A 57,461-nucleotide genomic window follows, 5' to 3' on the forward strand; every position below is an offset into this window, starting at 1 on the left:
CGCCTTCGATGCCGCCAGCGGTCAGGAGAAATGGCGATATGATCCAGGCATCACCAACGACTGGATTCCCTATACGGCCGCATGCCGCGGGGTCGTCTATTACGAGGTGCCCAATACGACAGCAGAGGATGTCTGCTCAACCCGCATCATCGAGGGCACGCTTGACGGGCGGCTGGTTGCCGTGGACGCGGATGACGGCACACCCTGCCCCGGTTTCGGCGAGAACGGATCGGTGGATTTCAAGCGCGGCATGGGTCAGGTGGTGCCGGGAATGGTTTCGATGACGTCGCCCCCGACGATCGTGCGCGGTATCATCGTGACGGGACACCAGGTTCTCGACGGGCAGAAGAATGATGCTCCCTCCGGTGTCATTCAGGGATTCGACGCTGTCACCGGGGCCCTTCGCTGGGCATGGGACATGACCAAACCCGAACTGAACGGCCTGCCACCGGAAGGCGAGACCTTCACCCGCGGGACACCCAATATGTGGACGATCGCAACCGGTGACGAGGATCTCGGTTACGTCTATCTGCCGATGGGAAACTCCGCAGTCGATTACTGGAGCAGCGACCGGTCCGAAGCGGAGAACGAATTTTCCACCTCGCTCGTGGCCATTGACGTGACGACTGGGCGACCGGCCTGGCACTTTCAGACCGTCCACAAGGATGTCTGGGATTACGATCTCGGCGCCCAGGGAACGCTGATCGACTTTCCGTCAGACGACGGGACGACAGTGCCGGCATTGATCCTGCCGTCGAAGCAGGGTGACATGTATGTTCTGGATCGACGCACCGGCGAACCTCTCACGCCGGTGGAGGAGAGGCAGGTGCCGCAAGGAGGCGTTGAACCGGAGGAGCGGAGCCGCACCCAGCCGTTTTCCGGCTACCATACGCTGGCAAAACAAAACCTGACCGAGGCCAGCATGTGGGGCATGTCGCCGATCGACCAGATGCTCTGCCGCATCCAGTTCCGGAAGGCGGCTTATGACGGGATTTACACCCCGCCGACGAGCGATACCCACTGGATCCAGTATCCCGGCTATAATGGCGGCACGGATTGGGGTGGCATTGCGGTTGATCCGACGCGCGGACTGATCATCGCCAACTACAATGATATGCCGAACCACAACCGGCTCATTCCGCGTGAGGAGGCCAACGAAATGGGCTGGGCCCCCCGCGGAGAGGCTCGGGGCGGCGACATGGGCAGCGGTGCCGAAGGCGCGGGCGATCCTCAGGCCGGCACGCCCTTTGCAATCAACGTCAATGCCGGCTGGCGCATGCCCGTCACGGGCTTGCTCTGCAAGGAGCCTCCTTACGGCGGAATCCGCGCGATCGATATGGCAACGGGCGAGACGATCTGGGATCGACCGTTTGGAGAAGCGCGTCGCAACGGCCCCTTCGGTATTCCCTCGATGCTGCCAATCGTCATCGGCACGCCCAACAATGGCGGCGGTGTTATGACTGCCGGCGGTCTGATGTTTATCGCCGCCACCACCGACAATGTGTTCCGGGCGATCGATATTGAGACCGGTGACACGGTCTGGGAAGATGTCCTGCCGGCGGGCGGGCAGGCAACGCCGATGACCTACGAGGTTGGTGGACGGCAGTATGTCGTCGTCATGGCCGGTGGCCATCATTTCATGGAGACACCGGTGGGCGATGAAGTGATCGCCTACGCACTGCCCCGGTAAGGATATGCCGCAAGCGAACCGGCATCCCGCGGTGCCGGTTCTTGTCGCTCCGTGGGGCGACTGAGGTCAGGTGCGCTCCCAATACCAGGCGAGGTAACTTCTGCCCTTCTCGCGCTCCTTGGTTTTCAGCAGCGGGCGGAGCATCCGGATATCCTCCTTCTCGCAGGCAATCCAGATGTACCGGTCGGGCGCAGAGGCGGCGATCGCCTCCTGTGCCGCCGTCCGCAGGGCGTTTGTTGTGCCTGCCGTTTCACGATGCAGCCAGCGAAGGGTGATGTCGCCTTTCGAGGAGACCGGTTGTTCCTCATCCGCGTTCATCACTTCGATGATGGCCTCGGCAGTGGCGGCCTCCGGCAGTTCTTCCAGAATGCGCAGAATGGCCGGAAGCGCGGTCTCGTCGCCGATCAGCAACAAAGACAGGGCTTCCGGCCGTCCGCCGCCACCTGGACCAAGAAGCGCGATGCGATCGCCCGGTTGTGCATCACGCGCAAAATCGGCGCCGGGGGTCGAGACGCCCGGCATCGGATGCTGAAAGAAATCAATCCACAATTCGCCCGCCTGCACATCGACCTTGCGGATCGTATAGACGCGGACGGTGATCTCGTCTTCGCCCTCTGGCCAGGCGATCCGCCCATCGTCGCGAACGCCCGGCCACACCGGTGTCCTGTACCGCGGCGGGATCAGCACCCGCACATGCATGTTTCCATCGAGGAAGGGGCTCACATCCGCGCAAGCGACACGCACCCGGCGCATATGCGGCGTGATGTCTTCTGCGCCAGTCACCGTTACGTGGTGCAGGTTGCTGAGCGGACCGAGAGGCGCTGGCGCCGACCATTGAAGGTCCAGCGGTTCCTCGCCGGCGAAATAGAACATGTGCTCCGCCAGCATGATTCGGGTCATCTGCAGTGCCTGATCGGACGGGCAGGCGAGATCGATCAGCAGCTGCTCGCCGGAGAGGCGGATTTCCGCGGTCGCCTCGTCGTTCTTCATCACCACCACATCGTCCATGCGCGAGACATTCGCGTGTTCGATGAAGTGTTCGCAGATCTGGTCCAGCATAAGCCTCGCATTCTGCGGAATGGCGGTTCCGGAAAGCGTGAAGGGCGCAGACATGGTCATCGGTTTGCCTCCTCGGGCAGGCGGTTGGTTGTATCTTGCATTGACGACGGAGTGGCTTCTCGCATCCGGTGACGACCGATCGGCACCATCATCGGGCGGCCGGATGTGGGGTCGGTCATGATGCGGCTCTTCTGGCCGAAGACGGTGGCAACCATCGCCTCTGTCAGAATGTCGGCTGGGTCGCCGGCGATATGGATCTGGCCCTTCACCATGGCGACCAGAAAATCCGCATAACGTGCGGCCAGGTTCAGGTCGTGCAGCACCATCACGATGGTTGTTCCGCGCGACTGGTTGAGATCGCTCAGGAGATCCAGCACCTCCACCTGATGGCTGATGTCGAGAAAGGTGGTCGGTTCGTCGAGCAGCAGAAAGTTAGTCTTCTGTGCGAGTGCCATGGCAATCCAGACGCGCTGCCTCTGCCCGCCCGACAGTTCATCGACTGGCCTTTCGGCGAGATCGGCGATGCGCATCAGGTCGAGCGCCTCGGCAACGGCCTCTTCATCCTCCCGCGACCAGCGCGAAAAGATTGCCTGGTGCGGATGGCGTCCGCGGCTGACGAGATCGGCAACGGTGATGCCCTCGGGTGCCGTTGGAGATTGCGGCAGGAGGCCGAGTGTTCGGGCAAGTTCCTTCGGTGGTGTCTTGTGAACGGATTTGCCGTCGAGCAGAACCTGTCCCGCCATCGGTGTGATCAGCCGCGACAGGCTGCGCAGCAGGGTCGACTTGCCGCAGGCATTGGCACCGACGATGACGGTGATCCTGCCGGTGGGGAATGCAAGGCTGAGATCGTTCAGGATCAGGCTGTCGCCATAGCCGGAGGTGATATGGCTTGCGAGGAGACCGGAGACCGTCATGCGGCGCCTCCCATGCGGTTCGCGCGAATGATGAGATAGATCAGGTAGGGTGCGCCGAGCGCGCCCGTCACGACACCGACCGGATAACGGCCCGGCAGCAGGAACTGCCCGGCATAATCCCCGCCGAGCACAAGGATGGCGCCGGTCAGGGCGGCGGGAATGACCGTCGAACCGCTGTTTGCGACAAGCCGCGCGGCGATCGGGCCCGACAGGAACGCGACGAAGGCGATCGGCCCGGTGACGGCGGTGGCAAAGGCAATCAGCCCGACAGCAGCGATGATGACGGCAACACGCGTCTTTGCGAGAGGGACGCCAAGCGAGGCGGCGGTCTCGTCGCCGAGCCTCAGGGTCTCCAGGTTTTTCCGAAGGATGAGGATCAGAGTGCCGAAACCGATGAGGGCGAGGAACAGCGGCAGGCATTGGCTTAGCCGCGCACCGTTGACGCTTCCCGTCAGCCAGCGCATCGATTCCTGCAGCGTCCAGGCATCCGCCGTGGTGAGCACATAGGCGATGACGCTTTCCAGCATCGCCGCCGTGCCAATGCCGATCAGGATCAGCCGGGCGCCGGCAACGCCGTCGCGAAAGGCCAGACCATAGACGGTCAATGCAATCAGCAGGCCGGCGAGAACGGCAAAGATCGAAACGGACAATCCCGACCAGGACAGGAAGACGATCGCGAAGACTGCCGCGGCGCTGGCAGCCGAACTGATGCCGATGATGTCGGGGCTGGCGAGCGGATTGCGCAGCATGATCTGGAAGGCCACCCCACCCAGGCCGAAGCACAGGCCTGAAAGCGTCCCAAGAATGGCGCGCGGCAGACGCAATTGGCCGACGGTAAAGGAAAGTCCGGCAACATCCTCTCCCAGCGCCCAGCGCACAAGGTCCCCCGGCGGCGTGACCGACTGGCCGACCATCAGGGTGAGCAGGAACAGCCCGGTGACGAGTACCGCAAGACCAAGCGTCACGTTGCGATGGCGGCTTTGGCGCTGCCGGCGGCTGGCGGCGATGATGGCAGCCGTCGCGGAAAGGCTGCTCATAATTCCCTCACCTTCTGGCGTCGCACGATCCAGATGAAGACGGGCGCGCCGATAAAGGCGGTGACGATGCCGACCTCGATTTCACCCGGACGCGCCAGGATGCGGCCGGCAATATCGGCGGCGGTGAGCAGGATGGCGCCGGAGACGGCGGAAAACGGCAGGAGCCACCGGTGATCGACGCCGACGATCAGCCGGCAGGCATGCGGCACCACCAGACCGATGAAGCCGATCGGCCCGCAGATCGCGGTCGTGGCACCGCAGAGCAGGATGGCGGCCAGCGCGGAGAGCGCCCGTGCCATTGCCACACGTTCGCCAAGCCCGGTCGCCAGGTCGTCGCCGAGCGCCAGCGAGTTCAGCTTTCGGGCTGTTACGAGGCTGATAAGAAAACCGAGCGCGAGGAAAGGCAGCACAGGGTACATGCGCTCGAACGTTGCGCCGCCCACCCCGCCGACCTGCCAGGAGCGGATGCCGCCGGCGATATCGTTCCGCGGCAGGACGATGGCGATGACAAGCGAGGCGAAGGCGATCGATGTCGCGGCCCCGGCGAGGGAAAGTTTCAGCGGCGTCGGACCGCCCCGGCCGAGCGAGCCGATGGTGAAAACGAAGGCGGAGGTTGCCGCGGCGCCGAGGATGGCCGCCCATATATAGGCCTGCGCCGAGGCCATGTTGAACCAGGCAACGCCGATCACCACGGCAAGGGCAGCGCCGGTATTGACGCCAAGCAGCCCGGGATCGGCCAGCGGATTGCGGGCCATGCCCTGCATGATCGCGCCTGCGACGCCAAGGGCTGCGCCGGCCAGCAGCGCGAGGAGGGTGCGCGGAATGCGCACCGCGACCGAAGCCTCGCCGATGCTGTTCACCTGGCCGGCCAGCGCCGAGACGATCTCGTCCCAACTGACGCTTCGCGTGCCGATGCAGATGGAGAGGATGGCGACCGCGAGCAGCACCGCGCACAGTCCGGCAAGCAGGGCGAGTTTCTGCCGCCCGGAACTATGCCGCACCGCTGGCGGCGCCCTGCGCGTCGTTTTCTGCATCATGCTGGACTGCGAGCGGGTCATTTTGCCTTCAGGGCGGCTGCGTTCAGCAGCTTCATGTAATCGTCGAGCACCCAGGAGATGGACAGCGGCGTCGGATTTGCCGCCGTGCCCAGCGGGTTGCGCCCGAGCATCACGATCGCCCCGCGTTCGACCGCCGGCATGCGGGACAGCAAGGGGTTGGCCTTCATCGCACTGATCAGGCGTTCGTCGCCGTAGGTCACCAGAATGTCGACGTCATCGAAGGTATCGATGCGTTCCGCGCTCACCGAACCGGCAAACCGGCCGGAGGTGGAGGCTGCCTCCACGCTTTTCGGCATGGCAAGCCCGAGGTCACGGAAGAACTGCACGCGGCTGTCATTGGCGGTGTAGAAGTTGACGATGCTGAGATTGGTCGCGTCGAGATGCGTAACGAACATCGCCGATGTGCCGGCGAGTGCCGGATACTTCGCCTTTGCGGTCTGGATCTCCGCCTCTATCCGGCCGATCAGCGCCTCGCCCTCGTTTGGCATGCCAAGTCCGAGACTGTTGATGCGGATCATGCTGCGCCAGTCGGTCGCCCAGGGCGCGTTCGGATAGGCAACGACCGGTGCGATCTGGCTCAAGGTGTCGTAGTCGTTCTGGCTGAGGCCGGAATAGGCTGCCAGGATGACGTCCGGCTTGACCGCCGCAACGGCTTCGAAATCAATCCCGTCGCCCTCGTCGAACAGAACTGGTGTTGCGGCGCCCAGTTCCTTCAAGCGCGCCTGTGTCCAGGGCAGAAGTCCGTCGCCATCGTCGTCCCCGAAGTTCGCGGCTGCAAAACCGACGGGAACGATGCCAAGCGCCAGCGGCACCTCGTGATTGGCCCAGGCGACCGTCGCCACCCGCATCGGCTTCTTGTCAATCGTCGTCGTGCCAAACGCGTGGCGGATGGTGATGGGAAAATTGACCGCGTCTTGTGCATGCGCCAGATGGCTGAAGGACAGGCAGATGGCAAAGGCGCAGGCGAACAGTCGGACAAGGCGCTGCATGGGCAGATCCTCTTTGCGGATTAAGTTGACCTGAACTTTCAGGTTCATGCCGGCGCGTCAACGTCAAACCTCTTGGTCACAGCAGGCGATCATGAAGTTTCCGTGGTTTCCTTCAAAACAGGGAATTCCTACAATACTGGATTATTGAATTCAAGTTACCGAGCAGACAGGGATGTTGGGGCCAATGATCCTCCGGCGGAGCGGGTGACACGCGGGACTTTCCGCCATCACGCTTACGCGGCTGCCCGACGCTCCTTGACTTTTCGCATCCAGCCGTCTGCGGGAAGGACGGCTCAACTTCTGGAAACTGGATGATGCACATCGAACGCTTGGACAAAACCAGCCAGTGGGGCAGGGGCCGCATGGCATTGCTGATGGGCTGCACGGCGCTTGTCGCCCTTCACCCTCTTGCAGCCGTTTCGCAGGATAATACCCAAAGTGCCGAAGCAACGACGGTGCTGGAACGCATCACGGTCCAGGGAGCCGGGGGCAGCGCCGACACGGATTCCCGTTCGATCGTCGCGACCTCGACGACCGGGGCGAGCAAGATCCCGACCGCAATTCTCGATACGCCGGCCTCGGTCTCCGTCATCACCGCCAAGGAGATGCAGCAGAGGAATGCCTCGACGGTCGAGGAGGTGCTGCGTTACACGGCCGGCGTGACGACCGATTTCTACGGTTCGGACGACCGGTTCGACTATTTCAAGATCCGCGGCTTTGATGCCTATCTCTATCGCGACGGGCTGATGATCGGCGATCCCTTCGGCGGCATTCGCGAGGAGGCCTATGCCTATGAGCGCGTGGAGGTGCTGAAGGGTGCAAGTTCGACCACCTTCGGCGTCTCGGATCCGGGCGGCTCCGTCAACTTCGTGACGAAAACGCCGAAAAGCGAACGCTTCGGCGAGGCCTATGTCAACGGCGGTTCCTACAATCGTGCCGAGACCGGCTTCGACTTTGGCGACAACATCACCGAAGACGACACGCTCTCCTATCGCCTGACCGGAAAGGCCCGCAAGGCAGACGCGGAATACGACTATTCCCGCGACGACGAGAAGTTCTTCATGGGTGGGCTGACCTGGCGCCCGACCGACGCGACCAGCCTCAGCATCGTCTACGATCATCTGAACAAGGACGGTGTGCCGGGCAGCGGCGGTCATCCGCTGGGTACCGATTTCGACCGCAGCCGGTTCTTCGGCGAGCCGGATTACAATTATCGCGGCGTCAATCGTAACTCCGTCAGCGTCATGCTCGACCATGACTTCGGCTCCGGCCTGACGCTTGGCGCGAACGCGCGCTACAGCAAGACCAACAGCGATTTCGGCTACGCCTACATTTCCTCGACGCCGACCAATGGCTCGACCACCGCCAGCCGCGCCTTCTTCGGCAATGACCAGTCGGTCGAAGATTTCGTGATGGATACGCATCTGCAGTATGACACGAGCTTCAATGCGGTCGACAGCCGCAGCCTCGTCGGCGTCACCTACGACCGGATGTCCACCGACAACAAGAGCTACTGGGGTGCCGCACCCGGCATCGACTGGCTCAATCCCGTCTATACCGGCCGCCCGGCCTCTGTGCCGATCTACCAGAGCCTCAAGACCGACCAGGACACCAAGGCGGTCTACATCCAGCAGGATCTCACCTTCGCCAACAAGCTGATTGTTTCGGCGAGCCTGCGCAACGACTGGCTGGACACCGAACAGACCAACATGCTGACGGGTGTCCGCACGGAAGGCGATGTCAGCGAACTGACGAAACGCCTCGGCCTCACCTATCGCTGGACGGAGCAGTTCGCCACCTATGCCAGCTATTCGGAATCGGCGGTGCCTTCGTCTGTGACCGTGGAGCCGGAGCGGGGCAAACAGTACGAAGTGGGCATCAAGTACCAGCCGCTGGAGTTCCCGGCGCTCTTCAGTGCCGCCGTTTATGACCTGACGAAGACCAACATCACGCGCACCGACCCGGTGACCAACCTGCAGTCCGCCATTGGCGAAGTGCGTGTACGGGGCGTGGATCTGGAAGCGAAGGCGGAGATCAACGCGAATTGGAGCCTGACGGCCGCCTATTCCTACCTGTCGTCCGAGATCGTCGAGAACGGTACGCAGGGTAATGAGGGCAATGAACTCGCTTTCGTGCCCCACCACATCGCGTCGTTGTGGGCCACCTATGCGCTGCCGGGCAATGGGAGCCGCGGCGACATGACGTTCAGCCTCGGCGGGCGCTACTCATCGTCCTACTATTTCGACGATGCCAATACGCTGTCGACGGGCGGCTACGTGATCTTCGATGCGGCTGCCACCTACAAGCTGGCGAAAAATACGTCGCTCGAGTTCAACGTCGCCAACCTGTTCGATGAAAAACATGTTGCTTACGGCGGTTTCGGCGCGAACTTCTACAATGAAGGTCGCTCCTTCAGCCTGACCCTGCGCCAGACCTGGTAATGGCACGCCGCGACGCTCAAAACGATCGCGGCACGTTTTAGACTGCAGCAGACATCCGCCGCCAGGCGGCGGGTGTCTGCCCGATGACCTGCCGGAAGGATTTCGTAAAATGCGCCTGGTCGGAAAAGCCCATCTGCACGGCGATCTGGGCGATGCTGAGATCGCTCGTTCTCAAGAGATCCTGGCATAGCTCCAGCCGGCGCGCCATCTGCCATTGAAGAGGCGTCTTGCCGGTTGTCTGCTTGAACGCGGATGCAAACCAGCTCTCCGACAGGCCAACGCAGGCGGCCATTTCCGGCAGGCTGACCCGGCAATCGGGGCGCGAGGCAACAAGCGCGGTCAAGCGGTTCATCTGCGCTTGTGTCAGGCGCCCACCCGCCCGCTCCTGCCCGGCGGTAAAATCGAGCAGCCCGGTGACGAGACTGGCGACCAGCTGTTCCGCATGCACCGGATGACGGGATGGATGCGCCAGCTCGTCCACCAGCAAAGTCGCGAGCATTTCGGTCGAGCGCGACGTTTCTACTTCTACGGGCTGGCGCAGGGCCGAAAGCACGGCCGAGCGGCCAACGGACGGTGCGAGCATCCTGACCAGCTTTTCCGCATGCATGTGCAGGTCCAGATGCGAAAAGCGGTGCATGGCAGTGAAGCTGGTCCACATGGGGATGCCGGCGGGGACATAAAGTGCCCGTGTCATCGGCCGGTAATGCGGAACCTGCGCCCTTTCCTCGTTGGTCAGGCGGATCTGCCGGGACACGTCGTTGAAGAAGATCACAATGCGTGGATCCGGCGAAAGGTAATAACCCTGTGCGCCCGTATGGCCCGTCGCCTCCCAGTAGACACCGACGGCGCCGTCCAATCCCCGCCAGGTCGGTGGCCGCAGGGCCTGAATACCCTCGGTGCGGCAGATCATCGAATGCAGGTACGTCACGGCAGGCTGGTCCTGGATGTCGAGGAAAGCCCGCGGGTCCGGAACCCTCTCGATCTATTGGAGGAACGCTTTGGGATAATCATACCAGCGTATTCATGTTTTATGCAACCACCATGCGGTCACGTTCGCAGTCATGGGCCTGGAAGGTTATGGCCTTGAGGTCGGCTGCAACGCCGATCCCGTCATCGTGCAGGCGGCGGATGTGATCAAGGTGCTACGCCTGCAACCCTTGCGCCTTTGCGTGGTAACGGCCGGGACGGTCATATTCCGCACGGTACCGCGGATCGGCGAACTCAAGCTCGAAGGCCGCCCACACCGCATCGACCACCCCGTGAGGGAATGAATGGCAACGAGAACCCGACATTGGCGAAGGCTTGGTTCATTTTATCCAAGTCCAGTGACTATTCTCCTATAATGCCTGTCACCTATGTCCTAGCGTGCGATTGCAACAGGTCAGGTTTGCCGTGCGCAGGTTCCATTCATGACACAGACTCCGCCCGTCAGGATTGCTCTTTCCGACCGCCTCACCCTCTCGCCGGTGGAGCGGGCGCTGTATCAGGATGGCGAGCGGCTGAAGGTGGGCGCGCGGGCTCTCGAAATCCTGCTGGTGCTTGCCGAGGAGCCGGGTCGGCTTGTTTCGAAGGACGAGCTGATGGAGCGTGTGTGGCCAAGCCAGCACGTGGATGAAGCGGCGTTGCGTGTGCATCTTTCGGCCCTGCGCCGGCTCCTGACATCGGACGACGATCACAGGCTGATCGTCAATGAGAGCGGTCGCGGATACCGCCTCGTGCCTCCGGCCATCACCGAGCCGCAAGGGCGAAACCTCCCACTCGATCTTCAGAGCCTTTTGCCGGCACCGGTCACGAGTGTGATCGGCCGGGAGGATCTGATCGACCGGTGTGTCGAATTGACCTATGGTTGCCGGCTTGTCAGCCTGTGCGGAACCGGGGGGATTGGCAAAACGACGATTGCCCTGGTGGCAGCCCACCGCATTTCAGCAGAACGCAGCATGCGGGCCGTGTTCCTCAATCTGTCGTCCATCACCGACTCCAGCTGCATCCGCGCGGCGCTTGCGGCGCAGATGGGACTGATCCCGGCAGAGATGCAGGAAAACAGCGTTTTGAGTGCCGTCGGAAGCGAGCCCTTGCTGCTCGTGCTCGACAACTGCGAGCATGTGATCGACGCAGCCGCAGCCTTTGCCGAAGAACTGCTTGGGCTTTGGCCGCGTCTCATCATGTTGACCACCAGCCGGGAGCCGCTTCGGGCCAGCGGCGAGTGGGTGCTGCGTGTTCCGCCACTCGACCTGCCGGCCGAAGGTTCGGACATGCCGGAAGACGCGGGTCTTTCGCCGGCCGTTCAGCTGTTCATGCAGCGGGCCGGCGCCGTGCGCGCCGATTTCTGCCAGTCGGAGGACGATTTCCGGCACATCGTCCATATCTGCCGCCGTCTGGATGGCATTCCGCTCGCAATCGAGATGGCTGCAACGCGGCTTTCGGCCTACAGCCTTCAGGAACTCGACCGTCTGCTCGTGGATCGTTTTTCCGCCCTGATTACCGGGCGCCGGACGGCGTTGCCGCGCCACCGCACGCTTCTGGCAACACTCGACTGGAGTTATGGTCTGCTGACCGAGGCAGAACGCGATGTCTTCCGGCGTGTCTCCATCTTCCGCAGTGTGTTCAGCATGGATGCAGCCATCAGCATTGCACAACATGAGCGGCTGAGCGATTGCGACGTGATGGAGGCCTTGTCGTCCCTCGTCGCCAAGTCTCTCGTCCTGGCGGAGCGCAGAGGTGACGAGACGCGTTACAGGATGCTCGAGACCATCCGCTCTTATGCGGCGCGTCACCTGAAGGCCGATGGCGCCTTCAACGAGAGCAGCCGAAACCATGCCTATCATGTCCTGACTTGCGCTGGCGGCAATCTGCCCGTGGAGGAAACCGGCTGCCGGCCCGCTTTGCTGAAAGAGTTACGCGCCGCATTGACCTGGGCCACCGGCCCGACGGGAGACAGCGGTATCGCAGAAGACCTGGTCGCCGCGGCGCCGCGCCTGCTGTCGAGACTGGCAATGCCCGTGGAACTGGTCGATATCCGCGGATGTCAACATCCCGGCGATATCGGTCCGCCGGGACCTGTGAAACCGTGCCGCCGTCGAGGCCCTGTTGTCGCGCGGGGGGGCTCCCGACCGGCAAGAGGTGAGCCGGACCCGTCGACCCGGCTTTTCGAACCGAGGCTGATCCTCGCCGATCTCGGCTGACACAGCCAGTTCGCTCTCGGAAGTGACGGGTTTGGCATGGCCGGCCCGCAATACGTGCTGCGAGGCTTTCCACACGGTAGGATCTGTGCGAACAATAGGATACATCGATCGCCAAGAGGTGGTGCGGCGGTTCCCGCCGAAACCAGAATTTACAAGGGAACCGGTCGCGAGGCGCGCAGCTGGAGAGCACGAATGGGTGACCAAGTGGCGTCGCGAGATGGTTTGGGCTGCACGTCCCACGCGCTCGCCAAGGATCTGGAGCTTTGCCGCAGCGACGTTCGTCTCTACCGGAAAGCCGTTGTATCCGATGGTGTGTCGGAGGTGCTTTTGCCCGCCTCTGACCGCGGTTTCCTGATCGGAGTTTCGGCCAGCCGGCACCACAAGCGCCGCATCTATCGCGGCCGATCGATGAGCGATTACGATTTCGCCGAAGGATCGATCTACCTGCGGAACTTCGCGGATGATTACCGGGCGGAAATGGTTGGATCCTTCGATTTCCTGTTGTTCGAGGTGACTGGCGCGCAGCTTCGCCAAGTGGCGGAAGAGGTCCGTTCGCCCTCGATCGGCGGCCTCGTGGAACATGCCGCTCACGATGATCCGGTTCTGTCCAATCTCGTGCGGGCGATGGCGCCGGCGATGGAACGGCCGCAGGAGGTCCATGGGCTTTTCATCGATCAACTGTCGATGGCGATCTGCATGCATCTTCTGCACCGGTATGGCGCGGACGTGCCATCCACCGGCAACCGCTCGATCCCGCTTAGTAAGCGACTGGAAATCTATGCCAAGGAATTCCTGGAGGCGAACCTGCACCGGGATGTCTCTCTCGATGAACTGGCGGATGCCTGCTCCCTGTCGCGGGGTTATCTGATCCGGGCATTCCGGGAGACGACCGGCATGACACCCTATCGCTGGCTGATCGCACGCCGGGTGGAACGGGCCCGACAGCTGATCGAGCAGACGGAACTGCCGCTTGCCGAAATTGCGGCGACCTGCGGCTTTGCGGACCAGTCGCATCTGAGCCGCCACTGCGTCCAGCTTCTCGGCCATTCCCCTGGCCGCCTGCGCCGCCACGCGCGCGGCTGAAGTTCAGGCGGCACGGCCTTTTTCGGGTATCTGCCCGTTGCTGGCACCCCACGCCCACTTCCATGATTTTACAAAACTTTGCGGGGATTAACTGGCTCCTGCCCCCTGGATTTCTTAGCCTTTGTCAACTTGCAAGACACTTGTCGAGGGCTGCCGTGACAGAGATTTCCATCGCCTTTCCGCCAGGACCGAGCAAACCGGGTTTTGATGCACGCGATCTGGCTGCGGCCCTCAGCGTGCTTCTGGACGAAGCCGGGCAGAGCATCGATGAGGACATCAGCCGGACGCGGGATTGCCTGGTCCAGGCGAAGAGGTTGCTGCGGCATCATGGCGGTGACGCACAGCCGGCAGCCGAGCCGACCGGCCAGGGACTTGCGCCCTGGCAGAAACTCCGGATCACCCGCTTTGTTGAAAACAACCTGCATGAGGTGATCCGCACCGAGGATCTTGCAGCGATTGCCCGTCTCAGCGTCAGCCATTTCAGCCGTGCTTTCCGGGACAGCTTCCAGGAGACGCCTTACGCCTATGTGCTGAGCCGGCGTGTTGCCCGTGCCAAGGAGATGATGGCCACGACCGACGATTCGCTGGCGCAGATCGCATTGTCGTGCGGCATGGCAGACCAGGCGCATTTTTCCCGCCTCTTCCGTCGGCTGGCCGGCGAAACACCCAGTTGCTGGCGGCGACGGCAGATGCGGCGGCAGGCGGTCTGATCGACCGGTCGCGGTGCTGATTTGGCCGAGGCGCCGTAAATTGTGGTCAGGCCGCGTATTTCTGAACGAAAGCCTCGGCATCCAGATCGCGGAAATCCTGCAGGGCGTCGAAGAGCCGCTGATGGCTCCAGTTCCACCATTCAAGGCGTTCCATGGCTTCGGCGGTCTGCGCAGAGAAGCGCTCGCGGATCAGTTTTGCCGGCACGCCGCCAACGATGGTATAGGGCGCGACATCCTTGGAGACCACGGCACCGGCGCCGATGACGGCCCCATTGCCGACGCTCACGCCCGGCAGGACCGTCGAGCCATGGCCGATCCACACGTCATGGCCGATCGTGACCCGGTTGTCGCGCCGCCAGGAAAAGAAGTCATGCTCGTTCTCGGCACCGTCGAAATAATCGGCGGCGCGATAGGTGAAGTGGTGCAGCGTCGCGCGCCAGGTCGGGTGATTGGTGGCGTTGATGCGCACGGCGGCTGCGATGTTGGCGAACTTGCCGATGGTGGCACACCATACCGCACCATCCTGCATGATGTAGGAATAGTCGCCCATCTCCACCTCGTCGAGGCGGCACCGTTCGGAGACTTCCGTGTAGATCCCGAGCGTGCTGTTGACCACATGGGCGCTCTGATGAATGTAGGGTTCAAGACCAAGCTTGCGGCTCATGCGGCGACCTTTCGCGGCGAAAACTGGGTGACGTCGAGGATGCGGTCGGCCACCGCCTCACGGACTTCCTCGTCGTGGAAGATGCCGAGCATGGCGACGCCGGCCTTTTTCTTGGCGCGGATCATCTCCACCACCACCGCACGATTGGTGGCGTCGAGCGATGCGGTCGGCTCGTCCAGCAACAGCACCTTGTGATCCGTGATGAAACCGCGGGCGATGTTGACGCGCTGCTGTTCGCCGCCGGAGAAGGTGGCCGGCGGCAGCTGCCAGAGATCGCGCGGCAGGTTCAACTGGGCGAGCAGGCCGCTGGCGCGCTCACGGGCCTCGTCCTGTGGCACGCCGCGGGCCATCAGCGGGTCTGCTACGACATCCAGCGCAGAGACGCGCGGGACGGTGCGCAGGAACTGGCTGACATAACCGAGGCTCTTGCGGCGGACCTCGAGCACGATCCGCGGATCGGCGGATGCGATATCGACGATCTGTCCGTCATGATCGATGAGGATCTGCCCTGCGTCGACGGCATAATTGCCGTAGAGCATCTTGAGGATCGAACTCTTGCCGACGCCCGACGGGCCGCCGAGCACGACACATTCGCCGGCGCAGACGCAGAAGGTGACATTTGACACGACCGGCAGCATCAAGCCGCCGCGCAGATGCATGATGAAGCTCTTGGCGACGTCGGAGATGACGAGAGGGGTTGCCATCGGACGTGTCCTCACACTTGCAGGATCGAAGAAACGAGAAGCTGGGTATAGGGCTGGCGCGGATCATCCAGCACCCGATCGGTCAGCCCGTGTTCGATGACATGGCCTTCCTTCATCACCATCATCCGGTGCGACAAAAGGCGTGCGACGGCCAGATCATGGGTCACGACGATCGCCGCAAGGCCGAGATCGTTGACGAGTCCGCGCACCAGATCGAGAAGCCGCGCCTGGACGGAGACGTCTAGGCCGCCGGTCGGTTCGTCCATGAAGACGAGACGTGGCGAGGTGACGAGGTTGCGGGCGATCTGCAGCCTCTGCCGCATGCCGCCGGAAAAGGCGCGCGGCTGGTCGTCGATCCGGTCGGCGGCGATTTCCACCCGCTCCAGCCATTCGCTGGCCGTCTGGCGGATGCGTCCGTAATGACGGTCACCGACTGCCATCAGCCGCTCGCCGACATTGGCGCCGGCAGAGACTGTCATGCGCAGGCCATCGGCGGGGTTCTGGTGGACAAAACCCCAGTCGGTGCGCATCAGGAAGCGGCGCTCTGCCTCCGACATCTGGTAGAGATTGCGGAAGTCACCGTCGCGCATGCGGTATTCCACGCTGCCGGTTGTCGGCATCAGTCGGGTGGAGAGGCAGTTGAGCAGCGTCGTTTTGCCCGATCCGCTTTCGCCGACAATCGCCAGCACTTCACCCGGCCAAAGATCGAAGGAAACGTCCTTGCAGCCGATGCGGCTTCCATAAAAACGCGAGAGACTGCGGACCTTGAGAAGAGGAGTGTCGCTCATTCGGCCGCTTCCTTCTGATCGGGTGACATCTCGCCGGTATGGCCTTCGGCCCGGCGTGTTTCGCAGTGATCGGTATCGGAGCAGACGAACATACGCCCGCCCCGGTCATCGAGGATCACCTCGTCGAGATAGACATGACGTGCGCCGCAGAGCGCACAGGGCTTGTCGAAACTCTGGATCTCGAAGGGATGGTCCTCGAAATCGAGGCTGACCACATCGGTGAAGGGCGGGACGGCATAGATCCGCTTTTCGCGGCCGGCGCCGAACAGCTGCAGCGCTTCCGATTGGTGCATTTTCGGATTGTCGAATTTCGGCGTCGGTGAGGGGTCCATCACATAACGGCCAGCCACCTTCACCGGATAGGCATAGGTCGTGGCGATGCGGCCGTGGCGGGCGATGTCCTCATAGAGCTTCACATGCATGAGGCCGTATTCCTCCAGTGCATGCATCTGGCGGGTTTCGGTCTCGCGCGGTTCGAGGAACCGCAAGGGTTCGGGGATCGGCACCTGGTATACCAGCACCTGGCCTTCCTTCAGCTTCGTTTCCGGAATGCGGTGACGGGTCTGGATGATGGTGGCCTCGCCGGTCTGCGTGGTGACGGCGACATTTGCCACCTTCTGGAAAAAGGCGCGGATCGAGACCGCGTTCGTCGTGTCGTCGGCGCCCTGGTCGATCACCTTCAGCACATCGTCGGGGCCCAAGATGGCGGCTGTCACCTGCACGCCGCCGGTGCCCCAGCCATAGGGCATCGGCATTTCGCGGGAGGCAAAGGGTACCTGGTAGCCGGGAATGGCGATCGCCTTCAGGATCGCCCGGCGGATCATCCGTTTGGTCTGCTCATCGAGATAGGCAAAATTGTAGGTGGCGAGCTGTTGCATGGTGGCTTACCCTCTGCCCTGCTGCTGTTGGGGGAGGCGAGACATGGAAATGCTGGGGGGATCGGTCAGCGTCGAGACGGTTGTCTGCTTGGTCGTGTTTTTTGCCATCGCCCTTGCCATCCTCCTGAAAAGCAGGGGAGCCTCACGGCGTGAGGCGACAGGAGACGGGGCGGGCGTGTTGGACGGAAATGACGGCGATTGCGACGGGGACTGACCGTTCATTCCGCTGCCTCCCGCGGTTCGCCTTGTGCCCGGCCTGCCTGTTTGGCGCGCATGCGGCGAACGAGATCGAGCTCCGCCTGGAAGTCGACGTAATGCGGCAGTTTCAGATGTTCGACAAACCCTGTCGCCTGCACATTGTCGCAATGGGAGATGACGAATTCCTCGTCCTGCGCCGGGGCGATGACGTCTTCACCGAATTCTTCCGTGCGTAATGCCCGGTCGACCAGCGACATCGACATGGCCTTGCGTTCGCTCTGGCCAAAGACCAGGCCATAACCGCGGGTAAACTGCGGCGGGGCCTTGGCCGACCCCTTGAACTGGTTGACCATCTGGCATTCCGTCACACGGATTTCGCCCAGTGACACGGCAAAATCCAGTCCCGGAACTTCGAATTCCACCTCGACAAGGCCCATACGGATCTCGCCGACGAAGGGATGCGTGCGGCCGTAACCGCGCTGTGTGGAATAACCGAGCGCCAGCAGGAACCCCTCGTCGCCGCGTGCCAGCGCCTGAAGGCGAAGATCTCGCGGCATTGGAAATTCCATCGGCTCGCGCGTCAGGTCACCTGCGACATGATCATCGGGCATGTTGCCATCCGGTTCGATCAGGCCTTCACCGCCAAGGATGTCCGAGACGCGCATGACCGCCTCAAGACCGTCTTCCCGGTTCGCCGGCTGCTCCACGATGTCATCGCCAAGCAGGGTGGGGTCGAGGAGGCGGTGGGTGTAATCGAAGGTCGGGCCAAGCAATTGGCCGCCAGGCAGATCCTTGTAGGTGGCGGAAACGCGCCGTTCGACCCGCATCCGGCCGGTCTCGATCGGCAGCGAGGTGCCGAAACGCGGCAAGGTCGTGCGATAGGCGCGCAACAGGAAGATCGCCTCGATCATGTCGCCGCGCGCCTGTTTGACGGCAAGGGCGGCGAGCGATGTGTCGTAGAGCGAGGCTTCCGCCATGACGCGGTCGACGGCGAGGCCGAGCTGCTGGATCAACTGTTCTATCGTGAGGCTCGGCACCGAGCGGTCACCGCGCCGACGGTCGGCCAGCAGGCGGTGGGCATTGGCAATGGCGGTTTCCCCGCCCTTGACGGCGACATACATGGTTCAGGCCTCCACTGCGGTGATCTTGGTGGTGCGCGGCAGGCACAATAGCGCGCGCCCGGCGGTGAGAACGACATCGATGCCGCGCGGAAAGAGTGCCCGGTTGCCGATCCACTGGTGCAGGAAGGGATCGGGCAGGCCCACAGGGCCAATGGTCGTGATATCGCGGATGCCGGGGCCGGTGAGATTCAAGGATGGCCCGCCGTCAAGCGAGATCACCTCGATCACCAGCGTCGTGGAGCGGTCCGGATAATCCTGGCTGCCGGCCGAAAACAGGCTGAAGGGCGGCATGGCGGCGCCTGCTTCCAGAAAGGCGAAACGCGCTTCGGTCTTCTCCCGCGTCAGCGGCGCACCGCAGTGGAAGGAGAGCCAGGCGGTGGTGCCGGATTTCGTCAGCTCCGGTGACAGCCAGACGGGCGTGTCGTTGTCGCAGAGCGTCAGCATCACCGCACCAGCGGCAATACCGAGCGGAGCTGGCGGTGCGATGCCCGGCGAAACGGTGCCGACGGTGCCGGGACGCGCCATGCAGTCCATCAGGGTGCGAAAAACCGACTGGCTGTTCAGCACCGCATCCGGAAAACCTCCGGCAAGGCTCTGGTTCTTGCTCTGCATCAGTCTTCTCCGCGGACCATCGTGAAAAAATCGACCTTGGTGGCTGCCGTCTCGCGCGCCAGCTGCGCGGCCTCTTCGGCCCGCTGTTCTTCCGCCGGCAGAAGCAGCGTGCGCTCCACGACATCCTGCATGGCAGGAAGCTGCCAGAGCGCGGCGAAGACGGCGCTCCATTCGGCGGCGGTCTTGTCGGTGCCCAATCGGTACCCGTGGCCAACCGTTCCCTCGGTCAGCTGAATGGTGGCACGGCTGACCGTTGCCTCACCGAGGTTGAACGGCGAACCGCCGCCGCCGATGCGGCCGCGCACCATCACCAGTCCGGTCTCCGGTTCGCGCAGGCGGGCGAATGCGGGTTTCGGCTCGACCTGCGCCCAGGCGGCTTCCAATTGGCCACGGCTGCAGCGCGCAAGAAGGTCCATCACACGTTTTCTGGGGTCTGCCGCCGGGGCATGGTCTGCAGGGTTCATCACGACACCGATCTTTAATGTCTATTTATGTAGACAACCATACAATTTACTGTATGTTTAATCGGTGGCGATGACAAGGGTATGACAGGGCAGGCAATGATGCAGCGGCAGAAGGGCGTCGCCATGTGGCGGCAGATTGCAGACAGGATCCGTGCGAACATTGCCGCCGGCGATTATGACGAGACCGGCAAGGTGCCTCCGGAAACACAGCTGGCGGAGATCTTTGGCGTCAATCGCCACACGGTGCGCGCTGCACTTTCGGCCCTGGCACAGGAAGGCATCGTCCGGGCGGAGCAGGGACGCGGAACGCTGATCGAACGGCGCGACAAGTTCCAGTTTCCCATCAGCCGCCGCACCCGGTTTACGCAGGGCATTGGCGACCAGGCGCGCGACCTGACAGGCCGGTTACTCGCCGCCGAGGTCGAGCCGGCCAATTCGGAGGTTGCACGTTGGCTGAAGATCGAGCCCGGCAGCCTTGTTCGCCGCTTGGAAGCGCTGAGGAGCGCCGATGGCCGCGCCGTCTCGCGCGGAACCTCCTGGTTTCCGGCTGACCGCTTCGAGGGCATCGAAGAGGCGTTTCGGCGCACGCAGTCCATCACCAAGGCGTTGCAGGCCTGCGGCGTGGCGGACTATCTGCGCGATGTGACGGAGATCTCCGCCGTGCATGCGGAGCCCGACGATGTCGCCGAACTGGGCCTGACGCCCGGCGCGATCGTGCTCGTGACACGGGCGCTCAACACGGACCTGGACGGGTTTCCGATCCAGTATTCCATCACCCGCTTTCCGGCAGACCGCGTGCAGTTCACGATCCGCAACTGATGGGACGCGCCAGACATGTCGCGCAGCCTTTGACCAGCACGGAAGCACGGCTTCGCCATCCCTCATGCTACCTCCTTGATGCGGATCAATGCGATAGGTCCTTTGCCGGGCGAAATGAAATCGATCTGCAAGGGGATGGACCGGGCGCTGCCGGGGTGGCACCTTTTGGCGGGGCGGCTGAAGCCTGCAGTGATCGCCGCCATCACGCAAAGAGGAGCAAGCCATGGCAATCGCGCATCCGCACGGTCTTGATCCCGACGCCTGCCTTGAAGCCCTTGACGCCACGGCGGACGGGCTGACGCATGAAGAGGCGGCACGCCGGAAGGCCATTCATGGACCGAACCTGCTGCCCGAGCCGGGCAAGCGCAGCCCGGTGATGCGCTTCCTCAGGCAATTCCACAATGTGCTGATCTACGTGCTTTTGGGGGCGGCGCTGGTGACGGCGCTGTTGCAGCATTGGGTGGATACCGGCGTCATCCTGACCGTCGTGATCGTGAATGCCATCATCGGTTTCCTGCAGGAAGGAAAGGCCGAGGCGGCGCTGGCCGCCATTCGCAACATGCTTGCACCGCGCGCCGCTGTGTTGCGGCAGGGACGGCGCCAGACGATTGATGGCGCGGACCTGGTGCCCGGCGACATCGTTCTTCTGGAGGCCGGTGACAAGGTGCCGGCCGATCTACGGCTGCTGCAGTCCTACGGGCTTTCGGCCCAAGAGGCGATCCTGACCGGGGAATCGGTTCCCGTCGGCAAGACGGTGCATCCGGTTGCCCCGGACGCGGCTCTGGGAGACCGCCGCTCCATGCTCTGGTCCGGAACGCTGGTCACGCAAGGCACCGCCAAAGGGCTGGTGACCGCGACTGGCAGCGCCACCGAAATCGGCCGCATCGGAGGGCTGCTCGCCAAGGTGGAACAGCTCACCACGCCGCTGGTCGAGCAGATGGATCATTTTGCCCGCTGGCTGTCCTTTCTCATCCTTCTCGTGTCGGCACTGCTTCTCGTTTATGCCTATTTCCTCGGCCATCGGGACTTCAACGAGGTGTTCCTGGTGGTTGTCGGCGTGGCGGTGGCCGCCATTCCGGAAGGCCTGCCGGCGGTGATGACCATCACGCTCGCGATCGGCGTTCAGGCGATGGCGGGGCGCAACGCCATCGTCCGCCATCTGCCGGCGATCGAGGCGATCGGTTCGGTCTCGGTCATCTGCACGGACAAGACCGGCACACTGACCCGCAACGAAATGGTGGTGGTGGCCGCCGAGACGCCAACCGGTCGCTTCGAGATCGGCGGCGAGGGATATGCGCCGCAGGGTTCCATTCAGCCCGCCGGAGACCTCTCTTTGCTCGGGGCGGCGGCTGCCCTTTGTAATGATGCAGTGCTCGTTCAGCACGATGGCCACTGGAGCGTCGAAGGCGATCCGATGGAAGGGGCGCTTTTGGCCTTCGCCCGAAAGACGTCCGGCGGCAAGCAACCGGTCGGAGAACGGCTGGATACGATCCCCTTCGATTCCCGCCATCGGTTCATGGCCGTTCTGATCGGCTCTGGGGGCGGCGGACAGGTCTTCGTGAAGGGCGCGCCGGAGCAGGTGTTGACCATGTGCACGGGCATCGATCCTCTCGTCTGGCACAGCCGGGCGGAGGAAATGGCGAAGCGGGGCCTTCGGGTTCTGGCGCTGGCGGAAAAACGCTGCCTGCGCCGGGCGCTCGATCCCGATGTCGTCGCCAATGGCCTGACCTTCCTTGGCCTCGTTGGTCTCATCGACCCGCCGCGTGCCGAGGCGATCGCCGCGGTGGCGGAGTGCCGCGCGGCCGGCATCCGCGTCAAGATGATCACCGGTGACCACGCCGGCACGGCATCGGCCATCGCGGCGCAGATCGGCCTTGAGAATGCCCATCGTGTCCTCACCGGTGCCGATCTCGACCGTCTCGATGATGCTCAACTGGCGAGTGAGGTGGCGGACGTGGACATCTTTGCCCGCACGAGCCCGGAGCACAAGCTGCGGCTTGTCACGGCGCTGCAGGCCAGAGGTTTGACGGTTGCCATGACCGGAGACGGCGTCAACGATGCGCCGGCCCTGAAGCGCGCGGATGTCGGCATAGCCATGGGCCTGAAAGGTTCGGAAGCAGCCAAGGAGGCCGCGGATCTGGTGCTGACGGACGACAATTTCGCCAGCATCGCAGCGGCCGTGCGCGAAGGGCGCACCGTCTACGACAATCTGCAGAAAGTGATCAGCTGGACATTGCCGACCAATGCGGGCGAGGCCTTCGTTGTGGTTCTGGCACTGCTCGCCGGCCTCGCGCTTCCCGTCACGGCGGTCCAGATCCTGTGGATCAACCTGATTACGGCGATCACGCTTGGTCTTGCCCTCGCATTCGAGCCGACCGAGGCTGAAACGATGAGCCGGCCGCCGCGCCCAAGGGATGCGCCGCTGCTGACGGGCGCGCTGGTCTGGCATGTGCTTCTGGTCGGCGCCCTGTTTCTCGCCGCCGTCTTCGGCATTCTGCGTTACGCCCTCGATCAGGGGTATCCACTGGAACTGGCGCAGACCATGGCGATGAACACGATCGTGGTTCTGGAAATTGCGCAGCTGTTTTTCATTCGCAATATCCATACAACCTCGCTCACTTTCGCGGCCATTCGCGGCACCCAGGTCGTCTGGATCGTCATCACGGTGGTGACGGCGGCGCAGTTTGCCGTTACCTATTTGCCGCCGTTGCAGGGCATTTTCGGCACACGGGCGGTGCCTCTGGCGGATGGTCTGCTGATCCTTGCGGCCGGCGTCGTTTTCTTCGCCGTGATCGAGCTTGAGAAGCAGATCCGGCTTGGGTTGCGCCGGGCGGGAAATCGGCCCGCGCGCTGACCTCGAAGCGCTGTGGTTGTCATCGAAGTTTCTCGAAACCGTCGTCTGTCTGTCACGGGCGGGTCCCATGAGGCGTTCCAGTAAAGGAGTGCCGCATGACGCCACAATCTCTCGATCTCACCGGTATCGGCAAAGGCTTCGGCGCGGATGACGTGCTGAAGACCATCGATCTCTCTGTGCGCCCGGGTGAGTTTCTGTCTCTCGTCGGCATGTCCGGCTGCGGCAAGTCGACGCTTCTGCGCATCATCGCCGGTCTGGAACGTCCCGACCGCGGGCAAGTATCGATCGGCGGCACGGATGTGACGGAGACGGATCCCAGCGATCGCAATCTTGCGATGGTCTTCCAGTCTTACGCGCTTTATCCGCATATGAGCGTTCGCCAGAACATTGCCACGCCGCTGCGCATGCGCCGGTTGTCGCTCGGTGCCCGGATGCCGCTGATTGGCCGGATGATGTCATCGGCGAACGCCCTGCAGGAGATCGAGGCGAGCGTGATGCAGGCGGCGGAAACGCTGCAGATCGCGCATCTTCTGGATCGCAAGCCGGCTCAGCTTTCCGGCGGCCAGCGCCAGCGCGTGGCGCTTGCCCGGGCGCTCGTGCGCTCGCCCGCTGCCTTCCTGATGGACGAGCCGTTGTCCAATCTCGATGCCAAGCTGCGCGCCCATATGCGTGATGAGCTGGCAGCCCTGCATCGGCGCCTCGGCGCCACCTTCATCTACGTGACGCATGATCAGGTCGAGGCGATGACGATGTCGGACCGCATCGCGCTGATGAGCGAAGGCCGGATCGAACAGCTGGGCACCCCGGACGAGCTTTATGGCCAACCGGCGACGCTGACGGTGGCCCGTTTCATCGGCACGCCGTCAATCAATCTTCTGCCGGTCGAAATCGGTGCCGAAGGCGTCGTGCGCCTGTTCGGCCAGGACCTTCCGATCGCCGCTCCTGTCCGGCATGCCGGTCCCGCCACGCTTGGCCTGCGTGCCGAAGATCTGACGATCACCAGTGAAGGCCTGCCGTTGCGCGTCTTCCGCACGGAGATGCACGGAGCTGACCGGTTCGTGCACGGTCATCTTCTGGCGGACGAGACGCAGCACCTGACGCTCAGGCTTTCGGCGGGTGAACAGCTTGCCGCCGATGCCGATGGTATCATCCACATTTCCTTTGCCGCTGGCCGGGCGCATCTCTTCGGCGCCGACGAGGCGCGAATCGCCACATCGCTGACAGAGAGGGCAGCGGCATGACGGTCGCCTTGGATATGGACGTCCCTGCTGACGTCACGCGCACACGTCGCTCCACCACCGAGCGCCGGATGATGTGGCGGGCGTTTCTGTTCGTCGCACCCGCCTGCCTGCTTCTGGCCGCGATCTACATCATTCCGATCCTGGTCCTGGCGGTCTTCTCCGTCACCGATTATCAGCTGGGCGCGCTTTCCACGCGTTTCATCGGGTTTGATAACTTCACTCATGCCTTCAGCGATGCGGTTTTCCTCCGCTCGCTGAAAAACACGGTGATCTATGCGGTCATCGTCATTCCGCTCGGCGTGTTCCTGGCGCTGGGCGTGGCGCTTCTCGTCTACAACCGCAAGCGCAGCCGCGCCTTCTGGGAAGCGGCCTATTTCCTGCCGGTCACCGCCACGCTGGTGGCGATGGCAACGGTCTGGCAGTTCCTGCTGCATCCCTCGATCGGTCCGGTGAACGCGGCCATCAAGTGGTTCGGCTTCGAGCCGGTTTCCTTCCTGTCCAATCCGGTCCTCTTGATCCCCACAATGGCGATGATCGGCGTGTGGCAGGTACTGGGTTTCAACATGGTGCTCTTCCTCGCCGGTCTGACCGCGATCCCGAAGGACCTTTATGAGGCTGCGCGCCTTGATGGTGCGAAGAGCCCGATCGACCGCTTCCTGACCGTGACCTGGCCGATGCTGGGCCCGACGACGCTCTTTGTCGTCGTCACCACCTCCATCTCTGCCTTTAAGGTGTTCGAGACGGTGGCCGTGCTGACCAAGGGCCGGTTCGGCTCGGAAACCCTGCTGTTCGACCTCTACCTCGAAGGTTTCGAATATTCGAACACCGGTTATGCCGCGGCCCTCACGCTGATCTTCCTCGTCATCATCCTGATCCTGTCGATCGGGCAGACCGTTCATCTTGACCGGAAGGTGCACTACTGATGGCCAGACTTCGCGCTCTCCTGCCGAACATCATCCTGGCCAGCGGTGCCTTCGTGGTGTTGCTGCCCTTCTACTGGATGTTCCTGACCTCGATCCGGTCTCCTGCGGAAATCTTCGACGTGTCGCTCTGGCCGATCCCGAAGGTCTTCGACGCCGGCGAAAACTACGCACGTGCCGCAAATCAGGTGCCGATGGCCCGTTTCATGCTGAACGGCGTGATCGTCTGTCTCGGCATCCTGATCGTGCAGGTGCTGACGGCCGTGCCGGCAGCCTATGCGCTGGCGAAGCTGAAGTTCCCGGGCCGCAAGCTTTTGCTGACGCTCGTCATAGCGGCGCTGTGCGTGCCGATCCAGGCGCTGGCGCTCCCGCTTTTCGTCGGGCTTGCGAAGCTCGAACTGCTGAACAGCTATTTTGCGATGATGGCGCCGTTCTTTCTCTCGGTCTTTGCCATCTTCCTCTTCCACCAGTCCTTCCGCAGCTATCCCGACGAAATCATCGAGGCAGCGCGTATGGATGGGTTTTCAGAGATGGAGATCTGCTGGGGTCTGGTGCTGCGCGGCTCCTTGCCCTCGCTTGCCGCCTTTTCGGTCTTCTCCGTCGTTGCCCACTGGAACGACCTGTATTGGCCGATGATCGTGGTCACCGACATCAACCTCGCGCCGCCGCCGCTTGGCATGCTGTTCTTCTCGGATGTCGAATCCGGCGCGAATTACGGTGCACTGATGGCCGGTGCCGCGATCATTACCGCGCCCATGCTCGTCTGTTTCCTTCTCGCCCGTCGTCACTTCATCGCCGGTATCACCATGACCGGTGTGAAGTGAAGCTTTCGTCCACCCCCTCCTAAGACCCCTGGAGATTTACCATGAAACTGAACCGACGCACCCTGATGAGCGGCCTGATGGCCTCTCTTGCCTTCGCAGGCATCGCAAAGCCCGTTCTGGCGGAAGACATCACGCTGAACGTGCTCTACAATCTGCCGGGCTTCACCAAATTCCATCAGCCGCTGGCCGATGAATTCATGAAGAACAACCCGGGTATCAAGATCAGCTTCCTGGCGCCCGCCGCTGGTTACAACGAAGGCCAGCAGCAGGTGCTGCGCGCCGCTGTCACGGGCAATCTTCCGGATGTCTACTTCTCCGGCTACAACCTGACGGCTGAGCTGGTGCACACGCTGGCACCGCGCAAGCAGATCACCGATCTGACGCCCTTCATCGAGGCTGAAGGCGGCAAGGCCTTCCTCGACAAGAACTACTCGCCGAAAATGGCCGCACTCGGCCAGATCGATGGCAAGCAGTACGGCCTGCCGGTCAATGCCTCCTCGCCGATCATGTATATCAATGCTGATCTGGTGAAGAAGGCTGGCGGTGACCCGGACAACATGCCGAAGACCTTTGCCGGTCTCATCGAGCTTGCCAAGAAGATCCACGCCCTTGATCCGAAGATCGCCGGCATGGGTTACGACATCAACGGCTGGCCGGATGACTGGCTGTGGCAGGCGCTGATCTTCCAGCAGGGCGGCAAGCTGGTGGACGAAGCCACCAAGACCGTTGCCTTCAACAACGAGATCGGCCTCAACGCGCTGAAGCTGACCCGCCAGTTCGTCACCGAAGGCGGCCAGAACCTTCTCGATTGGGACCAGTCGCGCCAGCAGTTCGGCGCCGGCCTCACCGGCTTCATCTTCTCGACGCCGGCCCATGTGCAGACCATCGAAGGCCTCGTCGGCAACCGCTTCCCGCTGAAGACGGCAACCTTCCCGCTGGAAGACAAGGAAAACGGCGGCGTTCCGACCGGCGGCAATTCCGCTGTCATCCTGACGCAGGACAAGGCCAAGCAGGATGCTGCCTGGAAGTATCTGAAGTGGATCACCGGTCCGGAAGCGCAGAACACCATCGTTCGTATCACCGGTTACCTGCCGACCAACAAGCTCGCAACCGGCCCGAACTATCTCGAGCCCTACTACCTCGAGCATCCGAATGTGAAGACTGCGTCGCTGCAGGCAGACCGTTCGCTTCCCTGGGCCGGTTATCCGGGTGGTGACTCGGTTCGCATCTGGCGCACCCAGCGCGACATCATCGGCACCGTCATGCGTGGCGAAGTTTCGCCGGAAGCCGGTCTGAAGCAGATCGTCGAACAGACCAACGCCCTAATGAAGTGAAGCCTAGCCTTGCCAGGCGTGGTGTTGCGGGGCCCTCGTGGCCCCGCAATCCTTATTGGACGAAAAGAGTGACCCCCATGAAAATCATCCAGATCACCGACACGCACCTGATGCCCTCCGGTATCATCGTCAACGGCGTCGATCCCGAGCGCCAGCTGCGCGCCGCCATTGCCGATATCGTCGAAAAACATGCCGACGCGGATCTCGGCGTGATGACCGGCGATCTCTGCAATTTCGGCGATCCGGAAGCCTATGCGCTGCTGCAGGATATCCTGGCGCCCGTCCCCTTCGAGATGCGCCTGCTGCTCGGCAATCACGACGACCGGGGGAATTTCCGGGCGGCGTTTCCCGATCATCCCGTGGACCAGAGCGGGTTCATCCAGTCGCATCTCGATACGTCTTTCGGGCGCCTGCTGTTTCTCGACAGCCATCAGCCGGGCGTCATCGGCGGCCATTATGGCGAGGACCGGATGGTCTGGCTCGACAGCGCGCTGGCAGGTGCCGGTGAACAGCCGGTGACCGTCTTCATCCATCACCCGCCTATGGAGTGTGGCATCGCGCATTTTGAGAAGATCGGCATGCATGACGAAGGACGGCTGATGCAGCGGCTGGCCGCACATGCCGGCGGTGTCCGCCATATCGTCTTTGGCCATATTCATGTGCCGCTCGCCGGCACGAGCGCCGAAGGCATCGCCTTCAGTTCCGGTCAGGCCTGCGCCCACCGGTTCATCACCGATCTCGACGCGCCCGATCCGCTCTGGACCGGTGGCAATCCATGCTACCGTATCCTCAGTCTGGATGAGCGCGGGTTCCGCGCCTATGGTGCAGAGGTCGGAGAGGTGTCCACCGGTCGCGCAGTGATCTGTGAAGGCCCCTGAGGAGCCGCCCGCTCAGGCGGCATCATCCTCTGCATCGCGCTTGCGCGACAGGATGGGATAGACCACCAGCCCATCCTCTTCGCCACGCGGAAACTGGCCGTCGCGATGCCGTTTTTCGGCGGCCTTATAACCCGCCGGGCTCACCCCGATGTAGTGCTTGAACATGCGCGAGAAATAGTAGCTGTCGCTATAGCCGACGACGGCGGCGGTCTGCTTGACCGAGCGCCCGCCGGCAAGCAGCCCCATCGCCCGCTCCATGCGCTTGAACTCCTGGTATTTCGTCGGCGTCAGGCCCACCTGGCGGCGAAACACGCGCCGGAAATAATCCTGGTTGTAGGGCACGGAGCCGAGCACCTTCGGCACGATCTCATCATCCAGCGGATCGGCCGCGATCCGGCTCGCCGCCACCATCACGGCTAGCGACAGCGCATCCGGATTGTCGACGCTTGCCTCCTGCTGCTGTCGCCAGCCGAGAAAAGCCGCCTCGATATATTCGATGAGGAAAACCATGAAGAGGTGGTGCTGGGCGAGCGTGGTGGAAGAGAGCGGCACGCTTTCCCGGTAATGCCGCGCCATCTGCTGCAGCATGTCCCAGCGGGGCAGGCGCACCGCACGCCGTAATTCCATCTGCGAGATGAGGTCGACGCGGCCGAAAACGTCCAGCGTGAAATGCTGCGCGAACCCCGTGTAGAGGTCGCTCGAGGTGGCGCGACCGACGAACCGGGTGCCTGCTTCGATCAGCATGGCATATCCCGGCTCCACCGTCAGCTGTTCTCCGGCGATCTCATATTCGGCGGACCCTGTAAGACATATGACAAGATCGTGCACCGAGTTGGTCTTGTCGATCCGCCAACTCGGCGAATGCAGCATCTTGATGGTGGAACGGGTCAGGGTGAGATTGAGCGCCTGAACCGGAATGGCGGCCAATGGGCCTTGTTCGTTTTTATCCATCTTTTTGTCCGGAAGCCTCTATTCTCTTCTGGGCGGCTGCGGAAGATAGTAGCCGGCAACGATGGAAAACACCAGCTCCATCGCCTGTTCAATGGGAGGAGCAAGGCAAAGCTGGGAGGAGGCGCGGCATGAACGTGCCCGCCCATTCGCTTTGCCGCGATACCAAGATGCAGAAATTTGAAATCCTGAATTCGGCTGCTGCGACCCGATTTGCACGAGCCGCACGCACAGTGCCATCCGTGGCGCCGGCGTGCCACTCGTATCCTCGCAACGCGGCCACCGCCTCAAATATGTATGACATCCAGAAACCCGGTGTCCTCTTGTCGCGTGCATCGCATGATCAACTGTGGAAGGGAGTTGCCGCATGAGCGGAGACAACCGCTTCCTCGGGCTCGTCTATCTGTCGCCCTATATCATCGGGCTCATGGTCTTCACGGCGCTGCCGTTCGCCGCGTCCTTTTACCTGAGCTTCACCGACTACAACCTGATGAGCGCCCCGGTCTTCACCGGCCTCGACAATTACTGGAAGCTGTTCACCGGCGACCGCACCTTCCGCAAGTCGCTGTGGGTCACGCTGGTCTATGTGTTCACGACCGTGCCGCTGAAGCTCGCTTTTGCGCTCTTCATCGCCGTCATCCTGAACTACAAGTTGAAGTTCATCAACTTCTTCCGCACGGCCTTCTACGTGCCGTCGATCCTCGGCGGCTCGATCGCGATCGCGGTCATGTGGCGTTATCTCTTTGCCGATGTCGGCATCGTCAACATGGCGCTGGCGGCCATCGGCTTCGAACCGGTCAACTGGTTCGGCGATCCGACGAATGCGCTGTTCACCATCACGCTCCTGCGCCTGTGGCAGTTCGGTTCGGCCATGGTGATCTTCCTGGCAGCGCTGCAGAGCATCGACAAGTCGCTCTACGAGGCGGCCTCGATCGATGGCGCCGGCAAGTTTGCCACCTTCTGGCACATCACCATGCCGTTGATCACGCCGGTCATCTTCTTCAACCTGATCATGCAGATGGTCCAGGCCTTCCAGGAGTTCAACGGCCCCTACATCATCACCCAGGGCGGACCTCTGAAATCCACCTATCTCCTGCCGCTCTACATCTACGAAGAGGCCTTCAAGCGCTTCGACATGGGTTACGCCTCGGCGATTGCCTGGGTCCTCTTCGTCATCATCATGGTGCTCACCGTCATTGCCTTCTGGTCTTCGCGCCACTGGGTCTATTACGCCGGCGACAAGAGGAGCTAATCCCATGGCCGATCACGTTCTTTCCCCCGCTCTCGCCGTCGACCAGGAGGCTGAGCGCATCCTCAAAGCCCAGCGCCGCCGTCACCTCTTCAGCGCGATCTTCCGCTATGGCGTGCTGACGCTCGTCGGTCTCCTGATGCTTTATCCGCTGATCTGGCTGGTCGGCGCCTCGTTCAAGCCGAATTCGGAAATCTTCGCCGGCGCCGGTTTCATCCCGCAGGAGCCGACGACCTCCGGCTACGTCAACGGCTGGAAGACCTCGACGCCCTACACCTTCGGTCACTTCTTCTGGAACACCTTCCTGATCGTTGTGCCAAAGATCATCGGCACCGCGATTTCCTGCACGGCGGTTGCCTATGGTTTTGCCCGCTTCGATTTTCCGGGCAAGAAGATCCTGTTTGCCTCGCTGATCGCCACCCTGCTTCTGCCGAATGTCGTCACCCGCATTCCGCAATATCTGCTGTTTCGCGATCTCGGTTGGCTGGATACGTTCCTGCCACTGTGGGTTCCCTCGGCCTTTGCCGGCGATGCCTTCTTCGTTTTCATGCTGGTGCAGTTCCTGCGCGCCATCCCGCGCGACATGGAGGAGGCGGCCCGCGTCGATGGGGCCAATACCTGGCAGGTGCTGATCTTCATCGTCGTGCCGCTGCTCATTCCGGCGCTCATCTCGGTCTGCCTCTTCCAGTTCATGTGGACCATGAACGACTTCCTCGGACCGCTCATCTACATCTCGTCGGTCGACAAGTTCCCCGTGTCGCTGGCGCTCAAACTCTCGATCGATACCACCGAAGCCTTCGAGTGGAACCGCATCCTCGCCATGTCGGTGCTCACCATCATGCCGGCGCTGATCGTGTTCTTCCTGGCCCAGAAATACTTCATCGAAGGCATCTCCGCCGGTGGCGTGAAAGGATAAGTCATGGCTCGTCTGCAGCTCAGAAACCTCGAAAAAGACTATGGCGGCTTCAAAGCCGTGCACGGGATCAACCTGGACGTGGCCGATGGCGAGTTCATGGTCCTCGTCGGCCCGTCCGGCTGTGCCAAATCCACGACATTGCGCATGATCGCCGGGCTGGAACGCGTCACCGGCGGCGAGATCCGCATCGGCGACAGCCTCGTCAACGACAAGGCACCGGGCGAACGCGGCATCGCCATGGTGTTCCAGAACTATGCGCTTTATCCGCATATGAAGGTGCGCAAGAACCTTTCCTTCGGACTTCGCCTCAAGCGTCGTCCCGCGGAAGAAATCGAGCAGGCGACACGCGATGTCTCCGATATCCTGGAGATCGGCGACTATCTGGAGCGCCTGCCGAAACAGCTTTCGGGTGGACAGGCACAGCGCGTCGCCGTCGGCCGCGCGCTGATCAAAAAACCGCAGGTCTTCCTGTTCGACGAGCCGTTGTCGAACCTCGATGCCAAGCTGCGCGCCTCGATGCGCGTGCGCATCACCGACCTGCACAAGCAGCTGAAGGCCGACGGTCTGCAGTCGACCGTCGTCTACGTCACCCATGACCAGACGGAAGCCATGACCATGGGCGACCGGATCTGCGTGATGAAGGAAGGCCGTATCATGCAGGTGGCCGATCCGGTGACGCTCTACAACCGGCCGGCCAATGCCTTTGTCGCCGGTTTCATCGGCAGCCCGGAAATGAACCTGGTCGATGCGGATCTGTCCGGCGGCACGCTGTCGATCGGCTCGCAAAGCCTGACGCTGGAGCCGGCGATGCTGAACCGGATGAGCCCGAAGATCGCTTCGGCGCTGACCTTCGGCGTGCGTCCGCAGCATTTTTCGCTGGTCGGTGCGGATGAGACCAATGCGCTCGCCGGGCGCGTGTCGCATGTCGAGTTCATGGGCCACGAGGTCTACCTCTACGTCAATGTCGAGGGGCAGCAGATGATCGTGGTGGTGTCTGCCACGCATTACGACCGCAGCAAGATCAACGGGGATCTCGTCCGCCTGGCCCCCAGCCAGGAGACGGCGCATCTCTTCGACCGCAAAACCGGGGAGAACGTCTCCCTGGCCGATATCCACTAAGCATGTTCGGGAGGAATGACATGACTTTGACGAAACTTTTCCTGGCGACGGCGCTGGCCGCCACCAGTCTTGCACAAACGGCGGGCGCCGCCGATCTGCGCATGTCCTGGTGGGGTGGTGACAGCCGCCACAAGGCAACGCAAGCGGCGCTGAAGGCCTGCGGCGACAAACACGGCCACACGGTGGCGGCCGAATTCACCGGCTGGGACGGCCACCTGGAAAAGGTGACGACCCAGATCGCCGGCGGCACCGAGGCCGACATCATGCAGATCAACTGGCCGTGGCTGCCGCTCTTCTCGATCAAGGGCGACGGTTTTGCCGACCTGAGCAAGTACAGCAAGATCATCGATCTCAGCCAGTGGGCACCGGAGGAACTGGCGGCCGGTTCGATGAACGGCAAGCTGAACGGGCTTTCGGTCTCCACCACGGGCCGCGTCTTCATGTTCAACAAGACGGCGCTGGACAAGGCCGGCGTTCCCGTTCCCAAAACCTGGGACGAGCTGTTTGCCGCCGCCAAACAGTTGAAGACGAAGGTGGGTCCTGACGCCTATCCGATGAACGCCGTCAAGGAGACGGCGGTGCTGCTGATCTCGCTCTACGCGACGCAGAACACCGGCAAGGATCTGGTCGATCCGGCGACGAAGAAGGTGGCCTGGACGCAGGAGGAACTTGCCAAGGCGATCGATTTCTACGGCAAGATGGTCACCGAAGGCGTCGTCGTGTCGCAGAAGGACAATGCGGCGGAGGGCAACCTCAACCTCTTCGAAAGCCCGAAATGGGCGGATGGCCGCATCTCCGGCTCTTATGAGTGGGATTCGACCTTCTCGAAATATGCCGATCCGCTGAAGGGCCAGGTTCTGCAGCCGGTCGGCATCCTGAAAAATGCCGATGCGAAGACGGAAGGCGTCTACCGCAAGCCGTCCATGGTGTTCTCTATCTCCAAGCGCTCGAAGAACCCGGAAGCGGCAGCCCAGATCATCAATTGCCTGCTGAACGAACCGGAAGGCATCACCGCACTTGGCACCTCGCGCGGCCTGCCGGCGAGCAAGATCGCGGCCAAGATGCTGACCGATGCCGGCAAGATCGAACCGCAGATCGTGGCGGCACACGACATCATCATGAAGGCCACGGGCCCGACAGTGTCGCCGCTCAACGAGCATCCGGAGATCCGCGCGGTCTTCCTCGATACGCTGGAGGAATACGCCTATGAGCAGCTCGATTCCAAGGAAGCTGCCGAGCAGATCATCGATGGCGTGAACGACGTTTTGAAGAAGTTCTGACGAACCTGGCGGCTCCCGGGGTCACGCCGGGGGCTGCCGTCCTTACCCATGACAAGGAAGTTTGGAATGCCCACCCTCGCGCTCCTGGCCGCGACGACCCGTACCGCCAGCGTCAGCTTCGATGCGGATCAGCACTGTTTTTCGTTGAAAGAAGCGATCGGTTGGACGCTTCAGACACAGGATGGCGGCCTCGTTGCTGAGGGCGAAGCAGACAGCGTCGTCACGACCCTGCACGGGCTTCAGCCGCAGACACGGTATGTGCTCGACATGGGTGGTGATCGACTCGTTTTCTCGACGAAGACCGAAAGCCGGCTGATCGATATCACGGACTGCGGGGCCTCGCCCGAGGTGGACGACAACGCCGCCGCCATCCAGGCCGCGATCGACCAATTGCCGCCGCATGGGACAGTCAGGATTCCAGGCGGGGTCTTCCGCAGCGGGCCGATCTTCCTGAAGAGCGACATGGTTCTGCTGTTGGAGGAAGGCGCCGTGCTGGCCGGGCATGCCGACCGCTCGCATTATAAGATCCTGCCGGCGCGCCATGAGGACGGCCGGGTGCTGGGTACCTGGGAAGGCGTGGCAGAGCCCTGTTTTGCCAGCCTGCTCACGGCACTCGACTGCCGCAACCTCGCCATCACCGGTGCCGGCACGATCGACGGCGGCGGAGACCGCGGCGACTGGTGGACATGGCCGAAGGAGACCCGCAATGGCGCCCGGCGCCCGCGTACGCTGTTTCTTTCGCATAGCGACACCCTTTCCCTGACAGGCCTGACGGTCCGAAACTCGCCCTCCTGGACCATTCACCCGGTCTTCTGCAGCAACGTGCTCGCCGCTGGGCTGACGATCCAGAACGATCCGTTGTCTCCGAACACGGATGGGCTGAACCCGGAATGCAGCCGCGACGTTCACCTCGCCGGGATCCATTTTTCGGTGGGTGACGACTGCATCGCGATCAAGGCCGGTAAACGTGATCCGAAGGGCGGGCTCGACCAGCCCTGCGAGCGCATCACGGTGGAAAACTGCCGGATGGAGCGCGGCCATGGTGGCGTCGTCATCGGCAGCGAGATGAGCGGATGCGTGCGCGACGTGACGGTGCGCCGTTGCGAGTTGTGTGAGACGGATCGGGGGCTGCGCGTCAAAACCCGCCGTGGCCGTGGCGGACGTGTGGAACGCATCCTGCTGGAAGCGTGCCGGATGGACCGGGTCGCGACGCCGCTCGTGATCAATAGCTTCTATTTATGTGATGCCGATGGCCGTTCCGATTATGTGCAGTCGCGCCAGCCGCTGCCGGTCACGGATGCAACACCGCAGATTTCCGGCATCACCATCCGCAACGTCGTGGCAGAGAATGTCGTGGTGGCAGCCGCTGCCTTCTACGGGCTTCCGGAAGCGCCGATCACCGGGATCACCATCGAAAACTACCGGATCAGCTTCGATCCGGATGCTGAGCCGGATGTGCCGGACATGGCCTGCGGTTTCGAACCGATGCGCCATGCCGGGATCATTGCGGAGAACGCCAGCTTTCTGCGCCGCACCGGCATTCACCTTCCCCATGCCACACAGAGTATTGCTGTATGACGACGATGAGCATCACCGATTATTTCGACGCCTATGCGCGGGACTACAGCCATTACAAGGGCGGAAGCTGGTGTTACGAGGATGGCTGCCTCTATCGCGGCCTCATTGCGCTCCATGAGGCAACCGGAGAGGAACGCTGGTATCGACATCTGAAGCGGCTGGTCGACGGGCAGGTGGATGCACAGGGCGAACTCGCCGGCTATACGATCACCGAATATAATATCGACAATGTCCTGCCGGGGCGGGCGCTCGTTTACCTGGTCGGCAGGACCGGCGACGTCCGCTATCGCAAGGCCGCCGATCTGCTGGCCAAACAGCTGCAGACGCATCCGCGCGTCGATGCGGGTCCGCATTGGCACAAGCTGCGTTACCCGCACCAGGTCTGGCTCGATGGGCTGTATATGGCCCTGCCGTTCAAACTGGAATATGGCGCCCTTGCCGGAAAACCGCAGCTTGGCGAACAGGCGCTTACCGAAATTCTGACCGCGCTGAACCTGACCTTCGATGCGCCGAGCGGGCTCTATCGCCACGGCTATGACGAGGCGCGGCTGCAGGCCTGGGCGGATCCGAAAACCGGCCTGTCGCCCGCCCATTGGGGCCGCTCGATCGGCTGGCTTGCCATGGCCATGGTCGATATGGTGGAGGCACTGCCGGCGGGGCCGGGACGCGACGATCTGACGGCGCGGCTTTCCAGGCTGCTGACGGTCCTTGCCGGCCTGCGCACCACGGATGGCCGCTGGCTGCAGGTGATCGATCAGCCGGCGCTTCCGGGCAATTATGCCGAAAGCTCCGCCACGGCCATGTTCGCCTATGCCTTCCTGAAAGCCGCGCGGCTCGGCATTGCGGGGGCAAGCGGGGCGGATTGGTGCGGAGGCGGCGGCAAGCCTTGCCCAGCATGCCATGGGGCCGGATCGATCCGGCCGCACCGTGCTGCAAAAAATCTGCTGTGTGGCAGGTCTCGGCGGTTTCGATGGCAATTATCGCGATGGCACGCCCGCCTATTACCTCTCCGAAACCTTGCGCGATGACGACATCAAGGGCGTCGGCCCGCTGATGATGGCACATGCAGAAGGCGAGCTTGCAAGGCGTGCTGCATCCGTACGGAGGGAAGCTGTGGCCTGATCAGCAGGCTTGCCGGCTATTGCCAGCTTGATGGCTTACGAAGTTTTTGTATTATGAGGTCAGAAGGAGCAGCCCGATGGCCGAACCACAACTTTCAGTCCGCAGTGCCAAAGCACGAGACCTGGCCTATCGGTTGGCGCGCCGCGAGAACCGGTCAATCGCCGACATCGTTGAGCGGGCGCTGGAATCCTACGAAATACGAGAGGCCGGTCGCGAGCCGGCGGCTGTCTTCTATGCTCGGCTAACCAGCCAAGCTGGCGTTGATATCGATCTGGACGAGATCATTCGTAGCGAACGCAGCCGTCACGCAGGGATCGATCTTTGATCTTTCTGGAGACGAATGTCATTTCAGAAACACTGAAGAAAGCTCCCTCGGAAGCCGTCATGGCGTGGCTCCTTCTGCACGACGCAGAAATAGCTCTGTCTTCCGTCGTTATTGGTTAGATCGCTTAGGGCATTAGCAAGATTCGCCCCGATCAGCGCGCCGATCGGTTGGAGCAAAGCCTCAGCGATTGGCGCCGGCGTTTCGCCGATCGCATTTTTGCCTTTACGGAAGAGGCAGCTCTCGCCTATGGCGCACTCATGGGCGAAGCCGCACGGCACGGTCGGACAATGACCGCCCCCGATGGAAGATCGCAGCGATTGCTCAATTGCATGGCGGACGGCTTGCCACCCGTAACGTAGGCGATTTTCAGGGTTGCGGCCTTGTTCTCGTCAACCCTTGGGACTTTTGATCAGCAAACAAGCATCAGCCGTCACAGGTTGTGGATCTTCACGCCCGGCACCACCTGTCTCGCGATGTCGCAGAGATGCCGGTGATGGGTGAGATAGATCACCTGGCCGAGCTTCGCCATCTCACCGAACAGGCGGAACACTTCTTCCGAGCGCAACTCGTCGAAGGTCTCCATGATGTCGTCGGCGACGAAGGGGACCGCCGGGCGCACGGCGGCGAATTCCTCGTAGCCCGCCAGTCGGAGCGCCAGGTAGAGCTGGTAACGCGTGCCCGTCGACATGGCATCCGAAAGCTTTGATGCGCCATCCTTCGCCACGCCGATCAGGATTTCCTTGTCCCGGTCCGGCAGGGCGGCGAGGCCGGAATAGTCGCCGCGGGTGATCTGCGAAAATGCTTCGGATGCGCGCTGCATCATCGAACTGCGATGTTTTTCCCGGTAGATGGAGAGTGCCCGTTCGGCTGCCAGCGTGCCGGCTCTCAGCCTCAGATGACGGACAGCCAGATCCTCGATCTCCATCAGGATCGTCGTGCGTTTCGCCTCCAGGCGTGCCACCGCATCATCGCCACCCACCGCGGCCAGCCGGTCTTTGGCGCGGGTGAGATCGGCGAACAGCTGGCGGCTGCGCTGGTCGAGATCCTCGATGCGCGCCTTCAGTTCTGCAGCCTCACCGGCCATCTGTTCCGGATCGAGTTGGCGAAGCTCCGCCTTGATTGTCTCGAGGTCGTCTCCCGGCACGCTTGCCAGCAACTGGGCGGCCAGTTCCCGTGTCCTCTGCTCCTGCCGGTCGCGTTCTGCGGCCTGTTCCATACGCTGGCTGACCTCGGCCAGCGTTTCGACGTCAAAGAAACGCGTCATCTCCTGCCGGCGCGCCGCATGTTCGGCGATGCGGCCTTTTAGACCCGCGATCTCCTGATGAAGGGCGGTGCGTTCCGCCTCCTTGGCCTCTTTCTGAAGCAGGTCGCGTTCGGCTCGTGCCTTGAGGCGCGTCATCTGCTCGGCAAGATCGAGCGGCGAGGCGTTGGCGGAAAGTCCTGTCAGGGTCGAGACCCGCTCCACATCGGCCGCAAATCGCTCCATGTCGCGTTCCATCAGGCCGATGCGCTGGGCCATCTGGTCGCGCTCGCGCAAGATGGCACGTAGGCCGGAGAGGGCATCGAGAATGGCGCGAACCGGCGAAGGCTCCCGCTCTTCGGCAAACCAGGTGGCGGAAAGCGCCTCCGTCCAGGCCTCCTGCCAGAGCCCATCCGCTTTGCGGGCTTCGGACAGGTCTCTCTCGCGCGCCTTGCTTTCACGCGTCAGGTCGGCAAGCCGCCCCTCATGGGCTTCTCGCCGTGCCCGCTGATCGAGCGCGTCCGAAAGCCGGTCGGAGGCCGACTGGATCAATCGGTTAAGATCGGAGCCGCCGCCGAGCGTCCAGCCGAGATCGGCGAGCGCCAGTTCCAGCTCCCGCCGCTCGCTTGCCAGCTCTTCAGCCAGTGCCGCGCGCCGCTGCCGACGGCCATCCAGTTCCACAGCCAGCGATAGACACTGCATACGCCGAGCGGACCAGTTTTCCAGCCCCGATAGCAGACGATATATATCCGGCTGTTCATCGGTCGCAAAAGGAATGGCCGAGCCGATCGAACGGCCAAGCGTCGCCAGTTCCGCTTCGGCCGCCTTCGCAAGTTCTGATTCGCGTGCCAAAAGGGCTGTCTGCAGGCCTTGGTCCTGCTGCAATTGCCGAAGCTCGGCCAGATCGCTGGCCCGTGACAGGCGAGCCTCGCCGATCCGGTCATCGACGCGTAATGTCTCCTCGAATTTTTGAGCGGTATCCCCATTGAGGGTCGCCACATGCGCCTGCCATGCCGCTTCGCGCAGCGCCCGGGCTTCGGCGGCAGCGCCGTCATCAATGGGCTCTCCCTGCTGTTCGATCATCCGCAACCGGGCAGCAATTTCCGCCAGCCGTGTCTCGATGTCGCGCTGGCGCTCCTTGTGCCGCGAGAGGCGACGTTCCAGGTCATCGGCCTGCGTCCTCCAGCGCTCGATCTGTCGCGCATCGGCGCATTCCAGCCGCTCCAGTTCCTCAACGCTGCCCATCCAGGGCCGCAGCGTGTCCAGCGCGCGGGCCACCTGCTCCGCCTGCTGGGTCTCGGCGCGCTGTTCCATGGCCAGCAGCGCCTGGCGCTCGCCTTTCTGCAGTCGTGCCAGCAGCGTTTCCAGCCGGCGCAGCGCCTGGACGTTCGGTTCGGTCTCCTCTTCGCCGAGTGTGGTGTCCTTGCAGGCCGCCAGGGCCTGCTGCGCCCGCTCGTCCTCGCGTTCGGCCGTTCGCAGCCGGGTGAGAATGCCGGAGCGGGCCTCGATGAGATCGCGCAGCCGTGCGGTCAGTGCCGCCGGCAGGATCAGTGCGTATGGGTCCGTATGGCCCGGCTGGCCGAGCGCTTTCAGTGCTTCGGAAAGCGCTGCTTCCTGCTCGGCAAGCGCCAGACGTCGTTTCGGCAGGTCGTTTTCGGCCGTGCGGAAACGGGCGCGGCCTTCTTCCAGCGCCTCGATCTCGGTGGATGCGGAAAGCAGGCGTTCGTCAACGACAATGCCGGCAATCTCGCCGTCCAGCCGTTCGGCTGTCTGGACAAGACCGGCCATCTGGGTGGAAAGCCGCGTTTCGTCGCGCATCAACGCGTCAAGCTGCGCACTCCATTCCCGTGGCGGGCGCGGCAGATCCTGCAATGCGAGTAGTTCGCCAGACAGCCGTTCGAGATCTTTCAGAAGCGGCAGTGCCCGCAACTGCGCGTCGATACGGGCAAACCTCCCTTTCGCCCGTGCACCTTCAGACAGTGCCTCCTCATAGGCCTTTTGCGCCTGGGCTTCGGTTGCGACCAGCGATGCATAGGTGGCTGCGAAGGTGTCGATTGTATCGCGTTCGGCCTTCAGTGCTGCCAGCTGTTGTTTCAACTCGGCAAGCTGCGTGTTGCGGGCGCGTTTGCGGTGGAAACGCTGGGCTTCCTCGGATGCAGCGGTCAGCACTGTGCTGACATCGGCCAGGCCGGCGCTGGCGGAAAACAGAAGTTCGCCGAGATCTCCCTTGCTCTCGACGATCGCCTCGCCGCCGTCGCGCAAAGAATGTTCGTCCAGCGAAAACATGGTGCGGTAGCTGCCGCGCGAAAGCCCGCCGAGAGCAGAGGCCAGCAGCGCCTCGTTGACCGGCTGGCCGCGTCCGTCGAGCAGTGCATTGGCGCGCTGTTTCAGGCGTACGAGTTCATGCGTTTCACCGCCGAACTCCAGCACGCCACCGATCTGCATCGCATTGTAGGCATGCAGGAAATTGTAGGCGCTGCGTTCCGGGATGCCGAACAAGAGGTCGAGATAGGCGGAAAAGGCTGTGGATTTTCCGGCCTCGTTCAGCCCGTAGACGATATGCAGGTCGGGACTGCCTGCCACCTCTGGACCGAAATCGATCGCGTGATCGGTGAACTTGCCATAGCGGGTGAGATCGAGCCGTCTGAGCCGCATCAGGAGGTCTCGTCCGTGGCGGCGGAAAGCCGTGCCATCAGGTCTTCGCTGCCGTCACGGATGATCTCGTCCACGAAGGCATCGAGCGCCGCCTCGTCCTGGCCGGCAAAACGGCGGCTTTCCGGCGGCAGATCGTCAAGCAGGCCCTGCACCATGTCGCGCACCTCCTGGCGAAAGGCCTCAGACGCGGTGACATCCTCGCGCATCAGCGCGCTGAGTTCCTGCACCGGGTCCACGGTCGTGGCATTGCGGGCGGATCTGGGTGCAGCCGACAGGTCCAGTTCCAGCTTTTCGATCCAGGCCTGGCCGGCGCGTTCTGCCCGCTGTTCGGCCTCCGCTTGCAAGAGGTCGAAATCCCGGCGGATGGCAAAGGCGAGTGTGCTGGCCCCGGTCAGCCGCAACCGCGCCACCAGATGATCCGAGCGGGTCCGCTCCCGTTCGGTCTCCAGCGCGGCGCCGATCCGGTCCACCAATCCTCGCCAGTCGGACGCCTCGGAGATATCCACGGTCACGCGGGCGAACTGGGCAAGGCTGGTCAACCTCTCCTCCACCCGTACCGAACCGTCATCGCCGATCGTCACCAGGGAGACGGTCTTTTCGCCGGCTTCGTTTATGTCGCGCCCCTGCGGCATGCCGGGCATGATGACAGTTTTTTCGCCGGCATGGTGCGTGCGCTGGTGAATATGGCCAAGCGCCCAGTAATCGAAGCCGGAGGCGTGCAGGTCGGCAACCGCGCAGGGCGCATAGGCATCGTGGCCCGGCGCACCGGCAAGGCTGGTGTGCATGATGCCGATGTTGACGGCACCGGCCACCGGCGCCTTGAACTTGGGCAACAGGCTTTCCGGCGCCTGCGGTTTGGCAAAACTCAACCCGTGGATGGCGATATTCAGCCCGCCGCGCACGAGTTCCACCGCCTCGGCGCGACCGGAAAAGATCTTCACCGATGGCGGCAGCACCAATTCCTGGGTGATCTTTGACAGCGCGTCGTGATTGCCGCGGATCTTGAATACGGCGATCCCCGCCTCGGAAAGCCGCTGCATCTGGCTTGCCAGAAAACGGGCGGTCTTCATCGAGGTCTGTTCGCCGTCGTAAAGGTCGCCGGCGATGACCAGCGCATCGACCTGTTCCTCCAGGCACAGATCAACGATCCGGACCAGCGCCTGGCGTGTGGCATCCCCGATCAGGCCAGCCAGATCGGCATTGCGCAGCGACAGCGACCGGAGCGGCGAATCGAGGTGAAGATCGGCAGTGTGAACGAACCTGAAGGCCATGCGCCGTTCTAGACCGGCAACCGGCGCCCGGCAATGTTCCCGGTCCATTCTCGCGGAATTAACCACAGGCGTTGACATCTGTCCCGCTTTGCACGAAGTTCACGCCATTCCGAGGGGGGCATCGTGACGATGCTGAGATGGCGGTGAGCCGGACCCTTGAACCTGATCCGGGTCATGCCGGCGTAGGAACGGAAACGCGCAACAGCCTTCGTGATCGCCTTCGCGCACTTTCTCTTCTCCGCTTTGCCTGGATCTCCGCACTGAAAGGTTTGGAGATCATTATGCACATCGTTCTTGTTGCTGCCTCGGGCAGTCTGGTCATCCTGACGCTACCTTCGATGAGCGTCGGTTGACGCCATGCGAATGCCGCAAGCGGCCCTGGCTCTGGCCGGTCTGATCATGTTTTGGCAGGCGGTGGTGGTTCTCGTTGAACCGCCGCGCTACCTGTTGCCGTCGCCGCTCGCCGTCGCGCAGGTCTTCCTGCGCCAGCCGGCGTTCCTGGCGCATCATATGCTCATCACGGCCACGGAAGTCGTGGCCGGGCTGGTCGTCGGCAGCCTACTCGGTTTTCTCACGGCTCTTTTTGTTGCCGCCCTGCCAAGGTTTGGCCAGTTCGTCTGGCCGGTCGTGCTGGTGCTGCAGGCGCTGCCGGTCTTTGTGCTGGCGCCGGTTCTGGTGTTGTGGTTCGGCTTTGGCCTCGCGTCCAAGGTGGTGATGACGGTGATCATCATCTTCTTCCCCGTTGCCTCCGCCTTTGCCGATGGCCTGAACCGGACCGATCGCGACATTCTTGATGCCGCCTCGCTGACGCAAGCAAGCCACTGGCAGATCCTCACCCGCATCCGCCTGCCGCTCGCTTTGCCGTCGCTGGTTTCCGGCCTTCGGGTCGCCGCGCCGCTCGCACCCCTCGGTGCGGTTGTGGGCGAATGGGTGGGGGCCGCCGGTGGGCTCGGTTTTATCATGATCCAGGCCAATGCCCGCATGCAGGCCGACCAGCTGTTTGCCGCCATGCTGGTGCTGGCGCTGTTTTCCGTTCTCCTGCGCCTTCTCGTCGATCGGCTGACCGCCGGTCTTGCCCCCTGGGCGCGTGAAGAGGTGCAGTCATTCCGATCCGTTCCCCTGTCTCGAAGGATATTGCCCTCATGAAACGGTTTCTCGCCGCCACGACCCTTGCCCTGATCACCAGCCTTGTGCCGCTTGCCGCAAAGGCGGAGGACAAGCTTTCCGTCCTCCTCGAATGGTTCGTCAATCCCGACCACGCGCCGATGGTGGTGGCGAAAGAGCTCGGTTATTTCAAGGATGAGGGGCTTGCGGTGGAGCTCATCCCGCCGGCCGACCCTTCTGCCGTTCCGCGGCTGGTCTCCACCGGCCAGGCCGATATCGGCATTCACTACCAGCCGAACCTCTATCTCGATCATGCCGCGGGCGTACCGCTCAAGCGGTTTGGCACGTTGGTGGAAACGCCGCTCAACACGGTCACCGTGCTGGCGGATGGTCCGATCAAGAGCCTGAAGGATCTGGCCGGAAAGAAAATCGGCTTCTCCGTCACCGGTTTCGAAACCGTCATGCTGCAGCGCATGCTGGCCTCCGAAGGTGTGGCGGCCGACAAGATCGACCTGGTGAATGTCAATTTCTCGCTTTCCCCGTCGCTGATCGGTGGACAGGTGGATGCGACGGTTGGCGGTTTCCGCAATTTCGAACTCACCCAGATGCGCCTCGAGGGTCATATCGGAAAGGCCTTCTATCCTGAGGAGCACGGGGTGCCTGCTTATGACGAGCTGATCTACGTGACCCGCACCGATCTTACCGGTGACAAGCGCCTGCCGCGCTTCCTGGACGCGGTGGAAAAGGCGGCGATCTTCATCACCAACCATCCGCAGCAGGGCTGGGAGCTGTTCATCAAGGCCTATCCCAACCTGAATGACGAGCTGAACAAGACGGCCTTCTTCGACACCCTGCCGCGTTTTGCCAAGCGTCCGGCAGCCTTGGACCGGGGCCGCTACGAGCGGTTCGGTCAGTTCATGGCCGAAGCGAAGCTGATCCCCGAGGCACCGAAGGTCGATGACCTGGCCGTGGAGTTGAAATGAACGAGATCATCGAACGAGCAAGCGCCGCCGATGCGGGTGATCTGCTGCAGCGGGTGCGGGAAAGACGGCCCCGAGTGCATGCGCTGATGAACACCGTGGTGCAGAAATTCACCGCTGACGGCATCACGGCCGTCGGTGCCATTCCCTCCATGACCTCATCGTTGGAGGAGATTGCCGATTTCGTGGCCAAGGCCGATGCGCTGACGATCAATCTCGGCACGCTGGACCAGGAACGCCGCAAGGTCATCCGGCTGGCGGTCGAGGTGGCGAATGCCGCAGGAAAGCCCTGGATTCTCGATCCCGTGCATTGCGATTATTCGCCGGGGCGGTTGGCTTTCGCGCGTGAACTGATCGCGCTCGGTCCGACAGTCGTGCGTGGCAACAGGGCGGAGATGGCGCTGATCGGCGACACGCAGGCAAGCCTCAGGATCGAAACCGGCCCGGTCGATCATCTGCAGGATGGCCCGGTGCATGTGGTCGTCCACAACGGCCATCCCCTGATGGCGAAAGTGACGGGCACCGGCTGCCTGTCCGGCGGGGTCATCGCCGCTTTCCTGGCGGTCGAGAAGAACGCGCTGAAGGCGGCCGTAGCCGCACTCGCCACCACCGGTGTGGCCGCCGAACATGCGGCGGTGGAGGCGCGGGGGCCGGGTTCCTTCGAACCCGCCTTTCTCGATGCGCTGGCCGAACTCGACGGCGAAGACCTCTCGAAATATGCAAGGATCGATCATGAAACCGCTTGATGACCGGCTGAACGCCATTGTCGATGCTTCGCTTCTGGATCTCGCACCGCTGCATGAGCTTGCGCTTCTGGCGGCAAAGGCTGGCGCCACGCTGATTCAGTATCGTGACAAGACCGCCTCCACCCGCACGATGATCGACCGCGCCACGGCCATTCGGGACGTGCTGGCGGGAACCCGCGTTCCCTTCGTCATCAACGATCGGGTGGACGTGGCGCTCGCGAGCGGCGCCGACGGCGTGCATCTTGGCGCCGACGACATGGATGCAGAGACCGCGCGACGCCTGCTGGGACCGAATGCCATCATCGGGCTGACGGTCAAGACCAGCGCCGATGCGGCAAGGGCAGGTCGCGCGCCGTGTGACTATGCTTGCATTGGCGGGGTGTTTGAAACCCTGTCGAAGGTGAACCCCGATCCGCCGGTTGGTCTTGAGGGGTTGAGGGCGCTCCGCGACGAGATCCGCGCCCTCAATCCCGTGCTGCCGGTCGGCGCCATTGCCGGCATCACGCTGACCCGTATTCCGGATGTGATCGCCGCGGGGGCGGATGGGGTCGCGGCGATCTCGTCTTTGTTTCGCGCCGAGGATCCGGCCGGCGCCATCCGCGCCTTTCGCACCACAATCGACCAATGCCTGAAGGAGAGACGCCCATGACTGCGATTGCCCTCACCATTGCCGGGTCCGACAGCGGCGGCGGTGCCGGCATCCAGGCGGATCTCAAGAGCTTTTCCGCGCTCGGTGCCTTTGGTGCGAGCGTGCTGACCGCCATTACCGCGCAGAATACCCGCGGCGTCACCGCCGTTGAGGATATTTCCCCCGGCATGATCGCCGCCCAGATGCAGGCCGTGTTTGCCGATCTTGCGGTGAATGCCGTCAAGATCGGCATGGTGTCGCGCAGCGAGACGATCCACGTGATTGCCGATGGTCTTGCCGGCTTTCAAGGCCCGGTCGTGGTCGATCCGGTGATGGTGGCGACCTCCGGCGATCGGTTGCTGCAGGAGAAGGCGATCGAGACACTGATCGCACGTCTTCTGCCGCTCGCGACCATCGTGACACCCAATCTGCCGGAAGCAGCTCTTCTGACCCGGCGTCCGGTCGCCGAAAGCCGCGAACAGATGATCGCACAGGCGCAGGCAATCCTTGGTTTCGGCGCCAAGGCAGTGCTGATCAAGGGCGGGCATGGACGCACGGCGGAGAGCATCGATTATCTGGTGACGGACGAGGTCATCATCCCGCTCGCCGCCCCCCGCATCGAGACCCGCAATGATCACGGCACCGGATGCACGCTGGCTGCGGCGGTCACCGCCGGCCTGGCGAGGGGGCTGCCGCTCGACGAGGCCTGCCGGGTGGCGAAGGCCTATGTGCATGCCGCACTGGAGGCCGGGCGTGCGCTTGGCGTCGGCCAAGGCCGCGGGCCGGTGCACCATTTCCACGCCTGGTGGCCGGCATAAGGACGTCTCCCCCATGACGAAGCGACTGCTGGCAGGGCTGGAGAGGTTTTTGGGGGGTATCGCCGCCCTGATCCTCTGCGTCCTGCTCTTGCTAGTGCTCGTCAACGTCACCCTGCGCTATGTCTTCCATAGCGGCTTCATCGGCGCGGAAGAGCTTGGCATCTGGCTGCATCTGGCGCTGATCTCGATCGCGGCGCCGCTGGCGCTCAACGGCCCGTTGTCGATGCGGTTTGACCTCGGCTTGCGGTTCCTGCCGCCGCCCTTCCGGCACGGGGCGCTGGTGCTGGCTGACGTGTTCACCATTGTCGCGGGCCTGACCTTGCTCCTTGGTGGCTGGCAGGTCATTGGCCTGGTGGGGGGCACGTCGCCTGCGCTTGGTCTGCCGGAATGGTTCCGTTTTTCCGTCGTTGCGCTGGGCGGCGGGCTTCTGCTCGCCATCCTTGTCCTGTCGCGGCTCAGCGAGGGTCGGCTGCCTTCTCTTCTTCTGTCGCTGCTCTTGGGGGGAGGGGCCTATCTGGCCACCCCGCTTGTCGATTTCTCCTCCTCCTGGCCGCCGAGCGCTGTGCTGGGCCTGCTCGCCGGCGCTGGTCTTCTCGTCTCGGCACCGCTTGCCCATGCTTTCCTGGCCTCGGCCTCCCTTGCCGGTGCCTTTGGCAGCAGCCTGCCGGAGCCGGCGCTGGTCTCGACGGCGGTCAACGGCATGTCGAAATTCCTGCTGTTGGCGATCCCTTTCTTTCTGCTGGTCGGGTCGCTTTTGACCGTCTCCGGCGCGGCGACATGGCTCGTCGGGTTTGCCGCGGCCATGGTCGGGCACCGGCGGGCGGGCCTTGCCCAGACGGTGCTTCTCACCAGCGTCATTTTTTCCGGCGCCTCCGGTTCATCGGTGGCCAATGCCGCCTTCGGCGCCTCGACCTTCCAGCCGCAACTGGTGAAGAATAGTTATACGCCGGCCCAGGCCGGCGCGATCATTGCCGCGACCTCGGTGCTCGACAATGTGATACCGCCCTCGATCGCCTTCCTGCTGCTGGCAGCGGCCACCAATCTTTCGGTCGGCGCGCTGTTGACCGGTGGCTTCTTGGCCGGCGCTCTGATGGCCGTGTGCCTTGCCATCGCTATTCATCTCAGCGTCCGGACCAAGGGCGAGGGACGGCCGGCGACGGCTGGCGAGCGCCTGCGCGCGGCGGCAGCCGCCCTGCCGGCCTTTGGCCTTGGTGTCATTGTCGTCGTCGGTATCCGCTTCGGGGTTGCCACGCCGACGGAGGCGGCGGCGCTGGCGGCTTTTTATGCGCTCGGCCTTGCCGTCTGGGCACGCTGCGGTCGGCAACCGCTTGTCGACGCCTTTCGCCAGTCGGCGGTGGAGGCGGGCGCTATCGGATTGCTGATCGGCTCCGCGGGTCCCTTCGCCTTCCTTCTGGCGGTGGATGATGTCGGCGGGCAGATTGCCGGCCTCGTCCACGCACTCGGCAGCAGTCCCTGGCTTGTTCTCCTCAGCTGCAATCTGGTGCTGCTGGTCGTCGGGCTTTTTCTGGATATTGGCGCGGCGATCCTGCTGATCGGGCCGATCCTGCTGCCGGTTGCCGTCGCAGCCGGTATCGACCCGGTGCATTTCGGCGTGGTGCTTGTGGTCAACCTGATGATCCACGGCCTCACGCCGCCGCTCGGCATGCTGATCTATGTCGTGTCCGGCGTTACCCGCGTGCCGGCGGCAGATCTCTTTCGGGCCGTCCTGCCCTATCTCGCGGCGCTTCTCGTCGCGCTCTTCATCCTGTGTGTCCTCATCTTGATTGTCTAGGAGTGCCCCATGCTGTCCCGCCGCACCTTTATTGCCACTGCCGCCGCTGCCCTCTCGGCGCCCGCTCTTGTCCGGCCGGCGCTTGCCAAAACGACGATGATCACGGTTGCCTCGCTCTTGTCCGAAGACAAACCGGAAACCCAAATTTGGCGGCGGATCGCCGAAACCGTCGAAGCAAAACTGCCCGGGCGTTTTCGTTTTAACGTCGTCACCAATGCAGCGCTTGGCGGGGAAAAGGAGGTGGCGGAAGCAAGCCGCCTCGGTTCCGTGCAGGCGAGCCTTTCGACGGTCTCGGCGCTCTCCGGCTGGGTGCCTGAGCTGCAGCTTTTGGATCTGCCCTTCCTGTTCAAGGACGCCGGCCACCTGCGTCGCGTCGTCTCCGGCCCGGTGGGCGCGGACCTGAAGCAGAAGCTCGCCGACCAGAATTTTGTCGCCTGCGGGTTCATCGATTACGGCGCCCGGCACCTCCTCACGAAGGAGCCGGTTACCCGCCCGCAGCAGTTAAATGGCAAACGCATCCGCGTCATCCAGAGCCCGTTGCACACAAAACTCTGGAGCGCCTATGGTGCTGCTCCCATCGGCATTCCGATCACCGAAACCTACAATGCGCTGTCGACGGGCGTGGCGGATGCCATGGACCTGACGAAATCCGCCTATGCCGGGTTCAAGCTCTACGAGGTGGTGCCGTATCTGACGGAAACGGCACATATCCGCGCCGCTGGCGTCGTCTATTTCGCGGCCTCCTTCTGGAAAGGGCTTGGTGCTGCGGAGCAGGCGGTTCTCGCAAAAGCGGCGGCCGATGGTGCGCTTTATTTCAACGAGTTGATCGTTGCCGACGAGACCCGTTCCATGCAAGCGGCCGCTGCCAAGGGCGGCAAGGTGCTGCAGCCGGAAGCGATCGAGACCTGGCAGGCGGGTGCCAAGGCAGTCTGGCAGGACTTTGCTCCGATCGTCGGCGGCATGGACCGGATCGAAAGCGTGCTTGCCGCGTGAGGCTGCGTGCCCCTTGAAAGCGCGCGAAAGACACGGTCTCTGGTGCGCAACGGAATTTCGGCTTAAAGCAGGCCGTGATGTTTGATGACGACACCCCTTCCTCCGCGCCGGAAGCACCGACCGCGCGCATGTTTGCCTGGGCAAAGAATTCTGCCGCCTACCGGCTGTCGCGCCGCATGATGACGGAGCGGGAGCTTGCCGACGCGGTGAGCCGCAAGGCACAGCAGAAATTCGAGGCGATCACCGAAGAACAGGTCAGGGCACTGGCGGATGCCGCCGTCGCCTTCGGCCGCACGCTCAGCGCATTGGATGATGTGGCCTATGCCGAAATCCGCACCCGGTCTTCTGCCCGCGCCGGCAAATCCCGCAAGGCGATTGCCCGGACACTGGTGCAGAAGGGCATAGACCGCGAAATCGCAACCGAGGCGGTGCAGGAGACCGATGACCTGAAGGCGGCGGTGATCTATGCCCGCCGCCGCGCTTTCGGCCCGTTTCGTCGGGCGGACGTGGACGAAAAGCAGAAGGCAAAGGAGCTTTCCGCCTTTGCCCGCCAGGGGTTTTCCTTCGAGATCGGCGCCCGGATCTTCCGAATGGATCGCGACGAGGCCGACGAGATCCTGTCGGACGCCTGAATATCGCGCGGCCTTTCTGCACGTCACTGTTCGAAAGCTTCTTTAAGGTCAGCTTCACTCCAGCAGCAACTTCTAGTCTGCGGCTGGGCCCTCTACGTGCTCGTCGTTTTTTTAAGGTGCTCAACCGGCGCGCCGTTCGGTTGGACAGGCTAGGCAAGAGAACATCTTCATGACGTCAATTGTTGGATCCCTTACTGCAGCACAGATCAGGCAGCTGTCTCCCACGACGATTGCATCGTGGACCAGCGAAGACATCGCCGCACTCAAGACGACGCAGTTGAAGGAGCTGTCCGCAGCACAGGTTGCTGCGATCCAGGCTGAAAATGTGAGCGTCATGACGACCACACAGCTGGCGGCGCTTTCGACCAAGGGTACAGTCGGTTTGACCCTGGACCAGATTGCCGCCATCTCGGCCGACAAATTTGCCAGCCTGACAAACAGTCAGGTGGCGGCGCTCACCACGGCGCAGCTTGCATCCCTCAGCACGGCCCAGGCGGAGGCGCTGACGTCCGCGCAGATCGCCGGGCTCAACGCGCGACAGGTGGCGGCCTTCACGTCTGCGGGGCTGGCTACCTTTTCGACATCCGATGTCGCCGCCATCAGCACCGCTGCAATCTCCGGTCTTTCGACAACAGCCTTCGCTTCGTTGTCCTCCGCACAATTGGCTGCGCTGAAGCCCGCCCAGATTGCCGCCCTGAAGGCCACGCAGCTCTCCGCATTGTCGGCGACGCAGCTGGCGGGTTTTTCGACCACGCAGGTCACCTCCATTACCTCCGCTCAACTTGCCGGACTGTCGACGACGTCCATCGCGGCGCTGAGCACGGATCAGGTTCGCGCCATCAACGTGAAAGCCATTCCCGGCATGACGACGGCGCAAGTCGCGGCGCTGTCGCAGGAACAGCTGGGCGCGCTCTCGGCGTCGCAGGTGGCGGCCATGACAGCAAGCCAGGGTAGTGCAATTACCTCGGACAAGATTACCGCTCTGTCCGCGTCGACGATGACCTCGCTCAGCACTTCTGCGCTTGCCGGATTGTCGACTGCGGCCATTGCCGCGCTGACCACCGAACAGATCACATCCCTGTCGACCAAGCAGGTTGTCGCGCTTTCGACGCGCCAGATGGCAGCCTTGAGCACGACACAGCTGAGTGCGATGGCGACCTCGCAGATGCGGGTCCTGAGTGCCGGACAGCTGGGGGCGGTTTCCGCCGAGGCTGTCGCCGCGTTGGGGACGGCCCAGATCGCAGCCCTGGAGCGGACCACGGTCGCCGGTCTGAAGACGGCGCAGATTGCAGCGCTGTCAACGTCGCAGGTCGAAGCGCTGACGGCCACGCAGGTCGGTGCCTTCAGTGCGACCCAGCTGGCCGCAATCAGCGCCGACGGGCTCGCGACATTCACCACCAGCGAAATCGCGTCGCTCAACTCGGCATCCCTTTCGGGGTTGACGACCAGTCAGATTGCGGCGCTGACGACCAGCCAGATCGCAAGCCTGAAGACCAGCCAGATCCCGGGCCTGAAGGCCGATCAGGTCGGGGCGCTGACCACCGAGCAGTTGCAAGCCCTGACGACCGCCCAGGTGAGCGTGCTGAGTGGCACTCAGGTGGCCGCCTTGGGCTCAACCAAGATTGAGGTGCTTTCGGAAGATCAGGTCTCTTCGCTGAGTACGAAGGCCATTGTTAGCCTGACCGTCGCACAGATCTCGGCGCTCGACAGCCTGCAGATCGACGCGTTGGTCAGCAGCCAGATCAAGGTGATGAGCGCCCGGCAGATCGAGGCGATCGGCACTGCTGGCCTTGCGACCTTCACGACCGGCGAGATTGCCGCCATCGGAACGAGCGTGCTGTCTTCCCTGTCGACCGACAGCGTTGCCGCAATGAGCACGGAACAGGTCGCGGCACTCACATCCACGCAAATCGCTGCCTTGCGGGCAAACCAGGTGTCCGCGCTGTCATCGCTGCAGGTCGAGGTGCTATCCAGCCAGCAATTGAAGGCTCTGACGGCAAGCCAGGTTGCGGCCTTCTCCACGGAGATGATCGGTCTCTTGACGACAAGCCAGGTGTCCGGCTTGACGGCAGCTGCCGTTGCAGGCCTGACGACGGCGCAGTTGTCGGCCATGACGGCGGAAACCATCGCATCGCTTTCCACGACCCAGATTGCCGGTCTCACCTCCAAGCAGACACCGCAGCTTTCGACCGATGCCGTAGCGCAGCTGTCAACCAGCAGTGTGGCTGCCTTGAGCACGGCAGCCATCGCGGCCCTGTCCACCAGCGCCTTTGCGGCCCTCGGTGTCGAACAGCTGAGCGCCCTGACGACATCACAGATCGCTGCGCTGAAGACGGCGCAGATGGCGGTATTGTCGACCGATCAGATCAATGCCTTCTCCACCGAACAGGTGGCTGCTCTTACGGCGACCCAGGTCGGTGCGCTGACGGTGGACCAGGTCGCGTCCATGTCCACTGGCCAGATCGCGGCCCTGAGTGCCAAGGGCGCCGCCGGGCTCACCACGAGCCAGCTGAGTGGCCTGAGCGAGGCGCAAGTCGAATCGCTGAGCAAGACGCAGATCGCGGCGATGAGCAGCACGCAGCTTGGCGCGCTGGACGGCGAAAGCCTGAGTCTGTTCACATTGGAGGAACTGGCTGCGATCACGCCCGCGGCTCTGGCGGGCATGTCGACGGACCAGCTCTCCGTATTGTCCGCGGAACAGGTTGAAGCTTTGACTACGGCGCAGGTCGCGTCACTCAAGTCATCCCAGATCGCCTCCCTGGCGCCTAGTCAGATCGAGTCCATGACCGCGACGCAGGTGAGCAGCCTCGGGACGGCTCAGGTGGCCGCTCTGACCACGGACAGCATCGCAGCTCTCTCCATCGACCAGATTCGCGCCCTGACGACCGCCTCGATTGCGGCCATGACGACATCGCAGATTGCAGCGCTGTCCGCGGATCAGCTGAGCAGCATGACGGCCGCGCAACTCGGCGCCCTGACCTCAACGCAGCTGGGCGCAATGCCATCCGACAGTCTCGATAGCCTGTCGACTAGCGACCTCACCTCGCTCAGCGTCTCTGCGATCGCCGGCCTGTCGACCGACACCATCGCTGCGCTCTCGCTCGATAAGATCGGTTCACTCACCACGGCGCAGGTTGCCGGAATGACAACGAGCCAGATCGCCGCGCTGACCGCCGCCCAGATCGCCCAGCTGTCAACCAGCCAGGTTGCCGCTTTGACCTCCGCACAGGCGGGTTCGCTTTCGGCCACCAGTTTTGCCGCCCTTTCCGATGAACAGATCGGTGCACTCTCCACCAAGGCGGTGGCCGGCCTGACATCAACCCAGATCAAGGCGCTGACGGCGGACCAGATTGACACGCTCTCGACGGCTCAGCTTGGCGCCCTCACGTCGACCCAGCTGGGAGCCCTCACGACCGCAAACATTCAGCAGTTTTCTGCCGATTCGCTTGCCGCGCTCAGCCCGTCCGCTCTTGCCGGACTGCCAGCGTCCGTGTTCGGTTCGCTCAACCAAACGCAGCTTGCGGCGCTGACGACAGCCCAGGTCGCAGGCCTGACGACCGACCAGATGAGCGCCTTGCCGGCGGCGCAGGTTTCGGCACTGTCCACCAGCCAGGTTGCCGTCCTCTCAAGCTCGCAGATTGCCGCTCTGTCTGTCAGTGGCGTGGCAGGCTTCAGCCTCGAACAGGTCGCGGCCATCAAGACGGCGGCGGTGGCAGGTCTCACCACCGCCCAGGTCGGCGCGCTGGATGCGACGCAGGTGGATGCGATGACATCGGGGCAGCTTGCGTCGCTGACGTCGACACAACTCAGCGCACTGAGTTCCGACGCCTGGACGGCTCTCTCGACCGAAGACATCGCCGCTCTTTCCGCCAGCGCAATGGCCGGCGTACCCGCTGTGCAGATTGCCGCAATGACGGCCGAACAGCTCGCCGCACTTTCCACCGCACAGGTTGCCGGTCTTGGCACGCTGCAGTTGGAAGGGTTGACGGCAAGCCAGGTGTCCTCTTTCACCACGGCGCAGATTGCCGCTCTGTCGACCGATCAGATTTCGGCTCTGCATCCGACAGCGGTTGCCGCCTTGTCATCGACGCAGATTGCCGCCGTCAAGCCGGCGACCTTGTCGGCCATGACGACATCGCAGGTGGCAAATCTGTCGGCGGCTCAGGTCGATGCCTTCACGACGGACCAGATTGCCGCGCTGACAGAGGCCCAGATCGGCGCGCTGAGCACCGCGGCCATCGGGACCTTGTCGACCGATGACCTTGCAGCCATCAGCGCCAGCGCTATCGCGGGCCTGACCACGCAGCAGGTCGCGGGCCTGGATCACGAGCAGCTTGCCGCGCTGAAGCCGGAACAGGTGGCAAACTTCACCTATTATCAGGCGAAGGCGCTGACCTCTGGCCAGGTTGAGGCGCTCACCACGGATCAGATCAATGCCCTGAACAGCCTGCAGGTCGCGGCGCTTGGTACGGACAAGCTGGCGGTGCTCTCCACGACCCAGATCGCCGCCCTTTCGTCCGGTGCGATCGCGGGCCTCACGACGGCGGTTATCGGCCAACTGTCGCTGGCCCAGGTCGAGGCCTTTACGCCCGCGCAGGTCGCCGCCCTCTCGTCCGCGCAGGTTGCGGCGCTCGATGCCAGTGACCTCGCCACCTTCTCGGCAAGCGATATCGCGGCACTGTCCAGCAATGGCATTGCGGGTCTGAGCACCGCCAATCTGTCGAGCCTGAGCAGCACCCAGCTGCGTGCCATCACCTCTGAGCAATTGCAGATGATGAATGCCGACCAGATTGCAGCCATCGCGGCGGCTTATGAGGCCGCCGCCTGATTGGATCGATTGAAAACTGTTGCAATGCACAGCGCGACTGCAAGTGCAGTTGACCTTTGATCCGGCAGCCTATCAGTATGGTTCCCGTGCGATTTGCAGGCGGACAAAACGCCTGCGGGCGGGGGCCCTGGCTCCCGCGTTTGGATGGGAGCCAATGCATGCAGAAAATCTATCCTACCGCGAAGGAAGCGCTGGACGGCCTTCTTTTCGACGGCATGTTGATCGCCGCGGGCGGCTTTGGTCTTTGTGGTATTCCGGAACTGCTGATCGCGGCCATCCGTGATGCCGGGACCAAGGAGCTGGTGATCGCGTCGAACAATGCCGGCGTCGACGACTTCGGCCTCGGCATTCTTCTGAAGACCCGCCAGATCAAGAAGATGATCTCGTCTTATGTGGGCGAGAATGCCGAGTTCATGCGCCAGTATCTGTCTGGCGAGCTTGAGCTCGAGTTCAACCCGCAAGGGACCCTCGCCGAACGCATGCGCGCCGGCGGTGCCGGCATTCCCGGTTTCTATACCCGCACGGGCGTCGGGACCGTGATTGCCGAAGGCAAGGAGCACAAGGACTTCAACGGCCAGACCTATATCCTCGAGCAGGGGATCTTTGCCGATCTTGCGATCGTCAAGGCGTGGAAGGCCGATACCTCCGGCAACCTCGTCTTCCGCAAGACCGCCCGCAACTTCAACCTGCCGGCCGCCACCTGCGGCAAGGTCTGCGTGGCCGAAGTGGAGGAGATCGTGCCAGTGGGCGCGCTTGATCCGGATCATATCCACCTGCCGGGTATCTACGTGCACCGCCTGGTACAGGGCGAACATGAAAAGCGCATCGAGCAGCGCACCGTGCGCAAGAAGGAGGCTTGAGCCATGGGATGGGACCGCAACCAGATGGCCGCTCGCGCGGCCAAGGAACTGCAGGACGGCTGGTACGTCAATCTCGGCATCGGCATTCCGACGCTTGTCGCCAACTACATTCCCGAAGGCGTTGATGTGACGCTGCAGTCGGAAAACGGCATGCTGGGCATGGGGCCTTTCCCCTTCGAAGGGGAGGAGGATCCCGACCTTATCAATGCCGGCAAACAGACGATCACCGAACTGCCGCACACCGCCTATTTCGACAGCGCGATGTCGTTTGGTATGATCCGCGGCGGCAAGATCAACATGGCGATCCTCGGCGCCATGGAAGTCTCCGAAAAGGGCGATCTCGCCAACTGGATGATCCCCGGCAAGCTCGTCAAGGGCATGGGCGGCGCGATGGACCTCGTGGCTGGCGTTCGCCGTGTTGTCGTCGTGATGGACCATGCCAGCAAGACAGGCGAATCCAAGGTGCTGCATGAATGCACCCTGCCGCTGACCGGCAAGGCCGTGGTTCACCGAATTATCACCAATCTCGGTGTGCTGGATGTCGTCGAGGGCGGGTTGAAGATCGTCGAGCTTGCCGATGGCGTGAGCGAGGACGAACTGCGCGCCGCCACCCAGGCGACCATCGTCTGACCGACAGGACGCGGGGCGCGCCGGCCGCGCCCCGCTCCAATCCGTCATGCATGAGTTCCGGCTGACGGACTTTCGAGAAATCCGCTGTTGCCCCTTTTTCGTTTTGTCATAAAGTGAAGAAAAACGAAGATTGGGGAGACCATGCTGCTTTCGACACGCCAATCCGAGATCATGGCGATTGCCAAGGAGCATGGTCGCGTCATGGTCGACGAGCTTGCGATACGCTTCGCCGTCACGCCGCAAACCATCCGCAAGGACCTGAACGACCTGTGCGATTCGCGCGCCCTGACGCGCATTCATGGCGGTGCGCTGTTTCCGACTGGCAATGAGAACGTCCAGTATGAGGCCCGTCGATCGATGGCGGCGGCGGAAAAACAGGCGATCGGTCTGGCGGCGGCCGATCTGATCCCGGACAACGCTTCGCTCTTCATCAATATCGGAACGACCACCGAGGCTGTCGGCGAGGCGCTGGCGGACCACAAAGGGTTGATGATCATCACCAACAACATCAATGTTGCCAATCGCTTGCGCGTATTCCCGTCCATCGAGGTGGTGATTGCGGGTGGTGTGGTGCGCGGGTCGGACGGCGGTATCGTCGGAGAGGCTGCAGTCGATTTCATCCGCCAGTTCAAGGTTGATTTCGCCGTCATCGGTGTGTCGGCGATCGATGAGGATGGCGCACTTCTGGATTTCGACTTTCGCGAGGTGAAGGTCGCGCAGGCCATTATCGCCAATGCCCGTCATGTCATTCTGGTGTCCGATTCCTCGAAATTCGAGCGCACGGCACCCGTCAGGATCGGGCACCTCTCGCAGATCCATACCTTCATCACCGATCATTGCCCGTCCGCCAGCATCCGGTCCATCTGTCGCGAGCAGGATGTGAGGTTGTTCGAGACGGACAGCGCGCGCGGCAAAACGATCGAAACCGAATAACATTCGTTTGACATTCGTTTCATTTTCGTTTCTGATATCTACGGTTTCGCAATTGCACAAAATGCTGCGCTGCGAAAGGTGAGATGGATGACGAACGAACGCGTTTACGACCTGTTTGTGATTGGTGGCGGCATCAACGGCTGCGGTATCGCCCGTGATGCGGCGGGGCGCGGTTATTCGGTTGCCTTGGCGGAAATGAACGATTTCGCCTCCGGCACGTCTTCCGGCGCCACCAAGCTCATTCATGGTGGACTGCGTTATCTGGAGCACTACGAGTTCCGTCTGGTTCGCGAAGCGCTGATGGAGCGCGAGGTGCTGTGGGCAATGGCGCCGCATGTCATCTGGCCGCTGC

General features: G+C 62.8%; 49 protein-coding genes, 2 pseudogenes and 1 riboswitch (2 of these 52 running past the window's edge). Of the genes and pseudogenes, 35 read left to right on the plus strand and 16 right to left on the minus strand.

Annotated features, from left to right (window positions below; translation table 11 throughout):
• Positions 1-1,690, plus strand: partial view of a membrane-bound PQQ-dependent dehydrogenase, glucose/quinate/shikimate family gene (locus OU993_RS13305; protein WP_268158114.1) — the 3' portion only. The gene continues 722 nt to the left of window position 1, outside the view; the window shows 1,690 of its 2,412 coding nt (coding positions 723-2,412); its start codon lies beyond the left edge, outside the window; the stop codon is at positions 1,688-1,690.
• Positions 1,691-1,756: 66 nt separating this feature from the next.
• Here the strand turns inward: OU993_RS13305 and OU993_RS13310 are convergent, their stop codons facing one another.
• The 5 genes from OU993_RS13310 to OU993_RS13330 are packed head-to-tail and all read right to left on the minus strand — an operon-like array spanning position 1,757 to position 6,747.
• Entirely contained in the window at positions 1,757-2,809 is a 1,053-nt protein-coding gene (locus tag OU993_RS13310) for a siderophore-interacting protein (RefSeq protein WP_268158117.1), read from the minus strand.
• Positions 2,806-3,663 (minus strand): ABC transporter ATP-binding protein, encoded by an 858-nt coding sequence (locus OU993_RS13315; protein ID WP_268158119.1) that lies wholly within the window; start codon positions 3,661-3,663, stop codon positions 2,806-2,808. The genes OU993_RS13310 and OU993_RS13315 overlap by 4 nt, the downstream gene beginning before the upstream one ends.
• Positions 3,660-4,700 carry a FecCD family ABC transporter permease gene (locus OU993_RS13320; RefSeq protein WP_268158121.1) on the minus strand — a complete coding sequence of 347 codons (1,041 nt, stop codon included), beginning with the start codon at positions 4,698-4,700 and terminating at the stop codon, positions 3,660-3,662. Before OU993_RS13320 ends, OU993_RS13315 begins: the two co-directional genes overlap by 4 nt.
• Positions 4,697-5,758 (minus strand): FecCD family ABC transporter permease, encoded by a 1,062-nt coding sequence (locus tag OU993_RS13325; protein ID WP_268158122.1) that lies wholly within the window; start codon positions 5,756-5,758, stop codon positions 4,697-4,699. Before OU993_RS13325 ends, OU993_RS13320 begins: the two co-directional genes overlap by 4 nt.
• A complete protein-coding gene (locus tag OU993_RS13330; RefSeq protein ID WP_268158124.1) occupies positions 5,755-6,747 on the minus strand; it encodes an iron-siderophore ABC transporter substrate-binding protein in 993 nt (330 codons plus the stop codon). The genes OU993_RS13325 and OU993_RS13330 overlap by 4 nt, the downstream gene beginning before the upstream one ends.
• Before the next feature lie 314 nt (positions 6,748-7,061).
• Between OU993_RS13330 and OU993_RS13335 the strand changes: the two genes are divergently transcribed.
• The gene (locus OU993_RS13335; protein WP_268159657.1) at positions 7,062-9,188 is read left to right on the plus strand and encodes a TonB-dependent siderophore receptor; all 2,127 of its coding nucleotides are present in this window, start codon (positions 7,062-7,064) and stop codon (positions 9,186-9,188) included.
• A 37-nt stretch (positions 9,189-9,225) separates the two neighbouring features.
• Here OU993_RS13335 and OU993_RS13340 read toward each other — a convergent pair whose 3' ends face one another.
• Entirely contained in the window at positions 9,226-10,116 is an 891-nt protein-coding gene (locus tag OU993_RS13340; RefSeq protein WP_268158126.1) for a helix-turn-helix domain-containing protein, read from the minus strand.
• A gap of 133 nt (positions 10,117-10,249) precedes the next feature.
• On the opposite strand from OU993_RS13340, the pseudogene OU993_RS13345 reads away from it, so the two are divergent.
• The 4 genes and pseudogenes from OU993_RS13345 to OU993_RS13360 form a co-directional block, all read left to right on the plus strand.
• A pseudogene (locus tag OU993_RS13345) lies at positions 10,250-10,459 on the plus strand (cytosine deaminase); the annotation flags it as partial.
• Positions 10,460-10,597: 138 nt separating this feature from the next.
• Positions 10,598-12,370, plus strand: coding sequence for an ATP-binding protein (locus OU993_RS13350; protein ID WP_268158128.1), 1,773 nt, complete (start codon positions 10,598-10,600; stop codon positions 12,368-12,370).
• 192 nt (positions 12,371-12,562) lie between these two features.
• On the plus strand, positions 12,563-13,453 hold the full coding sequence (locus OU993_RS13355; protein ID WP_268158131.1) for an AraC family transcriptional regulator: 891 nt from the start codon (positions 12,563-12,565) through the stop codon (positions 13,451-13,453).
• A 155-nt stretch (positions 13,454-13,608) separates the two neighbouring features.
• Positions 13,609-14,163, plus strand: a complete 555-nt coding sequence (locus tag OU993_RS13360; RefSeq protein WP_268158134.1) for a helix-turn-helix domain-containing protein — start codon at positions 13,609-13,611, stop codon at positions 14,161-14,163.
• Between the two features lie 46 nt (positions 14,164-14,209).
• On the opposite strand, the gene OU993_RS13365 is transcribed toward OU993_RS13360, so the two are convergent.
• The 7 genes from OU993_RS13365 to phnG all read right to left on the minus strand — a co-directional run bounded on the left by OU993_RS13365 (position 14,210) and on the right by phnG (position 19,592).
• Entirely contained in the window at positions 14,210-14,827 is a 618-nt protein-coding gene (locus OU993_RS13365) for a DapH/DapD/GlmU-related protein (protein ID WP_268158136.1), read from the minus strand.
• The gene (gene phnL, locus OU993_RS13370; RefSeq protein ID WP_268158138.1) at positions 14,824-15,531 is read right to left on the minus strand and encodes a phosphonate C-P lyase system protein PhnL; all 708 of its coding nucleotides are present in this window, start codon (positions 15,529-15,531) and stop codon (positions 14,824-14,826) included. The genes OU993_RS13365 and phnL overlap by 4 nt, the downstream gene beginning before the upstream one ends.
• Before the next feature lie 11 nt (positions 15,532-15,542).
• Positions 15,543-16,319: a phosphonate C-P lyase system protein PhnK gene (phnK, locus tag OU993_RS13375; RefSeq protein WP_268158140.1), complete on the minus strand. Its 777-nt coding sequence runs from the start codon at positions 16,317-16,319 to the stop codon at positions 15,543-15,545.
• Entirely contained in the window at positions 16,316-17,197 is an 882-nt protein-coding gene (locus OU993_RS13380) for an alpha-D-ribose 1-methylphosphonate 5-phosphate C-P-lyase PhnJ (RefSeq protein ID WP_268158142.1), read from the minus strand. Before OU993_RS13380 ends, phnK begins: the two co-directional genes overlap by 4 nt.
• Before the next feature lie 218 nt (positions 17,198-17,415).
• Positions 17,416-18,516: a carbon-phosphorus lyase complex subunit PhnI gene (locus tag OU993_RS13385; RefSeq protein ID WP_268158144.1), complete on the minus strand. Its 1,101-nt coding sequence runs from the start codon at positions 18,514-18,516 to the stop codon at positions 17,416-17,418.
• 3 nt (positions 18,517-18,519) lie between these two features.
• Positions 18,520-19,128, minus strand: coding sequence for a phosphonate C-P lyase system protein PhnH (gene phnH, locus OU993_RS13390; protein ID WP_268158146.1), 609 nt, complete (start codon positions 19,126-19,128; stop codon positions 18,520-18,522).
• Complete coding sequence (gene phnG / locus OU993_RS13395; protein ID WP_268158150.1) at positions 19,128-19,592, minus strand: phosphonate C-P lyase system protein PhnG; 465 nt, start codon at positions 19,590-19,592, stop codon at positions 19,128-19,130. Before phnG ends, phnH begins: the two co-directional genes overlap by 1 nt.
• Positions 19,593-19,673: 81 nt before the next feature.
• Between phnG and phnF the strand changes: the two genes are divergently transcribed.
• The 7 genes from phnF (at position 19,674) to OU993_RS13430 (ending at position 28,462) form a co-directional block, all read left to right on the plus strand.
• A complete protein-coding gene (gene phnF, locus OU993_RS13400) occupies positions 19,674-20,411 on the plus strand; it encodes a phosphonate metabolism transcriptional regulator PhnF (RefSeq protein ID WP_268158154.1) in 738 nt (245 codons plus the stop codon).
• 223 nt (positions 20,412-20,634) lie between these two features.
• The gene (locus tag OU993_RS13405; RefSeq protein ID WP_268158156.1) at positions 20,635-23,265 is read left to right on the plus strand and encodes an HAD-IC family P-type ATPase; all 2,631 of its coding nucleotides are present in this window, start codon (positions 20,635-20,637) and stop codon (positions 23,263-23,265) included.
• Between the two features lie 95 nt (positions 23,266-23,360).
• Entirely contained in the window at positions 23,361-24,506 is a 1,146-nt protein-coding gene (locus tag OU993_RS13410) for an ABC transporter ATP-binding protein (RefSeq protein WP_268158158.1), read from the plus strand.
• Complete coding sequence (locus OU993_RS13415; RefSeq protein WP_268158160.1) at positions 24,503-25,429, plus strand: carbohydrate ABC transporter permease; 927 nt, start codon at positions 24,503-24,505, stop codon at positions 25,427-25,429. The genes OU993_RS13410 and OU993_RS13415 overlap by 4 nt, the downstream gene beginning before the upstream one ends.
• Positions 25,429-26,250: a carbohydrate ABC transporter permease gene (locus OU993_RS13420; RefSeq protein WP_268158162.1), complete on the plus strand. Its 822-nt coding sequence runs from the start codon at positions 25,429-25,431 to the stop codon at positions 26,248-26,250. Before OU993_RS13415 ends, OU993_RS13420 begins: the two co-directional genes overlap by 1 nt.
• 41 nt (positions 26,251-26,291) lie before the next feature.
• Positions 26,292-27,584, plus strand: a complete 1,293-nt coding sequence (locus OU993_RS13425) for an ABC transporter substrate-binding protein (RefSeq protein ID WP_268158163.1) — start codon at positions 26,292-26,294, stop codon at positions 27,582-27,584.
• 77 nt (positions 27,585-27,661) lie between these two features.
• Positions 27,662-28,462, plus strand: a complete 801-nt coding sequence (locus tag OU993_RS13430) for a phosphodiesterase (protein WP_268158164.1) — start codon at positions 27,662-27,664, stop codon at positions 28,460-28,462.
• Between the two features lie 12 nt (positions 28,463-28,474).
• Here OU993_RS13430 and OU993_RS13435 read toward each other — a convergent pair whose 3' ends face one another.
• Complete coding sequence (locus tag OU993_RS13435) at positions 28,475-29,413, minus strand: helix-turn-helix domain-containing protein (protein WP_268158165.1); 939 nt, start codon at positions 29,411-29,413, stop codon at positions 28,475-28,477.
• Between the two features lie 128 nt (positions 29,414-29,541).
• Here OU993_RS13435 and OU993_RS13440 point away from each other — a divergent pair, with 128 nt between their 5' ends.
• The 9 genes and pseudogenes from OU993_RS13440 (at position 29,542) to OU993_RS13480 (ending at position 37,408) form a co-directional block, all read left to right on the plus strand.
• Positions 29,542-29,781 carry a hypothetical protein gene (locus OU993_RS13440; RefSeq protein WP_268158166.1) on the plus strand — a complete coding sequence of 80 codons (240 nt, stop codon included), beginning with the start codon at positions 29,542-29,544 and terminating at the stop codon, positions 29,779-29,781.
• On the plus strand, positions 29,778-30,662 hold the full coding sequence (locus tag OU993_RS13445) for a carbohydrate ABC transporter permease (protein ID WP_268158167.1): 885 nt from the start codon (positions 29,778-29,780) through the stop codon (positions 30,660-30,662). The genes OU993_RS13440 and OU993_RS13445 overlap by 4 nt, the downstream gene beginning before the upstream one ends.
• Positions 30,663-30,666: 4 nt before the next feature.
• Positions 30,667-31,575: a carbohydrate ABC transporter permease gene (locus tag OU993_RS13450; RefSeq protein ID WP_268158169.1), complete on the plus strand. Its 909-nt coding sequence runs from the start codon at positions 30,667-30,669 to the stop codon at positions 31,573-31,575.
• Positions 31,576-31,578: 3 nt separating this feature from the next.
• Positions 31,579-32,694, plus strand: coding sequence for an ABC transporter ATP-binding protein (locus OU993_RS13455; RefSeq protein ID WP_268158170.1), 1,116 nt, complete (start codon positions 31,579-31,581; stop codon positions 32,692-32,694).
• 20 nt (positions 32,695-32,714) lie between these two features.
• Positions 32,715-33,974, plus strand: coding sequence for an ABC transporter substrate-binding protein (locus OU993_RS13460; RefSeq protein WP_268158171.1), 1,260 nt, complete (start codon positions 32,715-32,717; stop codon positions 33,972-33,974).
• Between the two features lie 66 nt (positions 33,975-34,040).
• Complete coding sequence (gene pglA / locus OU993_RS13465) at positions 34,041-35,552, plus strand: polygalacturonase PglA (RefSeq protein WP_268158173.1); 1,512 nt, start codon at positions 34,041-34,043, stop codon at positions 35,550-35,552.
• On the plus strand, positions 35,549-36,580 hold the full coding sequence (locus OU993_RS13470; protein ID WP_326493842.1) for a glycoside hydrolase family 88/105 protein: 1,032 nt from the start codon (positions 35,549-35,551) through the stop codon (positions 36,578-36,580). The genes pglA and OU993_RS13470 overlap by 4 nt, the downstream gene beginning before the upstream one ends.
• Positions 36,581-36,750: 170 nt before the next feature.
• The gene (locus tag OU993_RS13475; protein ID WP_268158175.1) at positions 36,751-36,999 is read left to right on the plus strand and encodes a plasmid stabilization protein; all 249 of its coding nucleotides are present in this window, start codon (positions 36,751-36,753) and stop codon (positions 36,997-36,999) included.
• Positions 36,996-37,408, plus strand: a pseudogene (locus OU993_RS13480) (type II toxin-antitoxin system VapC family toxin). Before OU993_RS13475 ends, OU993_RS13480 begins: the two are co-directional and overlap by 4 nt.
• Before the next feature lie 21 nt (positions 37,409-37,429).
• Here the strand turns inward: OU993_RS13480 and OU993_RS13485 are convergent.
• On the minus strand, positions 37,430-40,894 hold the full coding sequence (locus OU993_RS13485) for an ATP-binding protein (protein WP_268158177.1): 3,465 nt from the start codon (positions 40,892-40,894) through the stop codon (positions 37,430-37,432).
• Positions 40,894-42,165, minus strand: a complete 1,272-nt coding sequence (locus OU993_RS13490) for a metallophosphoesterase family protein (RefSeq protein ID WP_268158179.1) — start codon at positions 42,163-42,165, stop codon at positions 40,894-40,896. The genes OU993_RS13485 and OU993_RS13490 overlap by 1 nt, the downstream gene beginning before the upstream one ends.
• A 102-nt stretch (positions 42,166-42,267) precedes the next feature.
• Positions 42,268-42,371, plus strand: a riboswitch (TPP riboswitch).
• Positions 42,372-42,522: 151 nt separating this feature from the next.
• Between OU993_RS13490 and OU993_RS13495 the strand changes: the two genes are divergently transcribed.
• From OU993_RS13495 to glpD, 13 genes are all read left to right on the plus strand, one after another.
• A complete protein-coding gene (locus OU993_RS13495) occupies positions 42,523-43,311 on the plus strand; it encodes an ABC transporter permease (RefSeq protein ID WP_442792960.1) in 789 nt (262 codons plus the stop codon).
• Positions 43,308-44,252: an ABC transporter substrate-binding protein gene (locus OU993_RS13500; RefSeq protein ID WP_268158181.1), complete on the plus strand. Its 945-nt coding sequence runs from the start codon at positions 43,308-43,310 to the stop codon at positions 44,250-44,252. The genes OU993_RS13495 and OU993_RS13500 overlap by 4 nt, the downstream gene beginning before the upstream one ends.
• Complete coding sequence (locus OU993_RS13505) at positions 44,249-44,995, plus strand: hydroxyethylthiazole kinase (RefSeq protein WP_268158182.1); 747 nt, start codon at positions 44,249-44,251, stop codon at positions 44,993-44,995. The genes OU993_RS13500 and OU993_RS13505 overlap by 4 nt, the downstream gene beginning before the upstream one ends.
• Positions 44,982-45,644, plus strand: a complete 663-nt coding sequence (thiE, locus tag OU993_RS13510) for a thiamine phosphate synthase (RefSeq protein ID WP_268158184.1) — start codon at positions 44,982-44,984, stop codon at positions 45,642-45,644. Before OU993_RS13505 ends, thiE begins: the two co-directional genes overlap by 14 nt.
• The gene (gene thiD / locus OU993_RS13515) at positions 45,641-46,441 is read left to right on the plus strand and encodes a bifunctional hydroxymethylpyrimidine kinase/phosphomethylpyrimidine kinase (RefSeq protein WP_268158186.1); all 801 of its coding nucleotides are present in this window, start codon (positions 45,641-45,643) and stop codon (positions 46,439-46,441) included. The genes thiE and thiD overlap by 4 nt, the downstream gene beginning before the upstream one ends.
• 13 nt (positions 46,442-46,454) lie before the next feature.
• On the plus strand, positions 46,455-48,233 hold the full coding sequence (locus OU993_RS13520) for a TRAP transporter large permease (protein ID WP_268158188.1): 1,779 nt from the start codon (positions 46,455-46,457) through the stop codon (positions 48,231-48,233).
• 9 nt (positions 48,234-48,242) lie between these two features.
• A complete protein-coding gene (locus OU993_RS13525) occupies positions 48,243-49,226 on the plus strand; it encodes a TRAP transporter substrate-binding protein (protein ID WP_268158190.1) in 984 nt (327 codons plus the stop codon).
• 77 nt (positions 49,227-49,303) lie between these two features.
• Positions 49,304-49,858, plus strand: coding sequence for a recombination regulator RecX (gene recX, locus OU993_RS13530; RefSeq protein WP_268158192.1), 555 nt, complete (start codon positions 49,304-49,306; stop codon positions 49,856-49,858).
• A 169-nt stretch (positions 49,859-50,027) separates the two neighbouring features.
• A complete protein-coding gene (locus OU993_RS13535; RefSeq protein WP_268158194.1) occupies positions 50,028-54,686 on the plus strand; it encodes a beta strand repeat-containing protein in 4,659 nt (1,552 codons plus the stop codon).
• 158 nt (positions 54,687-54,844) lie between these two features.
• Positions 54,845-55,546, plus strand: a complete 702-nt coding sequence (locus OU993_RS13540) for a CoA transferase subunit A (protein ID WP_268158196.1) — start codon at positions 54,845-54,847, stop codon at positions 55,544-55,546.
• A gap of 3 nt (positions 55,547-55,549) precedes the next feature.
• Entirely contained in the window at positions 55,550-56,176 is a 627-nt protein-coding gene (locus OU993_RS13545) for a CoA transferase subunit B (RefSeq protein ID WP_268158197.1), read from the plus strand.
• 141 nt (positions 56,177-56,317) lie between these two features.
• Complete coding sequence (locus tag OU993_RS13550) at positions 56,318-57,109, plus strand: DeoR/GlpR family DNA-binding transcription regulator (RefSeq protein WP_268158199.1); 792 nt, start codon at positions 56,318-56,320, stop codon at positions 57,107-57,109.
• 87 nt (positions 57,110-57,196) lie between these two features.
• On the plus strand, positions 57,197-57,461 hold the start of the coding sequence (gene glpD / locus OU993_RS13555; RefSeq protein WP_268158201.1) for a glycerol-3-phosphate dehydrogenase. The gene runs 1,250 nt beyond the window's last position; only the first 265 of its 1,515 coding nucleotides appear in the window; it begins with the start codon at positions 57,197-57,199; its stop codon lies off the right edge, out of view.

Origin of the sequence: Rhizobium sp. SL86 (assembly GCF_026672545.1) — a bacterium.
In the GTDB taxonomy this organism is placed as follows: Bacteria; Pseudomonadota; Alphaproteobacteria; order Rhizobiales; family Rhizobiaceae; genus Neorhizobium.

What these genes read in the sequence shown, in the direction of transcription:
- OU993_RS13410 (WP_268158158.1), top strand. Translation starts at nt 23,361, where the DNA reads ATGACGCCACAATCTCTCGATCTCACCGGTATCGGCAAAGGCTTCGGC.
- OU993_RS13385 (WP_268158144.1), bottom strand. Translation starts at nt 18,516, where the DNA reads ATGTATGTCGCCGTCAAGGGCGGGGAAACCGCCATTGCCAATGCCCAC.
- OU993_RS13320 (WP_268158121.1), bottom strand. Translation starts at nt 4,700, where the DNA reads ATGAGCAGCCTTTCCGCGACGGCTGCCATCATCGCCGCCAGCCGCCGG.
- OU993_RS13505 (WP_268158182.1), top strand. Translation starts at nt 44,249, where the DNA reads ATGAACGAGATCATCGAACGAGCAAGCGCCGCCGATGCGGGTGATCTG.
- OU993_RS13425 (WP_268158163.1), top strand. Translation starts at nt 26,292, where the DNA reads ATGAAACTGAACCGACGCACCCTGATGAGCGGCCTGATGGCCTCTCTT.
- phnL (WP_268158138.1), bottom strand. Translation starts at nt 15,531, where the DNA reads ATGGCAACCCCTCTCGTCATCTCCGACGTCGCCAAGAGCTTCATCATG.
- OU993_RS13490 (WP_268158179.1), bottom strand. Translation starts at nt 42,165, where the DNA reads ATGGCCTTCAGGTTCGTTCACACTGCCGATCTTCACCTCGATTCGCCG.
- OU993_RS13420 (WP_268158162.1), top strand. Translation starts at nt 25,429, where the DNA reads ATGGCCAGACTTCGCGCTCTCCTGCCGAACATCATCCTGGCCAGCGGT.
- OU993_RS13335 (WP_268159657.1), top strand. Translation starts at nt 7,062, where the DNA reads ATGCACATCGAACGCTTGGACAAAACCAGCCAGTGGGGCAGGGGCCGC.
- OU993_RS13445 (WP_268158167.1), top strand. Translation starts at nt 29,778, where the DNA reads ATGAGCGGAGACAACCGCTTCCTCGGGCTCGTCTATCTGTCGCCCTAT.
- OU993_RS13355 (WP_268158131.1), top strand. Translation starts at nt 12,563, where the DNA reads ATGGGTGACCAAGTGGCGTCGCGAGATGGTTTGGGCTGCACGTCCCAC.
- OU993_RS13365 (WP_268158136.1), bottom strand. Translation starts at nt 14,827, where the DNA reads ATGAGCCGCAAGCTTGGTCTTGAACCCTACATTCATCAGAGCGCCCAT.
- OU993_RS13550 (WP_268158199.1), top strand. Translation starts at nt 56,318, where the DNA reads ATGCTGCTTTCGACACGCCAATCCGAGATCATGGCGATTGCCAAGGAG.
- OU993_RS13440 (WP_268158166.1), top strand. Translation starts at nt 29,542, where the DNA reads ATGAACGTGCCCGCCCATTCGCTTTGCCGCGATACCAAGATGCAGAAA.
- OU993_RS13525 (WP_268158190.1), top strand. Translation starts at nt 48,243, where the DNA reads ATGCTGTCCCGCCGCACCTTTATTGCCACTGCCGCCGCTGCCCTCTCG.
- OU993_RS13455 (WP_268158170.1), top strand. Translation starts at nt 31,579, where the DNA reads ATGGCTCGTCTGCAGCTCAGAAACCTCGAAAAAGACTATGGCGGCTTC.
- OU993_RS13380 (WP_268158142.1), bottom strand. Translation starts at nt 17,197, where the DNA reads ATGCAACAGCTCGCCACCTACAATTTTGCCTATCTCGATGAGCAGACC.
- OU993_RS13325 (WP_268158122.1), bottom strand. Translation starts at nt 5,758, where the DNA reads ATGACCCGCTCGCAGTCCAGCATGATGCAGAAAACGACGCGCAGGGCG.
- phnK (WP_268158140.1), bottom strand. Translation starts at nt 16,319, where the DNA reads ATGAGCGACACTCCTCTTCTCAAGGTCCGCAGTCTCTCGCGTTTTTAT.
- OU993_RS13315 (WP_268158119.1), bottom strand. Translation starts at nt 3,663, where the DNA reads ATGACGGTCTCCGGTCTCCTCGCAAGCCATATCACCTCCGGCTATGGC.
- phnG (WP_268158150.1), bottom strand. Translation starts at nt 19,592, where the DNA reads ATGAACCCTGCAGACCATGCCCCGGCGGCAGACCCCAGAAAACGTGTG.
- OU993_RS13495 (WP_442792960.1), top strand. Translation starts at nt 42,523, where the DNA reads ATGCGAATGCCGCAAGCGGCCCTGGCTCTGGCCGGTCTGATCATGTTT.
- OU993_RS13310 (WP_268158117.1), bottom strand. Translation starts at nt 2,809, where the DNA reads ATGACCATGTCTGCGCCCTTCACGCTTTCCGGAACCGCCATTCCGCAG.
- OU993_RS13545 (WP_268158197.1), top strand. Translation starts at nt 55,550, where the DNA reads ATGGGATGGGACCGCAACCAGATGGCCGCTCGCGCGGCCAAGGAACTG.
- OU993_RS13350 (WP_268158128.1), top strand. Translation starts at nt 10,598, where the DNA reads ATGACACAGACTCCGCCCGTCAGGATTGCTCTTTCCGACCGCCTCACC.
- phnH (WP_268158146.1), bottom strand. Translation starts at nt 19,128, where the DNA reads ATGCAGAGCAAGAACCAGAGCCTTGCCGGAGGTTTTCCGGATGCGGTG.
- OU993_RS13330 (WP_268158124.1), bottom strand. Translation starts at nt 6,747, where the DNA reads ATGCAGCGCCTTGTCCGACTGTTCGCCTGCGCCTTTGCCATCTGCCTG.
- OU993_RS13540 (WP_268158196.1), top strand. Translation starts at nt 54,845, where the DNA reads ATGCAGAAAATCTATCCTACCGCGAAGGAAGCGCTGGACGGCCTTCTT.
- OU993_RS13415 (WP_268158160.1), top strand. Translation starts at nt 24,503, where the DNA reads ATGACGGTCGCCTTGGATATGGACGTCCCTGCTGACGTCACGCGCACA.
- phnF (WP_268158154.1), top strand. Translation starts at nt 19,674, where the DNA reads ATGACAGGGCAGGCAATGATGCAGCGGCAGAAGGGCGTCGCCATGTGG.
- pglA (WP_268158173.1), top strand. Translation starts at nt 34,041, where the DNA reads ATGCCCACCCTCGCGCTCCTGGCCGCGACGACCCGTACCGCCAGCGTC.
- recX (WP_268158192.1), top strand. Translation starts at nt 49,304, where the DNA reads ATGTTTGATGACGACACCCCTTCCTCCGCGCCGGAAGCACCGACCGCG.
- thiE (WP_268158184.1), top strand. Translation starts at nt 44,982, where the DNA reads ATGAAACCGCTTGATGACCGGCTGAACGCCATTGTCGATGCTTCGCTT.
- OU993_RS13485 (WP_268158177.1), bottom strand. Translation starts at nt 40,894, where the DNA reads ATGCGGCTCAGACGGCTCGATCTCACCCGCTATGGCAAGTTCACCGAT.
- thiD (WP_268158186.1), top strand. Translation starts at nt 45,641, where the DNA reads ATGACTGCGATTGCCCTCACCATTGCCGGGTCCGACAGCGGCGGCGGT.
- OU993_RS13500 (WP_268158181.1), top strand. Translation starts at nt 43,308, where the DNA reads ATGAAACGGTTTCTCGCCGCCACGACCCTTGCCCTGATCACCAGCCTT.
- OU993_RS13520 (WP_268158188.1), top strand. Translation starts at nt 46,455, where the DNA reads ATGACGAAGCGACTGCTGGCAGGGCTGGAGAGGTTTTTGGGGGGTATC.
- OU993_RS13450 (WP_268158169.1), top strand. Translation starts at nt 30,667, where the DNA reads ATGGCCGATCACGTTCTTTCCCCCGCTCTCGCCGTCGACCAGGAGGCT.
- OU993_RS13430 (WP_268158164.1), top strand. Translation starts at nt 27,662, where the DNA reads ATGAAAATCATCCAGATCACCGACACGCACCTGATGCCCTCCGGTATC.
- OU993_RS13535 (WP_268158194.1), top strand. Translation starts at nt 50,028, where the DNA reads ATGACGTCAATTGTTGGATCCCTTACTGCAGCACAGATCAGGCAGCTG.
- OU993_RS13435 (WP_268158165.1), bottom strand. Translation starts at nt 29,413, where the DNA reads ATGGATAAAAACGAACAAGGCCCATTGGCCGCCATTCCGGTTCAGGCG.
- OU993_RS13470 (WP_326493842.1), top strand. Translation starts at nt 35,549, where the DNA reads ATGACGACGATGAGCATCACCGATTATTTCGACGCCTATGCGCGGGAC.
- OU993_RS13475 (WP_268158175.1), top strand. Translation starts at nt 36,751, where the DNA reads ATGGCCGAACCACAACTTTCAGTCCGCAGTGCCAAAGCACGAGACCTG.
- OU993_RS13405 (WP_268158156.1), top strand. Translation starts at nt 20,635, where the DNA reads ATGGCAATCGCGCATCCGCACGGTCTTGATCCCGACGCCTGCCTTGAA.
- OU993_RS13460 (WP_268158171.1), top strand. Translation starts at nt 32,715, where the DNA reads ATGACTTTGACGAAACTTTTCCTGGCGACGGCGCTGGCCGCCACCAGT.